The 57671-nt window shown below is 61.6% G+C and carries 49 protein-coding genes and 2 tRNA genes; 21 read left to right on the top strand and 30 right to left on the bottom strand.

Annotated elements, in window-relative coordinates:
* Positions 1-443: 443 nt before the first annotated feature.
* A complete protein-coding gene (locus tag YWU_RS0100010) occupies positions 444-2333 on the bottom strand; it encodes an AMP-dependent synthetase/ligase (RefSeq protein WP_051259820.1) in 1890 nt (629 codons plus the stop codon).
* A gap of 100 nt (positions 2334-2433) precedes the next feature.
* A complete protein-coding gene (locus tag YWU_RS0100015; RefSeq protein WP_027018857.1) occupies positions 2434-4068 on the bottom strand; it encodes a peptide chain release factor 3 in 1635 nt (544 codons plus the stop codon).
* Positions 4069-4378: 310 nt separating this feature from the next.
* Between YWU_RS0100015 and YWU_RS0100020 the strand changes: the two genes are divergently transcribed.
* Positions 4379-5830, top strand: coding sequence for a glyceraldehyde-3-phosphate dehydrogenase (locus tag YWU_RS0100020; protein ID WP_027018858.1), 1452 nt, complete (start codon positions 4379-4381; stop codon positions 5828-5830).
* Between the two features lie 83 nt (positions 5831-5913).
* Entirely contained in the window at positions 5914-7548 is a 1635-nt protein-coding gene (locus tag YWU_RS0100025) for an AMP-binding protein (RefSeq protein WP_034646502.1), read from the top strand.
* Between the two features lie 6 nt (positions 7549-7554).
* Here the strand turns inward: YWU_RS0100025 and pth are convergent, their stop codons facing one another.
* The 5 genes from pth to YWU_RS0100050 form a co-directional block, all read right to left on the bottom strand.
* On the bottom strand, positions 7555-8169 hold the full coding sequence (gene pth / locus YWU_RS0100030; RefSeq protein ID WP_027018860.1) for an aminoacyl-tRNA hydrolase: 615 nt from the start codon (positions 8167-8169) through the stop codon (positions 7555-7557).
* Positions 8170-8263: 94 nt separating this feature from the next.
* Positions 8264-8914: a 50S ribosomal protein L25/general stress protein Ctc gene (locus YWU_RS0100035; protein ID WP_027018861.1), complete on the bottom strand. Its 651-nt coding sequence runs from the start codon at positions 8912-8914 to the stop codon at positions 8264-8266.
* A 197-nt stretch (positions 8915-9111) separates the two neighbouring features.
* The gene (locus tag YWU_RS0100040) at positions 9112-10089 is read right to left on the bottom strand and encodes a ribose-phosphate diphosphokinase (protein ID WP_027018862.1); all 978 of its coding nucleotides are present in this window, start codon (positions 10087-10089) and stop codon (positions 9112-9114) included.
* Positions 10090-10097: 8 nt separating this feature from the next.
* A complete protein-coding gene (gene glmU / locus YWU_RS0100045; RefSeq protein WP_084141412.1) occupies positions 10098-11570 on the bottom strand; it encodes a bifunctional UDP-N-acetylglucosamine diphosphorylase/glucosamine-1-phosphate N-acetyltransferase GlmU in 1473 nt (490 codons plus the stop codon).
* A gap of 105 nt (positions 11571-11675) precedes the next feature.
* Positions 11676-11918, bottom strand: a complete 243-nt coding sequence (locus YWU_RS0100050) for a hypothetical protein (RefSeq protein ID WP_027018864.1) — start codon at positions 11916-11918, stop codon at positions 11676-11678.
* Positions 11919-12211: 293 nt separating this feature from the next.
* On the opposite strand from YWU_RS0100050, the gene YWU_RS14160 reads away from it, so the two are divergent.
* A complete protein-coding gene (locus YWU_RS14160; protein WP_051259821.1) occupies positions 12212-12994 on the top strand; it encodes a lysophospholipid acyltransferase family protein in 783 nt (260 codons plus the stop codon).
* Positions 12995-13125: 131 nt separating this feature from the next.
* On the opposite strand, the gene YWU_RS0100060 is transcribed toward YWU_RS14160, so the two are convergent.
* A tRNA-Gln gene (locus tag YWU_RS0100060) sits at positions 13126-13196 on the bottom strand.
* A 165-nt stretch (positions 13197-13361) separates the two neighbouring features.
* Here YWU_RS0100060 and YWU_RS0100065 point away from each other — a divergent pair.
* The 9 genes from YWU_RS0100065 to YWU_RS0100105 all read left to right on the top strand — a co-directional run bounded on the left by YWU_RS0100065 (position 13362) and on the right by YWU_RS0100105 (position 23574).
* A complete protein-coding gene (locus tag YWU_RS0100065) occupies positions 13362-14051 on the top strand; it encodes a TetR/AcrR family transcriptional regulator (protein ID WP_240484017.1) in 690 nt (229 codons plus the stop codon).
* 50 nt (positions 14052-14101) lie between these two features.
* Positions 14102-17695 (top strand): transcription-repair coupling factor, encoded by a 3594-nt coding sequence (mfd, locus tag YWU_RS14165; RefSeq protein ID WP_034646553.1) that lies wholly within the window; start codon positions 14102-14104, stop codon positions 17693-17695.
* Between the two features lie 153 nt (positions 17696-17848).
* Positions 17849-19018, top strand: coding sequence for a MazG nucleotide pyrophosphohydrolase domain-containing protein (locus tag YWU_RS14170; protein ID WP_051259822.1), 1170 nt, complete (start codon positions 17849-17851; stop codon positions 19016-19018).
* A 66-nt stretch (positions 19019-19084) separates the two neighbouring features.
* Positions 19085-19882: a lytic transglycosylase domain-containing protein gene (locus YWU_RS0100080; protein ID WP_034646510.1), complete on the top strand. Its 798-nt coding sequence runs from the start codon at positions 19085-19087 to the stop codon at positions 19880-19882.
* A 101-nt stretch (positions 19883-19983) separates the two neighbouring features.
* The gene (eno, locus tag YWU_RS0100085; RefSeq protein WP_027018867.1) at positions 19984-21261 is read left to right on the top strand and encodes a phosphopyruvate hydratase; all 1278 of its coding nucleotides are present in this window, start codon (positions 19984-19986) and stop codon (positions 21259-21261) included.
* A gap of 88 nt (positions 21262-21349) precedes the next feature.
* Positions 21350-21883: an FtsB family cell division protein gene (locus tag YWU_RS14175; RefSeq protein ID WP_084141415.1), complete on the top strand. Its 534-nt coding sequence runs from the start codon at positions 21350-21352 to the stop codon at positions 21881-21883.
* Positions 21884-21970: 87 nt separating this feature from the next.
* Complete coding sequence (locus YWU_RS0100095) at positions 21971-22507, top strand: DUF501 domain-containing protein (RefSeq protein WP_156892651.1); 537 nt, start codon at positions 21971-21973, stop codon at positions 22505-22507.
* Positions 22504-23466: a Ppx/GppA phosphatase family protein gene (locus tag YWU_RS0100100; protein ID WP_027018869.1), complete on the top strand. Its 963-nt coding sequence runs from the start codon at positions 22504-22506 to the stop codon at positions 23464-23466. The genes YWU_RS0100095 and YWU_RS0100100 overlap by 4 nt, the downstream gene beginning before the upstream one ends.
* A 31-nt stretch (positions 23467-23497) precedes the next feature.
* Positions 23498-23574: transfer RNA gene (locus YWU_RS0100105), tRNA-Leu, on the top strand.
* Between the two features lie 15 nt (positions 23575-23589).
* Here the strand turns inward: YWU_RS0100105 and YWU_RS14180 are convergent.
* The 3 genes from YWU_RS14180 to YWU_RS14185 form a co-directional block, all read right to left on the bottom strand.
* Positions 23590-25002 carry a DUF2252 domain-containing protein gene (locus YWU_RS14180; RefSeq protein WP_240484018.1) on the bottom strand — a complete coding sequence of 471 codons (1413 nt, stop codon included), beginning with the start codon at positions 25000-25002 and terminating at the stop codon, positions 23590-23592.
* Between the two features lie 23 nt (positions 25003-25025).
* On the bottom strand, positions 25026-25676 hold the full coding sequence (locus tag YWU_RS0100115; RefSeq protein ID WP_051259824.1) for a VanZ family protein: 651 nt from the start codon (positions 25674-25676) through the stop codon (positions 25026-25028).
* 71 nt (positions 25677-25747) lie between these two features.
* Positions 25748-27355 carry a succinic semialdehyde dehydrogenase gene (locus YWU_RS14185; RefSeq protein ID WP_051259825.1) on the bottom strand — a complete coding sequence of 536 codons (1608 nt, stop codon included), beginning with the start codon at positions 27353-27355 and terminating at the stop codon, positions 25748-25750.
* A 306-nt stretch (positions 27356-27661) separates the two neighbouring features.
* Between YWU_RS14185 and YWU_RS0100125 the strand changes: the two genes are divergently transcribed.
* Positions 27662-28489 (top strand): Bax inhibitor-1/YccA family protein, encoded by an 828-nt coding sequence (locus tag YWU_RS0100125; RefSeq protein ID WP_027018871.1) that lies wholly within the window; start codon positions 27662-27664, stop codon positions 28487-28489.
* A 133-nt stretch (positions 28490-28622) separates the two neighbouring features.
* Here the strand turns inward: YWU_RS0100125 and greA are convergent, their stop codons facing one another.
* Positions 28623-29129, bottom strand: coding sequence for a transcription elongation factor GreA (gene greA / locus YWU_RS0100130; protein ID WP_027018872.1), 507 nt, complete (start codon positions 29127-29129; stop codon positions 28623-28625).
* Positions 29130-29269: 140 nt separating this feature from the next.
* Positions 29270-29725: a DUF4307 domain-containing protein gene (locus tag YWU_RS0100135; RefSeq protein WP_027018873.1), complete on the bottom strand. Its 456-nt coding sequence runs from the start codon at positions 29723-29725 to the stop codon at positions 29270-29272.
* A gap of 81 nt (positions 29726-29806) precedes the next feature.
* Here YWU_RS0100135 and mca point away from each other — a divergent pair, with 81 nt between their 5' ends.
* The 4 genes from mca to YWU_RS0100155 all read left to right on the top strand — a co-directional run bounded on the left by mca (position 29807) and on the right by YWU_RS0100155 (position 33265).
* A complete protein-coding gene (mca, locus tag YWU_RS14190) occupies positions 29807-30706 on the top strand; it encodes a mycothiol conjugate amidase Mca (protein ID WP_051259826.1) in 900 nt (299 codons plus the stop codon).
* A gap of 6 nt (positions 30707-30712) precedes the next feature.
* Positions 30713-31078, top strand: a complete 366-nt coding sequence (locus YWU_RS18505) for a hypothetical protein (protein ID WP_240484019.1) — start codon at positions 30713-30715, stop codon at positions 31076-31078.
* A gap of 284 nt (positions 31079-31362) precedes the next feature.
* On the top strand, positions 31363-32445 hold the full coding sequence (locus YWU_RS0100150) for a 3-deoxy-7-phosphoheptulonate synthase (protein WP_027018874.1): 1083 nt from the start codon (positions 31363-31365) through the stop codon (positions 32443-32445).
* Positions 32446-32464: 19 nt separating this feature from the next.
* Complete coding sequence (locus YWU_RS0100155; protein WP_276201910.1) at positions 32465-33265, top strand: isoprenyl transferase; 801 nt, start codon at positions 32465-32467, stop codon at positions 33263-33265.
* A gap of 19 nt (positions 33266-33284) precedes the next feature.
* Here YWU_RS0100155 and coaA read toward each other — a convergent pair whose 3' ends face one another.
* Complete coding sequence (gene coaA, locus YWU_RS0100160; RefSeq protein WP_084141484.1) at positions 33285-34214, bottom strand: type I pantothenate kinase; 930 nt, start codon at positions 34212-34214, stop codon at positions 33285-33287.
* A gap of 104 nt (positions 34215-34318) precedes the next feature.
* Here coaA and glyA point away from each other — a divergent pair, with 104 nt between their 5' ends.
* Positions 34319-35620: a serine hydroxymethyltransferase gene (gene glyA, locus YWU_RS0100165; protein WP_027018877.1), complete on the top strand. Its 1302-nt coding sequence runs from the start codon at positions 34319-34321 to the stop codon at positions 35618-35620.
* 277 nt (positions 35621-35897) lie between these two features.
* On the opposite strand, the gene YWU_RS0100170 is transcribed toward glyA, so the two are convergent.
* The 5 genes from YWU_RS0100170 to YWU_RS0100190 all read right to left on the bottom strand — a co-directional run bounded on the left by YWU_RS0100170 (position 35898) and on the right by YWU_RS0100190 (position 41433).
* Positions 35898-36623 carry a hypothetical protein gene (locus tag YWU_RS0100170; RefSeq protein ID WP_027018878.1) on the bottom strand — a complete coding sequence of 242 codons (726 nt, stop codon included), beginning with the start codon at positions 36621-36623 and terminating at the stop codon, positions 35898-35900.
* 157 nt (positions 36624-36780) lie between these two features.
* Positions 36781-38742: a hypothetical protein gene (locus YWU_RS0100175; protein ID WP_027018879.1), complete on the bottom strand. Its 1962-nt coding sequence runs from the start codon at positions 38740-38742 to the stop codon at positions 36781-36783.
* The gene (locus YWU_RS0100180; RefSeq protein WP_027018880.1) at positions 38739-39227 is read right to left on the bottom strand and encodes a YbjN domain-containing protein; all 489 of its coding nucleotides are present in this window, start codon (positions 39225-39227) and stop codon (positions 38739-38741) included. Before YWU_RS0100180 ends, YWU_RS0100175 begins: the two co-directional genes overlap by 4 nt.
* A 177-nt stretch (positions 39228-39404) precedes the next feature.
* Positions 39405-40577 carry an acyl-CoA dehydrogenase family protein gene (locus tag YWU_RS0100185; RefSeq protein WP_027018881.1) on the bottom strand — a complete coding sequence of 391 codons (1173 nt, stop codon included), beginning with the start codon at positions 40575-40577 and terminating at the stop codon, positions 39405-39407.
* Positions 40578-41070: 493 nt separating this feature from the next.
* A complete protein-coding gene (locus YWU_RS0100190) occupies positions 41071-41433 on the bottom strand; it encodes a DUF5997 family protein (RefSeq protein WP_027018882.1) in 363 nt (120 codons plus the stop codon).
* 58 nt (positions 41434-41491) lie between these two features.
* On the opposite strand from YWU_RS0100190, the gene YWU_RS0100195 reads away from it, so the two are divergent.
* Together YWU_RS0100195 and YWU_RS0100200 are read left to right on the top strand one after the other, a co-directional pair.
* Positions 41492-42259, top strand: a complete 768-nt coding sequence (locus YWU_RS0100195) for a LysR substrate-binding domain-containing protein (protein ID WP_027018883.1) — start codon at positions 41492-41494, stop codon at positions 42257-42259.
* Between the two features lie 57 nt (positions 42260-42316).
* On the top strand, positions 42317-42949 hold the full coding sequence (locus YWU_RS0100200; protein ID WP_027018884.1) for a GNAT family N-acetyltransferase: 633 nt from the start codon (positions 42317-42319) through the stop codon (positions 42947-42949).
* Here YWU_RS0100200 and YWU_RS14200 read toward each other — a convergent pair whose 3' ends face one another.
* From YWU_RS14200 to glpX, 6 genes are all read right to left on the bottom strand, one after another.
* On the bottom strand, positions 42950-44548 hold the full coding sequence (locus YWU_RS14200; protein ID WP_051259827.1) for an MDR family MFS transporter: 1599 nt from the start codon (positions 44546-44548) through the stop codon (positions 42950-42952).
* Positions 44545-45255: a TetR/AcrR family transcriptional regulator gene (locus YWU_RS17245; RefSeq protein ID WP_051259828.1), complete on the bottom strand. Its 711-nt coding sequence runs from the start codon at positions 45253-45255 to the stop codon at positions 44545-44547. Before YWU_RS17245 ends, YWU_RS14200 begins: the two co-directional genes overlap by 4 nt.
* A gap of 51 nt (positions 45256-45306) precedes the next feature.
* A complete protein-coding gene (locus YWU_RS0100215) occupies positions 45307-47412 on the bottom strand; it encodes an MMPL family transporter (RefSeq protein ID WP_051259829.1) in 2106 nt (701 codons plus the stop codon).
* A 5-nt stretch (positions 47413-47417) separates the two neighbouring features.
* A complete protein-coding gene (locus YWU_RS0100220) occupies positions 47418-48503 on the bottom strand; it encodes an aldo/keto reductase (protein ID WP_027018886.1) in 1086 nt (361 codons plus the stop codon).
* Positions 48504-48602: 99 nt separating this feature from the next.
* The gene (locus YWU_RS0100225; RefSeq protein ID WP_027018887.1) at positions 48603-50003 is read right to left on the bottom strand and encodes a class II fumarate hydratase; all 1401 of its coding nucleotides are present in this window, start codon (positions 50001-50003) and stop codon (positions 48603-48605) included.
* 171 nt (positions 50004-50174) lie between these two features.
* A complete protein-coding gene (gene glpX, locus YWU_RS0100230; RefSeq protein WP_027018888.1) occupies positions 50175-51176 on the bottom strand; it encodes a class II fructose-bisphosphatase in 1002 nt (333 codons plus the stop codon).
* A 234-nt stretch (positions 51177-51410) separates the two neighbouring features.
* Between glpX and YWU_RS14210 the strand changes: the two genes are divergently transcribed.
* Positions 51411-51980: a DUF4245 domain-containing protein gene (locus YWU_RS14210; RefSeq protein ID WP_051259830.1), complete on the top strand. Its 570-nt coding sequence runs from the start codon at positions 51411-51413 to the stop codon at positions 51978-51980.
* On the opposite strand, the gene YWU_RS0100240 is transcribed toward YWU_RS14210, so the two are convergent.
* From YWU_RS0100240 to YWU_RS14225, 5 genes are all read right to left on the bottom strand, one after another.
* The gene (locus YWU_RS0100240; protein ID WP_027018889.1) at positions 51977-52258 is read right to left on the bottom strand and encodes an exodeoxyribonuclease VII small subunit; all 282 of its coding nucleotides are present in this window, start codon (positions 52256-52258) and stop codon (positions 51977-51979) included. The genes YWU_RS14210 and YWU_RS0100240 overlap by 4 nt on opposite strands.
* A 32-nt stretch (positions 52259-52290) precedes the next feature.
* On the bottom strand, positions 52291-53532 hold the full coding sequence (gene xseA, locus YWU_RS0100245) for an exodeoxyribonuclease VII large subunit (RefSeq protein WP_027018890.1): 1242 nt from the start codon (positions 53530-53532) through the stop codon (positions 52291-52293).
* A 30-nt stretch (positions 53533-53562) separates the two neighbouring features.
* Positions 53563-54741 (bottom strand): DUF6542 domain-containing protein, encoded by a 1179-nt coding sequence (locus tag YWU_RS17250; RefSeq protein ID WP_051259831.1) that lies wholly within the window; start codon positions 54739-54741, stop codon positions 53563-53565.
* A 117-nt stretch (positions 54742-54858) separates the two neighbouring features.
* The gene (locus tag YWU_RS14220; protein WP_051259832.1) at positions 54859-56349 is read right to left on the bottom strand and encodes an AI-2E family transporter; all 1491 of its coding nucleotides are present in this window, start codon (positions 56347-56349) and stop codon (positions 54859-54861) included.
* 65 nt (positions 56350-56414) lie between these two features.
* The gene (locus YWU_RS14225; protein ID WP_084141423.1) at positions 56415-57452 is read right to left on the bottom strand and encodes an AI-2E family transporter; all 1038 of its coding nucleotides are present in this window, start codon (positions 57450-57452) and stop codon (positions 56415-56417) included.
* Positions 57453-57671 lie beyond the last annotated feature (219 nt).

Below are 57671 nucleotides of genomic sequence, written 5' to 3' on the forward strand. Positions count from 1 at the left end.
CATAGGTGCGCCTGGTCGATGGTGCTGCGGTTGATTGATAGGGAGATGGCAGAGAGGGCGTCGTCGGGGTTTTCGTGGGTGAACCGTGGTGCGTCAGTGGAGAGTGCTGCGGTGAAGGGGCAGTTGGTGTCGGTGGTGTCGAATGGTGCTCGCATGACAAATCAGCCCCCTTTGGTGGCGCTGTGAAGCATCAGTGAACATGGCGTGGTGTTGGTGGGATGCGGTTGGTCTCCCCTGATGATCAACTCGCTAACATGTTCGACTATAGTGTGTTATCGCAGGTCAGGCAAGGGTTGGAAAAGATTTATTCCGAAATGTGACGAAATGAAACGAAAGATACGTATGTGGGGTGGTGGGGTGAGGGCTGGAGGCGTCGGGAAGCAAAAACGACAAAAGGGCGCCGACCGGAAACTCCGGTCGACGCCCGTGGGGGGCAGGAACGTTTAGTTCTTGCTGTAGTGCGCGTCAAGCAAGTGCTTGTATGACTCTATGACGGTCTTGCGCTTGAGCTTCATGCTCGGGGTCAACTCGCCATCCTCGACGGTGAGCTCCTTATCGAGAATGGTGAAACGCTTGATCTGCTCCCAGTTGTTCAACTTGGAGTTCAGTTCGCCGATGTACTTTTCGACCATTTCCTTGGCGCCGGGGGAGGCCACGAGAGTGGCGTAGGACGAGCCGCTCATGCTGTTCTGCTCAGCCCACGCCTCCATCGCATCTGGATCGAGGACAACAAGCGCGGAGACGAACGGACGGTTCGCGCCGTCGACAACGATCTGTGAGGCGTAGGGGCACAGGCCCTTGAACATCGCCTCGATCTTGCCGGGGGCGAAGTACTTTCCGTTGGAGGTCTTGAAGATGTCCTTCTTGCGGTCGGTGATCTTCACGAAGCCTTCGTCGTCGAACTCGGCAATATCGCCGGTGCGGAACCAAGTACGGCCGTCCTTCTGGAAGAGAACCTTCTCGGTCTCCTCCGGAAGTCCGTGGTAGCAGTCCATGACACCGGGACCGGAGATAAGCAGTTCGCCGTCCTCGGCAATGTCAGCAATCGTGCCATGGACGGGCCAACCGGTGGTACCCGTCTTGGCTGCGTACGGGCGGTTCACCGTGGTTGCGGCGGCGGTCTCGGTGAGCCCGTAACCTTCCAGAGCGACGATGCCGAGGCTCTCGAACCACTTCGCGATGTCACGGTCGAGGGCAGCGGAACCGGAGATGACGAATCGCATTCGGCCACCGAAACGAGCGCGAATCTTCGACAGGACCAGCTTGTCGGCAATCTTGTAGCGGAACTTCAATCCACCGGAGAGCTTCTTGTCGGCCTCGATGGTCTCAACGACCTCAATGCCCACGCCAGAGGCCCAATGGAACAACTTCTCCTTCACACCACCTTCGGCAGCCATCATGCGGACGACACCTGAGCGGACCTTCTCGAACAGACGCGGTACGGCAGCCATGTAGGTGGGTTGGACCGAACTCAGGTTCTCGACGATCTTTTCCTGGCGTCCGTCGACCGCCGTCTCCATGCCGACCTCGACGCACATAGAGAGGAGCACCTTGCCGAAGACATGGGCGAGGGGGAGCCACAGATACTGGACGTCATCGATCGTCAAATCCTTCATCGTCGAGACGATGGCTACACCCATGTAGGCCCAAGTGCCGTGCTTCAGGCGCACACCTTTGGGCATTCCTGTGGTGCCGGAGGTGTAGACAATCGTCGCGATGTGGTCGGAAGAAACGGCGTTAATGCGATCTTCGGTGAGCGAGGGAGTATCCGACAATGCCTTGTCGCCGATGGTGCGAAGTTCGTCGAGGGTGATGACCCAGTCGTCGTCCACCACGGAGTTGTCCATAGTGATGACCTTGATGACATCCGGGAAATCAGAACGGTTCGCCTGAAGCTTCTCCACCTGCTCCTGGTTTTCCGCGAAGACAATGCGGCTGCCAGAGTCGGAGAGGATATGGGCGACTTCCTCGGCGCGCGACGTGTTGTAAACAGTGGTGGTCGCGGCACCGGCGTACATAATTGCGAAGTCTGCGAGAATCCAGTCGTAACTGGTCAACGAGATAATCGCGACGCGATCCTCAAGCTCGATACCCAGAGAGATCAGACCTGCGGCGACGCGGGATACGTCTGAGCCCACGTCACCCCAGGTGACCTTGTCCCACCCTGTGTCGTCCGCATTCGGGTAGCTGAACGCCGTGCTATCCGGCGTTGCTGCCACCCTCTTGCGGAGCATATGAGCCATGGAAACGTCCGCAGAATCCAGGACTTTTTGATCGATGGGATCGTCCTTGATGTGGCGAATCTTTCGGACGTTCTGGATATCTGTGAGCATTGGCGCCTCCTCCGTTGTGTGATCTAAGTCCTATCAGGGATCACGCTTTCGGGGGCGAACTTAGCCGCGGGCGTTATTGAATCTTTATTAGCGGGGGGAACTAATCTGCGACCAGTGTCTCGAGCGTGAATTCAGGGTGCTCCTTCTCAATGAACGAGAGCTTCCACTTGTCGCCGAACAGGGCAATTATCGCCCCGTCAGTGCGAGTGAAAATTTCCACTCCGCGTTGGCGAGAGAGCTCCGGCACCGTAGCTTCGTCTGTGCGCCGGGCGATGGAGTAGGGGACTGGCTCAAGAAGCGTCTCGACGTTGTATTCGACCTGCATTCGGGCCTGCATGACCTCGAACTGCATGGGGCCGACGGCGGCGAGAACGGGGGCTGCGTCACCGCGGGCGTCGTTGCGCAGGACCTGGACGACACCTTCGGCGTCTAGCTGGTCCACTGCCTTGCGGAACTGCTTGTACTTGCCCAGGGACTTGGCGCGCAGGGTGCGGAAGTGCTCCGGCGCGAAGGACGGCATCGGGGTGAACTGGACCTTGCGGCCGGAGTAGATGGTGTCACCCGGAGCCAGCGAGCCGGCGTTGACTAAGCCGACGATGTCACCGGGGAATGCCTCGGTGACGGTAGAACGGGTGCGGCCGAACACGGTCAGTGCGTGCTTAGTGGAGAAGCCACGGCCGGACTGTGCGTGAGTGACCTGCATGCCGCGCTCGAACTCGCCGGAGACAATGCGCAGGAAGGCCAGCTTGTCGCGGTGGTTGGAGTCCATGCCAGCCTGAACCTTGAACACGACGCCGGAGAAGTCATCGGTCGGCTCGCGGACCTCGTCCATGGCGGAGGTTGAGGCGGCCACGGCCTTCGGGTCGGAAAGGCGCGGTCCCGGGGCGGGAGCCAGATCGCAAAGAGTGTCGAGGATCTGGTGAACACCCCAGTTGAGCATCGCCGAAGCGAAGATCACCGGAGAGGTTTCACCGGCCAGGTACATCTCCTGATCGTGGTCTGCAGCGTCTGCAGACAGCAGTTCTGACTCCTCTGCTGCAGCTTCCCAAGTGACCCCTTGCTCGGCTGCGGCCTCGTCCGGGGTCAAGTGGCTCTCTTCAGCGATAGTGGAACCACCAGCGGTGCGCTCGAACCGAATGAACTCGACTGGCTCCCCGTCTTCGCCACGGCGCATGAGGCCGCGGAAGTCACCGGCCTCGCCAACGGGCCAGAACAGGGGAGTGGGCTGCAGACCGATCTCGGCGACGATTTCGTCCATGAGCTCCAATGGCGCCTTGCCAGGGCGGTCCCACTTGTTGATGACCGTGACAATCGGGATGCCATTGGACTTACAGACGCGGAAGAGCTTCAGCGTCTGCGGTTCCAATCCCTTAGCGCCGTCGACGAGCATGACTGCAGCGTCAACTGCGGTCAGTACGCGGTACGTGTCCTCGGAAAAGTCCGCGTGGCCCGGGGTGTCCACGAGGTTGATCATGTACGGCTCGCCGGAGTGGTTTTCCGGCTGGTACTCGAACTGGAGGGCAGATGACGCGATGGAAATGCCACGGTCCTTCTCCATGTCCATCCAGTCGGAAACGGTCGCCTTGCGACCAGCCTTTCCGTGGACGGCGCCCGCTTCCGTGATCACCTGGGCGTGCAGTGCCAACGCCTCAGTCAACGTCGACTTACCTGCATCCGGGTGGGCGATCACCGCGAATGTTCGGCGGCGGTCTGCCTCGGAGGCGATGGAGCTCATGTGTTGTGGATTCCTTCCGTTCGGTGCGACAACCAAGATTACTCTTCGGGAGCCGCTCAGCAGTGTCCGGTTGCCTGGCTCACACCGACGACGCAGAGATGGCACACCCTGAACGGCTATCGCTAACGGCTCGTGGGAGGGAATTATCGCCCGTGATGCCCCTTAGTTCGGGGTGGAATCGTTCGAACAGACATGCACAAGCTAGATTTAATGCTGACTCAAAGACCCCGCCATCTCCCCACCACGGAGGTAGTGGGGGTGCAGCCGCGTGGGAGTAGCGACTACTCCTGTGACGAAAACTGGAGGGCTTATGCCGGCGTCCGAACCGACCAACGACAACATGTGGAACGAGCGCATTGCGCTGGCAGAGAAGATGATCCCGGTCATCGGCCAGCTCCGCCGCGACCAGAACGTGGTCGCTTCCATCTATGGGCGTCGTCTGGACAACCGCAGCGAGTCGGGCATCATCAAGGCCCACCGCTACGCGCGCCACATCACCAATGAGGTGCTGAACCTGGATCAGACCCTGCCGATCTTGGAGAAGCTCATCGAGCTGGACGTGTGCACCGCATCTGTGGACGTCGGAGTGCTCGCTTCGCGCTTCGCCGCTGAAGGTGGCGACCTGACCGAGTACCTGCAGCGGGAGCTCGCAGACGTCATCGGCACCACCGACACCATGCCGCAGCGCGATATCGTGCTCTACGGCTTCGGCCGCATCGGCCGTCTGGTTGCTCGCATCTTGTTGGCACGCCAGGCCAACAACCACGGCCCGCGCCTGCGTGCCATCGTCGTGCGCAAGAACGGTGACGAGGACCTGGAGAAGCGCGCTTCCTTGCTGCGCCGCGACTCTGTGCACGGTTCCTTCGATGGCTCCATCTCTGTGGACCCGGTGAACAACATCCTGTGGGCCAATGGCACCCCGATCCAGGTCATCTACAGCTCTGATCCCACCACCATCGACTACACCGAGTACGGCATCGACAACGCAATTGTTGTCGACAACACCGGCCGCTGGCGTGACCGTGAGGGTCTGGAGCAGCACACTCAGGCCAAGGGCGTCTCCAAGGCGCTGCTGACCGCACCGGGCAAGGGCGACATCAAGAACATCGTCTACGGCATCAACAGCGGTGACATTGAGGAGAGCGACACCATCCTCTCCGCAGCTTCGTGCACGACCAACGCGATCACCCCGGTGCTCAAGGTTGTGAATGACAAGTGGGGCGTGGAGTTTGGACACGTTGAGACCGTCCACTCGTTCACCAACGATCAGAACCTCATTGACAACTTCCACAAGGGCTCTCGCCGTGGTCGCGCTGCAACACTCAACATGGTTCTCACCGAGACGGGCGCCGCCAAGGCCGTAGCGAAGGCACTGCCGGAGTTCGACGGCAAGCTCACCGGCAATGCCATCCGCGTTCCCACCCCGGACGTGTCTATGGCCGTGCTGAACCTCACCATGGAGAACGAGGTTGAGCGCGAAGAGGTCAACAGCTTCCTACGCAAGGTGTCGCTGACCTCTGAGCTGCGTCAGCAGATCGATTACATCCACTCCAACGAGATTGTCTCCACGGACTTCGTCGGCACCACCCACGCCGGCATCGTCGATGGTTTGGCGACGATCGCCCGCGGCAAGCACCTAGTCCTCTACGTCTGGTACGACAACGAGTTCGGCTACTCGAACCAGGTCGTTCGCATCGTGGAGCAGATGGCCGGCACCCGCGCGCCGATCGTCCCGAAGCGTGCTCGGCTTGAGGAGCTCTAAGCTTCAGTAGCCCCTGTGATTCAGCCCACAACACTCTCGTTAGTGTTGTGGGCGAATCTTATTTACAGACAGGGAGTCCCATCATGCATACCGCTCTGACCCCGCTTCGTTTTCTCGAACGATCAGCACAGGCCCACCCGAGCCGAATCGCCTGTATCGATGGGCCCCGCCGTGTCACGTTCGCTCAGATGAAAAACGACGCACTGGATATCGCTCGGGCGCTGCGGGAGCGGGGAGTGCGGCAGGGTGAGCGCGTCGGGATGCTCGCGGCGAATAGCTACGAAGGTCTGCTTCTGCAGTTCGCGGTGCCGCTGGCTGGGGGAGTGCTGGTCGCAATCAATACTCGGCTGGCGCCTGCAGAGGTCCGCTACATCTGCGACCATTCGTCCATCAGGATTCTCTTTGGCGACAAGGACCTCATCGCGGCGGCTCGCCCCACCCTGCGCTCGGCGGATCTGGTGGACACTTTCGTTCTGATCCATGATGAGGACGGGACCCAGCCGCAGCCGCGGCACCCCGATTCCGGAGTGGTCATGACGTGGGATGAGTTCAAAGATGAAGGAACGCTTCCCGACGCCCTCCTCCACACCCCTCCCTTCTCCGTTCCCGACGAGAATGCTGCGATTGCCATCAACTACACCTCCGGCACTACCGGGCGCCCGAAGGGAGTGGTCTACACCCATCGCGGTGCATACCTCGCGGCCTTGGGCGTGGCCATGACGTACGGGCTCAGCCGTGACTCGGTGTACCTATGGACGCTGCCGATGTTCCACTGTTCTGGTTGGTGCACCGGATGGGCATCGATGTCTGTCGCGGCGACTCAGGTGGCGCTGCGGGCGGTGCGGGGACCGAAGATCTGGGAACTCTTAGACACCGAAGGCGTGGATTTCCTTTGTGGTGCACCTGCGGTGGTCCAGACGATCGTTGCGGCAGATGAGGCCCATCACGTCGATAACCTCACTATTTCGACGGCCGGCGCGCCCCCGAGCCCGACTGTCATTGAGGCCTGCGAAAACCTCGGCATCGAGGTCATCCATGTCTACGGACTCACCGAGACCTATGGCCCCACGGTCTCCTGCGAACCACAATCAGCCTGGGATGCACTGTCAGTGACAGAGCGGGCCACCATGAAGGCGAGGCAGGGGATTGCGATGGTGACTAGTGATGAGGTGCGCGTCGTAAAGCAAATCCCTAAGGCCTCGCCGATGGACATCGACCTGGAAGATGTGCCCTGCGATGGAGAGACCATGGGTGAGGTTGTGATGAGCGGAAACATCGTCATGAAGGAGTACTTCCACAACCCGGACGCCACTGCGGAGGCATTCGCCGGAGGGTGGTTCCACAGTGGGGATCTGGCAGTGAAGCATCCCGACGGTTACATCCAGATCCTCGACCGCGCCAAAGACGTTGTCATCTCAGGTGGTGAGAACATCTCAACGATTGAGGTGGAGCAGGCACTGATCAGCCATCCGTCGATCGCGGACGTCGCTGTGGTTGGTGTGCCCGACGAGAAATGGGGAGAGGTACCCCGGGCGTACGTCGTACTCGCACCAGGTGTGGTGCACGACGAGGCAGGGGAGCAGTCGGTGATTGACCACTGCCGTGCCCTAATCGCTGGGTACAAGGTGCCGCGGGACTACCAGGTGATCGAGGAGCTGCCGCGGACCTCGACGGGCAAGGTCCAGAAAAACGTGTTGCGGGAGATGACCCTGGAGTAGCCGGAGCTACTTCTTGTGGACCTGATTCTGCGCGACGGACAGGCCGTGGCCCACAAGGATTTCTACGGCATCCGCTGCATCTTGAATCCAGAACGGGAGATCCTTGCGCTCATTGGTAGCGAAGTCGCGCAGCACATAGTCCGCGGGGTCCTGGCGTCCTGGGGGACGGCCCACACCCACGCGGACTCGCTGGTAGTCCTTCGTGCCCAGTGACTTCGAGGTGGAGCGCAGCCCGTTGTGACCGCCCTCTCCACCACCCTTTTTGAGGCGGATGAAACCGGGGTCCACGTCCAGTTCGTCATGGACCATGATGACGTTGTCCGGGGTGATGCCAAAAAACTTTGCCAGAGCCGCGACGGGACCGCCGGAGAGGTTCATGTACGTCCGCGGCTTGGCCAGAATCACCTGGCGCTCGGAACCATCAGGCATCTTCCACCGGGTCTGCACGATCTGGGCATTGGACCGCTTGTGGGGGGAAAAAGTCGATTCCATCGGCAATGTCCGGGACGCCAATTCGTCCAGCACCATCTGGCCGATGTTGTGCCGGTTCGTCTCGTATTTCGGGCCGGGGTTGCCCAGGCCGACCACCAAGACGGGGCCGGGTTCGGTGCTCTCGCTCATGGTGCAATATTCGCATGAGCCGACCCTGCATACGACAATGCCCCACGGTCCGCTAGGGGACCGTGGGGCAAGGAACGTCGGGAAGCGAAGGTGCTTACTCCGAGTCGGAGGACTCTTCGGTTGCCTCAACGTCGTTCGGGTCCTGGCCGGCGTCGACCTCAGCAGCAGCCTCGTCAGCCTCAGCCTCGTTGTCCTCCGGAGCGACAACGTTGACCAGCAGCAAGTCGGACTCGCCGGAAAGGGTGACACCCTTCGGCAGCTTGATGTCGGCAGCGGTGACCTGTGCGCCGACCTCGAGGGCCTCGACGGACACGGTGAACTCGTCCGGGATGGACAGTGCCGGAGCCTCGACCAGAACGGCGTCGGCTTCCTGCATGATCATGGTGCCCGGGGCGCCTTCGCCCTCGACGATGACCGGGATCTCGACCTCAACGGTCTCGCCTGCAGCGACGGCCAGCAGGTCAGCGTGATCGAAGTCGAAGGTCAGAACGTTCTGATCGACAGACTTAATCATGGCCAGCTGCTTCTCGCCGTCCACGTCGATGTTGACCAGGGTGTTCAGGCCGTTGTAACGCAGCAGGTTGTTGAACTCCAGCTCCTCGAAGGAGACGTGAATCGGTGCGTCGAGGGACGTACCGTAGATGACGGCCGGGATGCGGCCGGCGCGACGGGTACGACGTGCGGCACCCTTGCCGAACTCAGTGCGGGCCTGTGCGGACAGGTCGTGAATCTTGGACTTTGCCATGTCTGACTCCTTGTACGTGATGTGAAACCCGGGAGTCGAAGCTATTGCCTGCACCAGAGCATTGCGCCGGTGTGAGCGTCGCGTCGATAACGGGGCCGTATGACAGGCCACCCTCGCCGAGACTTGACCCGCTGACTATACGACAACGGCCGCCCACGACGGTAATCGGGGCGGCCAGGGTCGGTAGAGCGGGGCGTTTAGGCTTCGCCCTCGAACAGCGTGGTGACGGAGCCGTTCTGGAAAATCTCACCGATGGTCTTAGCCAGCAGCGGTGCGATCGGCAGGACGGTCAGGTTGTCCCAGCCTTCGGTGCTCTGCGGCAGGGTGTCGGTGGTGATGACCTCGCGGGCACCGCACTGCGACAAGCGCTCGCGGGCCGGGCCGGAGAAGACACCGTGGGTGGTGGCGATGATGACGTCGGTTGCACCAGCCTGGCGCAACACGTTCACAGCGCCGGCGATGGTTCCGCCGGTGTCGATCATGTCGTCGATGAGGACACAGGTCATGCCCTCCACGTCACCGACCACACGGTTGGCAACAACCTGGTTGGCGACATCCACCGAGCGGGTCTTGTGTACGAATGCCATCGGTGCGTCACCGAGTGTGTTGGCCCACTTCTCGGCCTGCTTCACGCGACCGGCATCCGGGGAGACAACACAGATGTTGTCGAGCGTGTAGTTGTCCTTGATGTAATCCGTGAGGATCGGCATGGCATGCATGTGATCGACTGGGCCATCGAAGAATCCCTGGATCTGATCGGTGTGCAGGTCGACAGACACGATGCGGTCCGCGCCTGCGGTCTTCAGCAGGTCCGCGACGAGGCGCGCGGAGATCGGCTCACGGCCACGGTGCTTCTTATCCTGGCGGGCGTACGGGAAGAATGGCAGGATCGCCGTGATGCGCTTCGCCGAGCCACGCTTCAGAGCGTCGATCATGATGAGCTGCTCCATGAGCCACTTGTTCAGCGGCATCGGGTGCGCCTGCAGCACGAACGCGTCAGAGCCGCGTACGGACTCCTCGAAACGGACGAAGATTTCGCCATTGGCGAAGTCCCGTGCGGTGGTGGGAGTGACGTCGACGCCAAGTGAATTGGCGACGGCTGTGCCGAGCTCCGGGTGAGCGCGCCCGGAGAAGAGCATGAGGTTCTTCTTGTTGTCGATCCATTCGCCGGTCATTGCGTGGATTAGCCTTCCTCGTTGTTGCTGGGCTGGGACGCCGTCGCTGCAGCTTCGGCCGCCGGAGTATCCGGTCGCTTCCGCTGAACCCATCCTTCGATGTTCCGCTGCTTGCCACCACTGACGGCTAGCGCTCCCGGGGGTACGTCGTCCTTGATCACAGTACTAGCCCCCGAATACGCGCCGTCACCCACGGTCACCGGTGCGATGAACATGGTGTCGGAACCGGTGCGCACGTGGTCACCGATGGTGGTGTGGTGCTTGTTCACGCCGTCGTAGTTCACGAAGACGCTGGATGCGCCGATATTGGAGTGCTTCCCGACGGTCGCATCACCGATGTACGTCAGATGCGGCACCTTCGAGCCTTCGCCGATGGTGGCGTTCTTCGCTTCGACGAATCCGCCGAGCTTGCCCCGAGCACCGAGTCGAGTGCCCGGGCGCAGGTAGGTGAACGGTCCGACGGAGGCCTCAGCGCCGATCTGGGAATCGATGGCGTGGGTGCGGGTGACAGTGGCGTTCTCCCCCACGGTCACGTTGACCAGGGTGGAGTCCGGCCCGACAGTCGCGTAGTCCGCAATGACGGTGTTCCCGGCGAGCTGCGTCGACGGAAGAATTGTCACGTCCTGGCCGATCTCAACGTCCATCCCGATCCACGTGGTGGAAGGGTCGACGATGGTTGCGCCGCCGCGCATGGCCTGCTCACACAGGCGGCTGTTTAGCTCAGCGCCAACAGCGGCGAGCTGGACGCGGTCGTTGACACCAGCGATGAGCCAGGAGTCGTCCAAGCGGTGTCCGCGGACGATCCGGCCCGACTCACGAGCAATGCCGATCACATCAGTGAGGTACAGCTCGCCCTGCGCATTGTCAGTGTTGAGCTGGGTCAGCGCGTGACGGAGCATCTCCGCGTCGAAAGCGTAGACACCGGAGTTGATCTCGGTGATGGCGCGCTGGTTCTCGTCAGCGTCCTTCTCCTCGACGATGCCGGTGATCTCTCCGTCGGCAGTGCGCACGATGCGGCCATAGCCGTGGGGATCCCCGATCGTCGCGGTCAACACAGTGACAGCGGTCTTCGGGGTGCTGCGGTGCTCGGTGAGCAGGGCGCGCAAAACATCAGCGTTGAGCATCGGCACGTCTGAGGTGGTGACCACGATCGTGCCACTGTACTGACCGGTTTTATCAAGCCGGTCCAGGGCAACCTGGACTGCGTGACCGGTGCCGTTCTGCTGTTCTTGGTGGGCGATCGCGACACGATCGCGGCCAACCTCGTCAGCCCATTCGTCGACGGCCTCAATGACACGGTCCTTGTGGTGTCCTACGACCACCGCAATGTCATCAGCCCCCACCCCATGTCCTGCGTACAGGGCGTGGCCGAGCATTGTTCGCCCGGCCACCTCATGCAGCACCTTGGGAGTGGTCGACCGCATTCGGGTGCCCTGGCCGGCGGCCAGAACGACGACAGCCGTCGCGGAGTCGTGGCTCATGGATGTCTCCTCCATTACCTCGGAAGTGGAATACCCTAGAACGTTACCGCGCGGACACCTGCAAGTACGCAAATGCCGCTAGACGTGGGGGAGGAGACGGTGCGGTCAGGCTGCGACGGGGTCGAAGGGGGCGTCGTTAAGCACGTGTTTGTCGCTTCCCGCGATCCTGGACACGGCCAGCTCGGTGAGCTCGGTGCCATGCATCGCGCAGGCACCACCACGGGTGATGCCGGAGACGCTGTAGCCGTCACGGAAGACGGACTCGAAAGCGTCCAGTGCCGTTGCCTCTGAGGCTCCGGTCACAGTCTGAATAGTCTGAATAGTTGTCTCGTAGATTGTGGTGTTCATCTTTCTCTCGAATTCTTGCGTAGGCGCGCGACAAGACTGTCCCGTTGAAGGGAGTGTCGTGCTGGAGTCGCTGATCCGTCTCATCGGATTGGCGCCGAGGTGTTCTGTTCACCTGAAAGGCGAGTGCGGGGCTGATAGGCAGCCGCGCCGCACACGTGGAGGACACAGGCCAGCCGCCTGTGTCTGAGCAGGAAAACGACTGTACATACGTCTGCCCAAAGATTCAAGGGTTGGAAGTCTACCCCGCAGAGGAAACCCGCGAGAACGGGGCGATTTACCTGTAGTTTCAAGGCATGTACAAGTTTTGGTACGGCTTCTTCAAATACGCGACGGTGGGGCCGTTCCTCATGGTGTGGAATCGACCGAGTTTCATCGGCCGCGATCGCATTCCTGCTGAAGGCCCCGCTATCCTCGCCACCAACCACCTCGCCGTGATGGACCAGTTCTATATCGGCGCCCGTTGCCCCAGAAAGCTCGCTTTCTTGGCGAAGTCTGAGTACTTCACCACCCCCGGGCTGATTGGTCGGCTGCAGAAGTCCTTCATGACCGCCGTCGGCCAGGTTCCGGTCGACCGCAACGCGGAGGACCCCTCGTCAGCGGCCTTGGCTGCCGGTCGAGTCGCTCTTAACGATGACAAGATCCTCGGCCTAGCAGTGGAGGGGACCCGCAGTCCTGACGGCCGTCTCTACAAGGGCCGTACCGGCACCGCTCGCATCGCCTTGGAGACTGGCGCGGTGGTGTGTCCAGTCGCGTTCATCGGTACTGGCCGGGTCAATCCGATCGGAAGCTGGATTGTTCGCCCCTGGAAGGTGAAGGTTATCGTCGCGGACCCGATCTACCCGGCGGATTACGCGGACCTCGTAGAGAAGGTGGGCCCTTATGAAGCCGCCCGAGTAATGACCGACGACATCACGCTCGCCATCCAAAAGATCTCCGGCCAAGATTACGTGGGGATCTACGGCACGGACATGAAGAACGCGCTGCAGGCAGGGGAGGGATACCCCGAAGGGGCAGAGCCAGGCGGGGCCTTGGAGCGTCCGTTCAGCGAGGTGGCATCGAAGGAACTGTCGCACTAATGCATCAGAGGAGCCGGAAAGCGGGCTCGCACTGAAAAGAGACCCTCGGAGAGTTGCAGATTTCGGCCAAATTGGCGCAGAAATGCAATTTTCCGAGGGTTTTATTGCCACTCACGGGCGTAAGAAAAATGCTCCCTCGCCAGGACTCGAACCTGAAATGCCTGAACCAAAATCAGGAGTGTTGCCATTACACCACGAGGGATCGGTGGGCTGCGCTGTAAGCGACGTGCGACCCTCCGAGGTGGGAGACCGCGGCTCAAAAACCGCGTTCCCAACGGAAGTGACCTTAACAAACCCTCTAGGGGATTGTGGAAACGTTGACCAGAAGGTGTCCAACAGGTGGTACAAGCAGATAAGCTGGTTAGTCATGACAGTAAAGCCCCGCCGGAGGATGAGCGCGCCTGAGCGTCGACGGCAGTTGATCGACGTCGGTCGTGCGACGTTCGCCGAGCTCGGTTTGGACGGCACCTCGATGGAGGAATTGGCGGCGCGGGCAGGGGTATCGAAGCCGGTTGTGTACGAGCATTTCGGCTCGAAGGATGGACTCTATGACGTGGTGGTCATGGAAGAAATGGGCCGGCTGGAGCATGTGATTGAGGAATCGATCCAGCAGGGCCGCGCTCGCGCCCGTATTGAGAACACCGTCTTGGCGTTGCTCACCTATGTGGAGGAGCACACCGACGGCTACACCATTTTGGCCCGGGACCTCGGCTCCACTGGCGGATTCGCAACGCTTCTAGGCAATGCGACCAGTCATGTCTCGCCGATACTTGTTGCCGCATTCGAGCGCGCAAACCTCGACGGATCCATGGCGCCTTTGTATTCGCAGGCTCTGGTTGGCATGGTCTCGCAGACTGCCCAGTGGTGGCTCGATGAGCACCAAGCGGATTCCTATCCGGACAAGGAAACCGTTGCCGCGCACATCGTGAACCTCTGTTGGAATGGCCTGGCAGGGATGGAGTCCAACCCGACCCTCAGCCCCAAGGCTCTTCGCGGGAGATCCTCTGAGGGTGTGCGTCTTGGGGCAGGGGAGGACGCTGATCCGCACCGGAGGTAGTTCAGGCGCTAAGCTGCCCCGCTGTGAAGGACTCCGCTGACCGCACTCCGATGACCGACGATTCCGCAGCCGCACCTTTGGGTGGTTTGGCGCGTGTTGTCGCGACCGATTCGCAGTTCAGGGGTGTTCTGACGCGGATCGGTGAGCCCGAGCTCGCGATGACGGGCATTGATGAATTGCGCCCATTCCTGGTGGCGTCGATGGAGTCGAAGGCTCCGGTGCTGGCGGTGACTGCTACCGGCCGTGAGGCGGAGGACCTCGCCTCAGAGCTGCGTGCGATGGTGGGCCGCAAGGTCGCGCTGTTCCCGTCCTGGGAGACGTTGCCGCATGAGCGACTCTCACCGGCAGTAGATACGGTCGCTCAGCGCCGTAAGGCCTTGCACGAGGTTGCTGAGGGCAACGTCACAGTTGTGGTCGCTGCGGTGCGCTCCCTGCTTCAACCCGTGCTTAACGACGGCGCCAGCCCCATTTCCCTCGCCGAAGGCGAGGAAGTCGCCGATCTTCCGGCGCGTCTGCAGGCCTACGGATATTCCAATGTCGACATGGTCGGCCGTCGTGGGCAGTTCGCGGTGCGCGGTGGCATCGTAGACATCTTCCCGGCGACCGAGGAGTTGCCGGTACGTGTGGAGCTCTGGGGCGACGAGGTCACCGAATTGCGCGCGTTCAGCGTTGGTGACCAGCGCACTATTGAGGACACTGAGGCGATCGAGCGCGTCGACGTGTTCCCGGTACGAGCTTTGCTTCTCGACGCCTCAGTCCGCGCCAAGGCTGACACCCTCGCCGCTGAGCGCTCCGGTGATGTGCAGGAAATGTTGGTGCGGATTTCAGATGGCCAGTGGGTTGAAGGCATGGAAGCACTCATTCCCTTGCTGACCGAAGCCCCCATGGACACCCTGCCCCAACTTATGCCCGAGGGAACTCACACTCTCCTGTGTGGGCCTGAGCGCATCCGCTCCCGCGCCGTTGATCTGATCCAGACCGGTGAGGAGTTCCTCTCGGCTGCATGGGAGACAGCTGCCATGGGTGGCACCGCTCCGATCGCTGAGGACGGTCTGCAATCCACGGCGTACCGCGGCCTCGACGAGGTACGGGTTGAGCCGTGGTGGAGCATCTCGCCTCCGGGAATGCTGGGTGAGTCCACACCGGATGACGTCCTTCCCTTGACCTTTGAGGCCAGCCCGCGCCCGCGCGGTGACCTCAAGGAGATTGGCCGCATGATCGCGCAGTTGCGCGAGGCCACTGTCAATGAGGAGCGGGTGGCGTATGTGGGGGCGACTCCGGCAAGTGCGCGTCGTCAAGCGGAGAAGTTCCGCGAAGCGGGAATTTCCTGTCGCATCGCGACAGGCCCTGAAGAGCCTGAACCCGGACGTATCACCGTCTACCGAGCGGTCAACCACGGCGGCGTGGTGTTCCCGCGAACCTCCGGCGGGGCACTGACTGTCATCGCGGAGACCGATGTCACCGGTAACCGTGTCGCTGACATTGGCCGCGGTCGCAAAGCCCCGGCGAAGCGACGTAACCGCGTTGATCCCCTCGCACTGCAGGCCGGCGATTTCGTTGTGCATGACACCCACGGCATCGGCCGCTTCGTGAAACTCACCGAACGCACCATCGGTACCGGCGACGATCAGGCGCGTCGCGAATACGTCGTGCTCGAATATGCACCCTCCAAGCGCGGTGGCCCGCCCGACCAGCTCTTCGTCCCGATGGAGAGCCTCGACCTGCTGTCGCGGTATGTCGGCGGCGAAACTCCCAGCATGTCCAAGATGGGCGGCTCGGACTGGAAGAACTCCAAGAAGAAGGCCCGCGGCGCCGTCCGCGAAATCGCCCACGAACTGGTGAAGCTCTACGCCGAGCGCCAGGCCGCGCCGGGCCACCCCTTCGCGACTGATTCGCCGTGGCAGCGGGAGATGGAAGACAACTTCCCGTACCAGGAGACCGAGGACCAGCTCACCGCGATCGACGAGATCAAGACGGACATGGAGGGCTCCAGCCCGATGGACCGTGTCCTGATCGGTGATGTCGGATACGGCAAGACCGAGGTCGCTCTTCGTGCGGCATTCAAGGCGGTGCAGGACGGTCGTCAGGTGGCGGTGCTGGTACCTACGACTCTGCTGGCTCAGCAGCACCTGGCTACCTTTAATCAGCGGATGGAGGGTTTCCCGGTCACCATCCGCGGGCTGTCCCGATTTACCTCGACGAAGGAGTCGAAGGAGATCATCAAGGGGATGGGTGACGGGACGGTTGACATCGTCATCGGTACCCACCGCCTGCTGCAGACCGGTGTGCACTGGAAGCAGTTGGGCCTGGTCATCGTCGATGAGGAGCAGCGCTTCGGTGTCGAGCACAAGGAGCACATCAAGGCGCTGCGCAATCACGTGGACGTGCTGACCATGTCCGCGACCCCGATTCCGCGCACCTTGGAGATGTCCATGGCGGGCATCCGTGAGATGAGTCAGATCCTCACGCCGCCAGAGGATCGCCACCCGGTGCTGACCTACGTCGGCGCTCAGTCGGACAAACAGGTAGCCGCGGCGATCCGTCGCGAGTTGCTTCGCGACGGCCAAGTCTTCTACCTCCACAACCGAGTCAAGACGATCGACCGGGCAGCTTCGAAAATCAGGGAACTGGTGCCGGAAGCTCGAGTCGTGGTCGCACACGGCCAGATGAACGAGGAACAGCTCGAGAAGACGGTCCAGGGATTCTGGGATCGGGAGTATGACGTCCTGGTGTGCACCACCATCGTCGAAACCGGCCTGGACATCCCGAATGCGAACACTCTCATCGTCGAGGATTCGCACCACATGGGTCTGTCGCAGCTCCACCAGCTTCGTGGTCGCGTCGGCCGTTCCCGTGAGCGTGCCTATGCGTACTTCTTGTACCCGGCGGACCACTCGCTGACGGAGACTTCTTACGACCGCTTGGCGACTATCGCTTCCAACAACGACCTCGGTGCCGGTATGGCCGTGGCGATGAAGGACTTGGAGATGCGCGGCGCCGGCAACGTGTTAGGTGCCGAGCAGTCCGGTCATATCGCCGGCGTCGGTTTCGACATGTACATCCGTCTGGTGGGAGAGGCCGTCCAGGCCCTGAAGTCTGCTGCCGACGGTGAACCCGTTGACGCAGGGGAGCCGGAGAACACCGAAGTCCGCATTGACCTTCCGGTCGACGCGAACATCCCTGCTGAGTATGTGGCCTCCGAGCGGCTGCGACTGGAGGGCTACCGCAAGTTCGCCGAGGCACGTGCCCTCGACGAGGTGGATGTGGTCCTGGATGAACTGCGCGACCGCTATGGCGAACCGCCGGTGGAGGTGCTGCGTCTGGCGACAATGTCCCGGCTGCGAATCATCTGCCGTGAGTTCAAGGTGCGGGAGGTCTCTGCATCCGGTCAGCACATCTCAATTGCACCGATGCAATTGGCGGATTCGAAGCAGGTGCGACTCAAGCGTCTGTACCCGGGTTCGACCTATCGAGCAGCCTCCGGAACCGTCAATGTGCCGGTGCCCAGAGAGGGCAGGGGACTGCGTGCGAAGCCGGTCCGAGACGTAGCTTTAGTCCAGTGGGTAGCGAATTTCCTGACGGGGATGGCGGGTATCCCCACAATGGACATCACCGGAGACATAAATATTCCGGCGGCCAGTTAACGCTTTTACCTGTGAATTTCTCATCTTTGTGATTAAATTGGCTGCTCACGGATGACCCAATAAATTACAAATGCTCTTCGGCGTGGCAAGGTTAGTACGTATAACACGGGTAACTGCACGATTTTCCCCCGTGATCCGTGGAAAGGAATGACGATGGCGATTATCGAGCTGGACGCACGGTTTCCCACCGCGATCCCGCTGGAGGCGGCGAACCTGCTCACCGGTGAAGTCTGTTACACCGAAGAGGTTCCCATCAAGGTTCGTTGGGCGATCGCCGATGCTGGCGGTCATTCCGTGCGCGATGCGGAGATTCTCGTCACCACCGATCGGTCCAACGACGAGGTTCGGATGCGTCTTGAACGCGGGGAGCAGTTGTACAGCGTCGGACTCGCAGGTGCTGTTCTGCCCGCAGAATTGCCGCCAAGAAAGAGCTCGACTGAGGCTGATGCGAATGCGGAGCCTGAATTCAACGTCGCTGCCGATGATCCGCTAGGAATCGGCGTATCGAAGAAGAACAGCGAATCCCCGGATAACGAGTACGACAGTGCTGGTGACGTCGATAGCGCAGGCACCTGGGTGGAGAGTCACGGCGACGGCCCGGTTATCGAAGTTGTCGAAGTTCCTTCCGAAGCCACCCTGCCTGAACTCGAAGGTGCCGTTCGGCTGATGGAACTTGCCTGCCGTCGTGGTGAATGGGAATCCCGTCAGACACATTCCTCGCTGCTGCCGTATCTGCTGGAAGAATCCTACGAATTCATCGACGCAGTCAATGACGGTGGAGACATTGTCGGAGAACTGTCTGATCTGCTCCTTCAAGTGCTTTTCCATGCGGAGATCTCTGACGAGTTCACCATTGCGGACGTTGCTGCGGCATTCACTGAGAAGATGCGCCGTCGTTCGCCGTACCTGTTCCAGGGCTCCAATGGAGACGAAGGACTAGTCCCGGCCGAAGAACAGGAGATCGCCTGGAACAACGGGCGCGGCCGGCCTAGATCCCAGCCCCCAATGCACCTGCCGGCACTAGCATTGGCAGAGGAGACAATCCGCCGCGCTCGAGGCCTAGGCATTAAGGACTCAGATATCCCCATTGAACTTCTGGCCCCGACTCCGGGCCTGGAATTGGAAGGTGGAGCCGAGGCGCGGACCCGTACCGCTGCACGCAAGTTCCTCGCGTCAATCACTCAGGAACAGGCCGACGAGCGGGCAGAGCCTGAGTTCGAGGAGGATTTCGCTGCTGAGGCCTACGTTGAGGTCACCGACACGGACACCGAAGAACAGGTCGAACCATCTCCGTGGGCTGCTCCTGATGAGGGGCGTGGGTAAGTCGGACTGAGCGTCGGGAAGCCAAAAATAACGTTTCCTCGTCGTCCTTCCGTAGGATGACGTGTCATGTCCAGATCCCCTCAGAAGCGTTCATCCGGTTGCGGCTGCCTGTCGGTGTCGGCGTTCGCAGTCCTGGTGATCGTTTTGTTCGCGGTCGGAATGTCAGTCTTCGGCGGGGCGGTGTCGCTGCCGTTCAGCTCGAAGGAGCCCGTACCGGCTGACGTCCCGCCCGCCGCTGCGGAGCCCGCACCGGTGGTTGACCTCATCGCAGGCGACCGCCCGTCCGAGCAACTCATCGAATGGTCGGAGCAGATCTCCTCCGACACCCGCATCGACCCGCAGGCCGTCCGCGCCTACGGAATCGCAGAGCGCTGGGCCGCCGAAAACTTTCCGACCTGCAACCTGTCGTGGAACACCCTGGCTGGCCTCGGATTCGTGGAGTCCCGCCACGGCACTTACAACGGCGACTGGCTAAATCGCTCCCACCTCGATGAGAACGGTGTGGCCGAACCGCGGATCATCGGCATTGCGCTTGATGGATCCCCAGGATTCGCAGAAATCCGAGACACCGACAACGGCGTCCTCGACGGCGACACTGAGTACGACCGCGCCGTCGGCCCGATGCAGTTCATCCCGTCGACGTGGAACCAGTACGTTGTCGACATCCGTGGCACCGGAGCACCGGATCCTCAGCAGATCGACGACGCTGCTGCCTCCGCCGCGAACCTCCTCTGTTTCGGTGGCCGCGATTTGGCAACCGAAGCAGGGTGGACCGAGGCAATCCGCGCCTACAACCAGTCGGATGAGTATGTAGCCGATGTGCGCGACGCCGCAGCGAATTACGCACTGAACCAGTCTGCGTAACCACAGATTGGGGCGTTAACCCGAGGGCAAGGGACGAACCGCCGAAAACCGTGCCACAATTGAGGAAGTTGGCCGGAAGAGTTCTGGCGGAAAGGTGACACATGGCTGCTCCGATCATTGGTATCCACGCCCTGGAGATTCTCGACTCCCGCGGTAACCCGACCCTCGAGGTTGAGGTCGCACTCGAAGACGGTTCTATCGGCCGCGCGGCCGTCCCGTCCGGTGCATCCACCGGTGAGCACGAGGCATACGAGAAGCGTGACGGCGGTGACCGTTACCTGGGTAAGGGCGTGCAGGAAGCCGTCGCAAACGTCAACGGCCCCATTGAGGAAGAGCTTCTCGGAGTATTCGCCGATGAGCAGCGCAACGTCGACCAGATCATGATCTCCCTGGACGGAACCCCCAACAAGGAGAACCTCGGCGCCAACGCCATCCTGGGTGTCTCCATGGCGAATGCCAAGGCCGCTGCTGCTGCCACGAACCTGGAGCTCTACCAGTACATCGGTGGCCCGAACGCCCACGTGCTGCCGGTTCCGATGATGAACATTCTTAACGGTGGCGCACACGCCGACTCCGGTGTGGACGTCCAGGAATTCATGATCGCCCCGATCGGTGCCGAGACCTTCGCAGATGCTCTGCAGGTCGGCGCTGAGGTGTACCACGCTTTGAAGGCTGTGCTGAAGGAGAAGGGCCTGTCCACCGGCCTGGGTGACGAGGGTGGATTCGCCCCGTCCGTCGCTTCGACCCGTGAGGCTCTCAACGTCATCAACGAGGCCATCGAGAAGGCCGGATACAAGCTGGGCGAGGACGTCGCACTGGCTCTGGACGTTGCTTCCTCTGAGTTCTACAAGGACGGCAAGTACCACTTCGAAGGTCAGGAACTGACCTCTGAGCAGATGGCCACCGTCTACGGCGAGCTCGTCGACGAGTACGCGATTGTCTCCATCGAGGATCCGCTGGACGAGAACGACTGGGACGGCTGGGTCACCCTGACCGAGCAGATCGGCAACAAGGTCCAGATCGTCGGTGACGACTTCTTCGTGACCAACCCGGCTCGCCTGGCTGAGGGCATCGAGAAGGGCGCCGCCAACGCACTGCTGGTGAAGGTCAACCAGATCGGTACCCTCTCTGAGACCTTCGAGGCTGTCGCCCTGGCGCACAACAACGGCTACAAGACCATGATGTCGCACCGCTCCGGTGAGACCGAGGACACCACCATCGCCGACCTGGCTGTCGCACTGAACTGTGGCCAGATCAAGACCGGTGCCCCGGCCCGCTCCGAGCGCGTCGCTAAGTACAACCGTCTGCTGCGCATCGAGTCGCAGCTCGGCGCTTCCGGTGTCTACGCCGGTAAGTCCGCTTTCCCGCGCTTCAAGTAGAAGCCGATCGGCAGGGGAGACCCTGTGACTTCAACGCAGAACCGGTGACTCAGTGAGAGTCACCGGTTCTGCGTTGTAGGCTGTCAGCATGATGAAGTGGCGTAGGAAGGGTGGCGGAGAGTCTGGTTCCGCCGGCCGGGGGATGTTGGGCACGGTGGCGTCGTCACCCGGCCAGATCATCTTCGTGGCAGTTCTCGCGCTCTTTCTCATGGGTTCGCTGATCATTCCGCTGCAGTCGTACGCGGATCAGCGTTCCCAACTCGCCGAGGCCAACTCCAACATTGCCCGACTCGAGGCGCAGAAGGCTGCGCTCGAGGAGGAGATGGATATGTATTCCGATGAGGCGTACATCCGCGAGCAGGCCCGCGTCCGTCTTGGCCTGGTCGATCCGGGGGAGACCGCGTTTCGTTTGATTGATCCGGCAATCTCGGATGACCTTGCTGCGGAAGACCCTGACGAGGATGCCGAGCATGGCATGACGTGGTATCAGATTCTGTGGAACTCCATCGCTGTTCCGCCGATGCCTAACTCGATTGATGACGGTGCGGTCCGCCAGGAGTCGACCTCCCCGGACCGAGTCCCGCGCATCCATGAGGAAGAGGCTCCGGCTGTGCCGGAGTAAAAACTTCCCCCGCTTCCCGACGCCCCCGCCCCTCACTTTCCCAGCCCATACCTGGAGGTATCCCACGTGACCATTTCCGAGAAAGACATGAATGCAATGACAGCGCAGCTCGGGCGCCAGCCGCGTGGTGCCATTGAGGTGTCTTACCACTGCCCGGATGGAGCCCCTGGTGTGGTGAAGACTGCCCCGAAGCTTCCAGACGGCACTCCGTTCCCGACTCTCTACTACTTGACTGACCCCCGCCTGACCGCTGAGGCATCTCGGCTTGAGGTCGCCGGCGTCATGCGCGACATGTCTACGCGTTTGGCTGAGGACGAGGAGCTGCGCGCTGACTACACCCGTGCGCACGAGCACTACCTCAGCGAGCGCAACGCTATCGAGGACCTGGGAACGGACTTCTCTGGCGGCGGCATGCCGGAGCGCGTGAAGTGCATGCACGTTCTCATTGCCTATGCGTTGGCTGAGGGCGTTGGCCACTTCCGTCTGGGTGACGAGTCTGTCGCACTTGCCGCTGAGGGCACCAACCTGCGTGGCACCGCTATCCCGGAGAATTGGCCGACGTGTGCTGATCTCGGCATTGATCGCGAGGCGATGTCCCTGGGGAACCGGGGTACAGACAAGTGACTCGTTACGGAGCCGTCGACTGCGGTACCAACTCGATCCGTCTGCTGATCAGCGATGTCCGTGAGGTGGACGGCGTCCTGGAGTTCACCGAGATCCACCGCCTGATGGAAATCATCCGGCTCGGCCAGGGCGTGGATGCCAATGGCCGTTTGACCGACGGCGCCCTCGAGCGCCTGGATGGCGCTCTCAGCGCCTTCGCCGACGTTATGCAGCGCGAGTCCGTGGAGTTCGTCCGCATGGTTGCTACCTCTGCGGTCCGCGATGTCCCGAACCGGGACGAGTACATGGCGATCACTGAACGCACACTGGCTCCGTGGGGTGCCCGTGCTGAGGTCATCACCGGCGAAGAAGAGGCCCGACTGTCCTTCCGCGGCGCCGTTGACGATCTCTTGCCCGAAGACGGCCCCTTCGCAGTCATCGACATCGGAGGCGGCTCCACTGAGGTCATCGTGGGCGACCACGACGGCAACATTGACGGCTCCATTTCCGTTCCTCTCGGCTGCGTCCGTATGACCGAGCGGTACTTCCTGGATTCCCCGCCCTCGCCGAACCAGATCGCCAATGCACGGGCATTCGCCGGTGATCACCTGGCGATGATCCGCAACGAGGTTCCTGTGGAGAAGGCGAAGACCGTCGTCGGCTGCGCCGGCACCTTCACCACCCTGTCCGCGATTGCGCAGGGCCTAGAGTCTTACGACCCGCACATGATCCACCTCTCAACGCTCCGCTTCGAAGGAACCCGCAAACTCAACGAGGCACTGATCGCCACGTCCTCTACCGAGCTAGCCGCGAATCCCGCGATGCACCCAGGCCGCGCGGATGTCTTCGCTGCCGGATTGGTCGTCGTAGACACGATGATGGACCTTTTCGAGGGGGCGGAAGAATTCCGAATCAGCGAACAGGATATTCTCGACGGCATCGTCGGCGGTCTCGTGGACACTCACGGCAAGACCATCTAGACCAGTTTCACTCTCGCCTTCGGGCGAGCCAGCCCCTATAGCCCAATTGGCAGAGGCAGCGGACTTAAAATCCGCCAAGTGTCGGTTCGAGTCCGACTGGGGGCACCACATGTGCGAGATGGGTTACTCGCCAGCTGGCGCCACATCCTGCGTCTTGCAGTACTCCACGAACGCTTCGAAGTCCTTTTCGTTCTGCTCCGCGTACTCGTACGCCCAAGACACGATGGCCTTGGACAGTGCCTTACCGCTGCCGACGTAGCCGCTGATCTCGGTGGAATTGGGGGATTGGCTGTGTGCGCGGCCCAAGGCCACGGCGCAGGCTTTGGAGTAGGAGAGGAAGGGCTCGTCGGTAAGCGAGTTCACGTCGATGCCTCCCTTCATGTCGTGGAACTGGCGGACGTAGAGGTCGATGTCGGCCAACTGGATGTGGCCGAGGAATGGATCAGAGACAGACTGCAGAATCTGCTGCATGGCTACGACGCGGCCGCCTTCGCCGTGCTTGTCCACGTATTTGTTCAGCACCTCTGGCTGGGTGATTCCGCCGAATTCCTCGAGCACTGACTTCATCGCCTGCTTGGGCTGGAGGATGAACCCGTTCTTGTCCCCGTCTTGGAGTAGCAGGAGGAAGCACTCAGTTCCGACACTTCCGACGCCCACCACTCGCCGACACACGTCGACCAGGGTGTAGTTCCGCAATAGCTGGGCGATGTCGGGGCGGACGCTCCGCAGGAGCTTCACGATGTTGTCACTGGCGCTTCGCTCGCCGCGCTCGGCTAGGTGCGTCATGGTCGGCGGATTCTCGTTGAACTGCAGGTTGCCGTTCTCGTCCGCGTGGGTGAGCTTCTTCGCGGCGCGAGCCTCGGTGCGCTTCTGTGCCTTGGCGATTGCGTCGTCGAAGACTCTCCTGGACTCTGGGTCCATTTCATCCATAGCAGCGTCAGCGTTGAGGCTCGCGAAGTAGCGGTCGTATGGGCTCATCTTCGTGGTGAGCGCCAATACTCTTGCGTATGCGAGCACTGCGGCGGTGGCGCCTTGGCGGATGATGTCGTCGGAACGGCCGGCGTCCCTGCCACCAATGACAATGCTGGTGACCAGTCGCTTCAGATCCCATTCCCATGGTGACCAGGCAGCCTCGTCGAAGTCGTTGAGGTCGAAGACGAGGGTGCGCTGCGGGGAGGCATAGAAGCCGAAGTTGGTGATGTGCGCGTCACCGCAGGAAGCGACCTGTAGGCCAGTCGTGGGGTCCTTCGCTAAGTCTGCGGCCATGACTGCGGCGGTGCCGCGGAAATACGCGAATGGGCTCGCGGAAGTTCGTTCCATGCGCATCGGGATGAGCGATTGGACTCGCGTTGAATTTTGCTTGTCCAGGATTTCGATGGGGGAGCGAGCATCAGAGCATCGTGTTGCGAGCGTCGATCGGGGGACCGTCTTGCGCAGCGCCTTGCCGCGTGCGCGACGGACGTCGGACGGCTCCGGCGCCTCCCAGAGGGATTCCATGAGATGAGCAGCGACCGCGGAACGTCCGTTGTGTGACATGGACTTATTATGTCACCGCTACGTCATCTCAACTCGACGACGCGAGAAGGGTCACCCAAGTTCGGCCCAAGAATCACCAGTACAACGAACACGCACACAGCCAGCGTGACCAGCACAGCGAAGACGTTCTGCCATAGGTGGTTCTCCGGAGTGGCGCGGACGGCGAGGACCTCGCCTTCTTCACCTGATGCTTCCCGACGCAAAGAGCTCCCACCCCACATCCCCATCCACCCACCGAGGGCAGCACCGAGCGTGTTGAAAAGGAGATCGTTAATGTCCGTGCGTCCGAGTTGGAACACGTATTGGTTGATCTCTACAAAGAGACTCAGTGTGAAGCCAACGACGATGGCAATCCCAAGTCTTCCGGTGAGGGCGACGAGCAAGAACCCGATCGGAACGAACAGGACCAAGTTCCCCAAGGTGTCGAAGACCGGTCCGAACCAGTTCGAGGAGGAGAACCACATTTCCAGCGGAACTAGGTGCAGTTCCTGGACCTGCTGGTTTTCCGGCTTCCACAGCAGGCCGATCTGGAAAAACGACTTCAGCGAGGTCAGTGCAATGACGACCCCTGCGTAGGCCAACCAGATAAAAGCGACCCAGGTGAACCAAGGGGATGAGCGCACGACAACGTCGGGAAGCTCGTCCTTTTCCTGTGATTCGCCAAGTCGGTTCATATGAAGAACCTTACAGAAAGAAAAGAACCGGGTCAGCGTTAGTAGCGCTGGCCCGGTTCAGGATCCGCCTCCTACGGGAGAATGCGGAACTTCTTTCCGAGGCTCAAGGCGATCGTCATGACCAGTCCGTACACCTTGCGGGGCAGGAACGGCACCGAGATCGGGGTCACGCGCTGAACGGTGACGGTCTGCGGCTCGGTGTACTTGAGCAGTCCACCCGGGCCCTGGCGACGGCCAACGCCGGACTGCTTGAAGCCGCCCATCGGAGCGTCGACGGAAGCGAACGTCGCGGCGAAGCCGTCGTTGACATTCACGGAACCGGACTCGATCTGCGGAGCGAGCTCCTTGGCGCGCTTCGGGCTGGTCCACAGAGAAGCGTTGAGACCGTAGTCGGAGTCGTTGGCCAGGCGGATGCCCTCGTGGACGTCCGAGACACGCTGCAGAACGACGACCGGTCCGAAGACCTCTTCGTGGCAGACCGGGGAGCTGGAGGGCACATCGGTCAGGATGGTCGGCTCGTAGACCAGCGGTCCGAGGTCCGGACGGGCACGGCCGCCGGCCAGGACGGTGGCGCCGGCCTCGCGGGCCTCCTCGACGAACTTCACGGCGATGTCGAACTGAGCCTGCGACTGCAGCGGGCCCATCTCGATGTCCCAGTCGTAGGAGGAGCCGAGGGTCATGTTCTTCACACGATCGGTGAGCTTCGGGACGAACTCGTCCCACACCTTGTCAGCGACGTAGAGGCGCTCGATGGAGACACACAGGTGGCCGGTGTTGGTGAATGCTGCAATGCGAGTTCCCTCGACGGCGGCATTGACGTTTGCGTCTTCGGCAACGATCATCGCGTTCTTGCCGCCGAGCTCAGCGGAGAAGTCGATCAGACGTGCGCCGGCCTGGGTAGCCAGAGCCTTGCCGGTCTCGGAGGAGCCGGTGAACATCAGGTAGTCAGCGCGGGCGATGATCGCCTGGCCGACGACGGAGCCGCGGCCCGGAACAACCTGGAAGAGGTCGCGCGGAAGACCTGCGCGGTAGAACAGCTCGATGGCAACCAGAGCAGAGTACGGGGTGTTACTGTCCGGCTTAAGGACGACAGCGTTACCGGCTGCGATAGCCGCGGTTGCGTCGCACATAGCGAGGGTCAGCGGGTAGTTCCACGGGGAAATCGCGCCAACGACGCCCTTCGGGTGGTGGTAGACCGAGGTCTGGCTCAGCACCGGCAGTGCGCCGTGGGCCTTGCGGGTCTTGAGGAGCTTGCCTGCCTGGTTTCCGTAGTAACGGGCCGTGATGGCGGTGTGCATCAGCTCTTCGAAAGCGGAGCCGCGGGACTTGCCGGTCTCCAGCTGAATGATGTCCATGACCTCAGCCTGATGGGTCAGAAGAAGATCGTGGAAGCGGTGCAGGATCGTACGACGCTCCTTCGGAGACGTGCGAGCCCAGGCGCGCTGCGCCTTACGTGCGGAATCAAACGCGCGAACGACGTCTTCGTCCGAGCCAACCACCATCGCGGAAGCGTCTTCTCCGGTCAGGGGCGAAGCCAGGACGTTGGTCAGAGATCGGTCGGTCACCCGCGCGTAGTCGAGAAGCTTCTCGCCAACGCCATCGGCGAGGGGATTGCGGAGCCCGCCCGAGAGGGTCTGGGGGAACGGGTTGGACACGGAGTGTTCGGTCGCTGCGGTCATATCGGGGATGATACGACTGTGAGCCAGGTCATGTCACTTAATTTGTCGATCTACTAGGAAATTTTTCTCGATACCGAACACATTCGGTGGGCACCATCGTTAGCCTCAAATTCGTCAGATGTTCAGGGAGAAATCTGTTTACACAAGGTTTACGGAAGTTTGAGGATAGATCACGTGCCGATGGCCCGGGTGTCTTCGTAATGATGGACAATAGGGAACAAACCACCGGGTTTGCCCGTTGGTACGTATGTAGATCGACGTCCCGGATGCGGGGCGGTAATTTCCCCGAAGACGAATGAGGAAGACGTGCGCCAGAGCAGCAATCCGGCCTTCAATTCCCTGACCCAGACCGTGGCTCAGGACCAGTCCGCCGCCTATCAGCAGCAGCAGTACGGAGCTAGCCCGTATGGCCAGCCGGGTGCGCCTGCTGCTCAGGCTCCGTCCAACGACCGCCCGATGACGATCGACGATGTGGTTCAGAAGACCGCGATCACGCTCTCGATCATCGTTGTCGGTGCAATCATTACTTACTTCATCGGCACCGTTAACCCAGGTCTGGCTATGATGCTGGCTGTCGTCGGTGCCATCGGTGGCCTCGTCGCAGTGCTGATTTCCGCCTTCGGCAAGAAGTACGGTTCTCCGACGATCACCCTCGTGTACGCGGCCTTCGAAGGTCTCTTCGTTGGTGGCATTAGCTACATGTTCGCGAACGTCGTGGTTGCCGGCGAAGATGCCGGCGTCATGATCGGACAGGCTGTCCTGGCCACCCTCGGTGTTTTCGGCGGCATGCTGTTCGTTTACAAGACCGGCGCTATCCGCGTCACCCCGAAGTTCACTCGCTTCATGACCGGCGCCATCATCGGTGTCCTGGTCCTGGCCTTGGGTAACCTCCTGCTGGCTCTGTTCACCGGCGCCAGCCCGCTGCGTGACGGCGGCTTCATTGCCATCGTTTTCTCGCTGGTCTGCATCGGCCTCGCATCGCTGAGCTTCCTGCTCGATTTCGATCAGGCTGACCGCCTCGTCCGCGCTGGCGCTCCGTCCCAGTACGCCTGGGGCGTTGCCCTCGGCCTGGCTGTGACCCTGGTCTGGCTGTACACCGAGATCCTGCGCCTGCTGTCGTACTTCCGCGACTAGCACTACAGCGCTACTTACTCCTTCGAGCCCGCCCCGATTGTAGGGGCGGGCTTCGTTGTGTCCGGAGTTGGTCAACGAAAAAACCACCCCTCAGCGTGTCAACGCTGGGAGGTGGTTTTTAGGCGGTGCGGTACTAGCCCTCGAAGTTCGGGTCGTACGGCTCAGCCTTGATCAGGGTCACCGAGACCTGGTCGCCGCTCGGGGACTTGAAGGAGCGGGTCTCACCCTCCGATGCGCCGACCAGAGCCTTGCCCAGCGGGGAATCGGTGGAGTAGATCTCCAGGTTGGGGTTGTCGGAGTCAGCTCCGCGGGTACCGATCAGGAACGTCTCGATGTCGTCCTTGTCGCCGTCGTAGTAGACGTGCACGACGGTGCCGACCAGTGCCACACCGGATTCGGTCGGAGCCTCACCGACGGTGGCGCGCTGCAGGAGATCTTCGAGGTAGCGAATGCGAGCCTCTTCCTGGCCCTGCTGCTCACGAGCGGCATCGTAGCCGGCGTTCTCCTTGAGGTCACCCTCTTCGCGGCGCTCGTTAATTTCGGCGGCGATAAGCGGACGGTTCTCGTACAGGTCGTCCAGTTCCGACTTGAGCTTGTCGTAGGCGTCCTGGGTCAGCCACGGGTTGTTCGAATCAGCCATCGTCGTATCTCCTGGGTTGTCGGTCCGTTGCATAGTAAAAACGGCCCTGTAAGTGGGCCGCGATCCGACACAGGATAGCACCGCGACAGGTGTTATCAAATGAGGCGCGCCTTAGGAGTCGGCCGAGGCTGACAGGCGTACTAGGCGGCTGCGTCGCTCAGCATCGGAGGAATATCGGTGGAGCAGCCGTAGACGTCGCCAGCGACAGCGACGTCACGGGTGTGGATCGGCACGTCCACGCGGACGGTTGACTCTTCGCTCGGCGGAATGACCACGTCACGTCGGCCAACCTCGCCGTAGTCGTAGGCCATTGCGAAGATAATGCAGTAGGCCTCCTGAGACGGGTCGGAGCGGGTGACGTCGAGGGTGAAGATGAAGACGTCATCTTCGCGTTCGCCCTCCGCGCGGTCCCAGCCTGCGGCGCTCGCCGATACATCCGGTTCAGTCACGCGGCTGTACTGGATGAATGTGTAGGTCAGGCCCGCGATGATGGCGATGGCCAAACCTATGATGAGCAGTTTCCCGGTGGGGACTTTCCTCGTGTCGCCGTAACGCTCGTCCCGCTGGACGTCGTCCGTGGCGTTGCCTTCTGACATGGCCCCTACAGTATCCGAACCGATTGTCCCGGCAGGACACGGGGGCCGTAGACTGGTCAATGCATATTCGGAGGGAGTTCGATGGGTTTTCGGTTGATGGCGGTACACGCGCATCCGGACGACGAGTCGTCAAAGGGTGCAGCGACCATGGCCCGGTACGCCGCAGAGGGCCACGAAGTCATGGTGGTCACCTGTACTGGTGGTGAGCGCGGTTCGATCCTGAACCCTGCAATGGAGAGGCCGGATGTCCTGGCGGACATGGTCGGTACCCGTACCCGGGAGATGGCCGAGGCCGCCGAGATTCTTGGAGTGGAGCACCGCTGGCTGGGCTTCACCGATTCCGGCCTGCCTGAGGGCAAGCCGGTTCCGGTTCTGCCGGAAGGCTGCTTCGCGCGGGAGAACATCGACGTCGCAGTGCGTCCGTTGGTTCAGCTGATCCGCGAGTTCCGCCCGCACGTGATGATTACGTATGACGAGAACGGTGGCTACCCGCACCCGGACCACATCATGACGCACATCATTTCTGTGCGTGCATGGAATGAAGCCGCCTCGGACGAGAACCCGGGGCTTGGCTCTCCGTGGTCGATCCAGAAGATGTACTACACGCACGGTTTCATCCGGAGTCGTTTGGAGCTTCTTGACGGGCACTACCGGGACAAGGGCGAGCCCTCACCGCTTGGTGAGGCAATGGCCAGGTGGCGTGGGACCGGGGACATCATGACCCGAGTGACCACGCAGGTTCCTTGTGGTGAGTACTTCGGACATCGGGATCGGGCACTGATCGCCCACGCGACACAGATCGATCCGAACGGCCCGTTTTTCGCTGTGCCGTTGGAAGTGCAACAGTCGGTATGGCCCACCGAGGAATTTGAACTGGCGCGGACCCGCGTCCGTACCACGGTCCCGGAGAACGATCTTTTCGCCGGATGCATCCCGGACGAGCAGTGGCTGGCTGAAGGCGCCGGCGCTGAGAAGGAGTAGTTGGACATGTACGAGGTCGTTGACTTCATCGCACAGAACCCGGTCGGTCCCCGCGGCGCGGACTTTGGTAAGGGCTCGCCGATCGGCTTGTTCATGCTGGTCCTGCTCCTGTTCGTCGTCCTGTTGGTCGGCTGGGACCTCTCTCGCAGGCTCAAGCGCCAGCGCATTCGTCGCGTGTACGCCGAAACGCACGGCATCGATCCGTTCGATATCCAGAAGATCGACGAGTCGATCCAGGCGGACGTGGCCAACCGACGTGCCGGTGGAACCGCCGCTGCAGCGCCGTCGGCTGCGATAAGTGTTGAGGAAACAGAGGCTCCTGAACAGCCAGTCACTGATCGTGACGAGCCGGACGCAGATCCTGGCAGATAGCGGACTTCCCGCTGGTGGCGCTCGACTCTCATGGGTCGGGCGCCATTTTCTTTTGCCAATCTTTTGCGGTCTGTGTCACATCCAGTTATTGTTCTACTCATGCAGACATGGCGATTTTATTTTGACGGGGCTCCGGTGTGAACCCCTGATTTCGTCATTTCCACTGCACCGGAGCCCAAGGCAGCACCCCATTCGAGGGGGCTGCCTTTTTGCGTTCCCGGTGCAGGTGAGGCCGGGGGCGCGACGGCCCACCGCCCCCTGATCCAGTTCCCGAAAGGCCTCTGATGACCCCTCCGACTTCCCTCGACAACCCGGCATCGACTTCTAACCGTCGTGTCGTCCGGTTCCACTCGCTGCCGTCCCCGCAGGAGCTCCAAGACCAGATCCCGATGAGCGCAGCGCAGCTCGAGGCTGTCGAGTCCTCCCGCCAGGACATCGCCCAGGTTGTTGCTAACGAAGATGATCGCCTGCTTGTCGTGGCCGGGCCCTGCTCCGTCCACGACCCGGAGGCAGCACTGGACTACGCACGTCGCCTGAAGAAGGTCTCCGATGAGCTTTCCGACGACCTACTCGTGGTCATGCGCGTTTACTTCGAGAAGCCCCGCACCACTGTTGGTTGGAAGGGCCTGATCAACGATCCGCGGATGGATGGCTCGAACATGATCGTCGAGGGTCTGGAGACTGCTCGAAATCTGCTTCTCGACGTTCTCGATATCGGCCTTCCCGTCGGCTGCGAATTCCTCGAGCCGAACTCCCCGCAGTACATCGCTGACGCAGTGTCCTGGGGTGCCATCGGTGCCCGCACCACCGAATCGCAGGTGCACCGTCAGCTCGCTTCGGGTCTGTCGATGCCGATCGGATTCAAGAATGGCACCGACGGCAACGTCCAGGTCGCTGTCGATTCGCTGGTCTCTGCGGCGAACCCGCACGTGTTCTTCGGCATGGATGACCACGGCGACGCAGCCGTGGTGGAGACCGCCGGCAACCAGAATTGCCACATCATTCTCCGCGGCGGCACCCGTGGGCCGAACTACAAAAAGGCCGACATTGCCTCGGCACTGGCACGTCTGGACGCCGTCGGTCTGCCGCAGTCGCTCATGGTCGATGCGTCCCACGCCAACTCCGGCAAGTCCGAGGTCAAGCAGGCCGAGGTCATTCGTGAGCTCGCTGATCAGATCGCCGCAGGTGATGACGGAATCGACGGCATCATGATGGAATCCTTCATCGTCAGCGGCGCGCAGAAGGCTCCCAATGGTCGCGAGGGTCTCACTTACGGACAGTCCGTCACCGACGCATGCATCGGTTGGGATGATTCTGAGGTGCTCCTGCGCGAACTGGCCCAGGCTGTTCGCGCCCGCCGGAACTGACACCCGGTAAGCTAAGTCCGTGCATTTTCGTCGGCTGCCCCAGTACCTCTCCAATGCGGTCGGGCGGGTCCTCTACCCGATCTACGAGCGGCGCCTTGTCGCCTCGCTCGAGGGGAAGCCGCGTCCGTACCACGTGGCGTTGATGGCTGATGGAAACCGACGGTGGGCCCGCGAGGCCGGGTTCACCGATGTCAGCCATGGACACCGGGTCGGTGCCCGGAAGATCGCTGAGGTTGTCGGTTGGTGCCAGGAGCAGGGCGTCGAGTTGATGACGATCTACCTCCTGTCGACCGAGAATCTTGGACGGACCAATGACGAGCTGGATCTCCTGTTCGAAATCATCGGCGACGTGGTCGATGAACTGGCGACCACCGGTGACAACATCCGCCTGCGCATGGTGGGGCACCTCGAACTGCTTCCCGACGCCATGGCTGCCCGTCTCCGCCGCGACGAAGTCCTGACAGCAGCCAACACTGGCATTCAGGTGAACATCGCCGTCGGGTATGGCGGACGCCAAGAAATTGTCGATGCGGTGAAGAGGATCATCGGCGACGAACTAGAGGCAGGTCACCAGGCGGCGGAGTTGGCTGAGGCCATCACTCCGGAGGCGATCTCCGACCGGCTGTACACCTCCGGTCAGCCGGACCCGGACCTGGTGATCCGAACCTCGGGGGAGCAGCGGTTGTCCGGCTTCCTCCTCTGGCAGTCCGCGTATTCGGAGATCTGGTTCACCGATACATACTGGCCTGCGTTCCGCCGGGTCGATTTGCTCCGAGCTCTTCGTGATTTCGCGAATAGGTCGCGGAGGTTTGGGAAGTAGGCGTCGGGAAGCGATGCTTTTAGAGCTTGCGCATGCGCAAGCGATCGATGCTGTGGTTAGACCCCTTGCGCATCACCAGTGATGCTCGCACGCGCGTCGGCAGGATGTTCTCCACCAGGTTGGGGAGATTGACCGTCTGCCAGATTCTTCGAGCCTGAGCGGTCGCGTCTTCATCACTGAGTTCGGCGAAATGCGCGAAGTGTGCGCCCGGAGCCTGGAATGCGGTGTGGCGCAGTTCGAGGAAGCGGTCGATGTACCACTGCTCGATGTCGTCCTTGTGGGCGTCTACGTAGACAGAGAAGTCGAACAAGTCACTGACCATCAGCATCGGGCCGGTCTGCAGAACGTTGAGGCCCTCCAAGATGAGGATGTCTGGCTGGTCAACGTTGATGTGCTCGTCCGGGATGCGGTCGTACAGAGTATGCGAGTAAATCGGCGCCGGCACATTGCGAGCGCCAGACTTCACCGCCGTGACAAACCGCATTAGCGCGCGCTGGTCGTAGGACTCTGGGAAACCCTTGCGGCCCATGATGCGCCGCCGGTTAAGTTCGGCGGCAGGGAAAAGGAAACCATCCGTGGTGACCAGTTCCACCCGGGGATTGGTGTCCCAACGCTCCAGCAGCACCTGCAGCAGACGAGCAGTGGTGGATTTACCGACGGCGACAGAACCCGCCACACCGATAATGAACGGCACGTTGCGGTGCTCAGATTCTCCAAGGAAGGTCGAGGTCGTGCGATTGAGCTCACGATGCGCCTGGACCCGCAAATGGATGAGACGGGAGAGGGGGAGATATACCTCCGCGACCTCTTCCAAGTCGATGTTTTCACCCAAGCCTCGTAGCCGCGCGAGCTCCGATTCAGTGAGCACCTGCGGCATCGACTCCCGGAGTTCCCGCCACTGGGAGCGGTTGAACTCAAGGTACGGACTGGGTGCCTGCGGGCGTGACATGGTCTCCATTGTGCAACTAACTGACGCCGTAGTAGGTCACCGGGGCAGTGAAGGGTTAGCATGTATGCGTCTCCGCCGCATGAACTGAAAGGTTTTGGCCATTCATGACCGTCTCACCGAGTGACGACTCCCGCTACACGCCGCTGAACGAACTCGACCCGGACCTGGCAGCCGCCATGGCTGGTGAACTGGGTCGCCAGCGCGACACCCTCGAGATGATCGCGTCCGAGAACTTCGTTCCGCGCGCCGTGTTGCAGGCCCAGGGTTCCGTCCTGACGAATAAGTACGCAGAAGGCTACCCCGGGCGCCGTTACTACGGTGGCTGCGAGAACGTCGACATTGTCGAGGACATCGCCCGCGACCGCGCTAAGTCCCTCTTCGGTGCTGAGTTCGCCAACGTCCAGCCGCACTCGGGTGCACAGGCCAACGCCGCCGTGCTCCACGCGCTGATCAACGCCGGCGATCGCATCATGGGCCTGGATCTGGCCCACGGTGGTCATCTCACCCACGGCATGAAGCTCAACTTCTCCGGCAAGCTCTACAACGTCTCCGCCTACGGCGTGGATCCGGAAACCATGCGTATCGACATGGACAAGGTCCGTGAGCAGGCACTGGCAGAGCGTCCCGACGTCATCATCGCCGGCTGGTCCGCCTACCCGCGCCACCTGGACTTCGAGGCATTTCGCGCCATCGCCGACGAGGTCGGCGCCAAGCTGTGGACCGACATGGCTCACTTCGCCGGTCTCGTTGCTGCCGGAATCCACCCGTCGCCGGTGCCGTACTCGGATGTTGTGTCCTCCACCGTGCACAAGACCCTCGGTGGACCGCGCTCCGGTCTGATCCTGGCGAAGCAGGAGTGGGCCAAGAAGCTCAATTCCGCAGTCTTCCCGGGTCAGCAGGGCGGACCACTCATGCATGTCATCGCAGGCAAGGCAGTCACCTTCAAGATCGCCGGCACCGAAGAGTTCAAGAACCGCCAGGAGCGCACCCTTGAAGGCGCCCGCATCCTGGCTGAGCGTCTGGTCTCTGAGGACACCAAGGCCGCTGGCGTCGATGTCCTCACCGGCGGCACCGACGTCCACCTCGTCCTCGCGGACCTGCGCAACTCCGAGCTCAACGGCCAGGAGGCAGAGGACCTGCTCCACGAGGTCGGCATCACCGTCAACCGCAACGCCGTGCCGTTCGACCCGCGCCCGCCGATGGTCACCTCCGGCCTGCGTATTGGTACCCCGGCACTGGCAACCCGCGGCTTCGATGCCAAGGCTTTCGAAGAGGTCGCCGATGTCATCGGCACCGCCCTCGCCGCCGGCAAGGCTGCTGACACCGCAGCGCTGCGTGCCCGCGTCACCAAGCTGACCGAGGAGTTCCCGCTGTACGACGGCCTCGAAGAGTGGCCCCTCGTCTAACGCACTTCTGCGGCAGGCAGACTGGCCCCGCTTTCGGATGCTTTTAGCGTCGGGAAGCGGGGTTTTCTGCTGCCTAGGGGGCGCTGCAGCGCCCACGCCGGGACTGTGCCCCCTTTTCGGTTTTACACTCCGACACAGAACCCCCTTCTTGAAATGATGGGATCTCAATATTTGCTGGTCAGGGCGGTGAGAGGTTTCGTGTGCTGACATGAAAAGGGGGAGTTGTCACCGCGGGCACAAACGAAAGGAGGGCAGAGTCCCTGTGGTGATTGTCGGATCATGGGTTAAGGACGCCGGTGACGCGCCAGCGATCATCCGGAGACGAGTACCAGGCACCGATGTTGTTCTCATCGAAGGTCTCAAACCACCACTGGCCAACGTCGACGCAATTGCGCCGGCCAGAGGTGATCACTTCCTCATACACAGCCGTGTCACCCTGGAATCCCTGCAAGGTGAGAGTGCCGGAGCAGCCCAGTGACGGAAATTCGATCGTCGAGCCGCTCGGGCTGAACGACATATTGATCTGGTAATCCTTGTCGGCGGTTAGTCCGCTGAGGTCTTCCTGGTGGAAGCTGCCGGAGTAACTGCCTTCGGTGGGCAGGCGGTAGTCGGATGCGTCGCCGGAGTCGCCCGTGAAAGGCTGCTGCTGAATGTTGTCGATGGCCTCAGGCGTGAAGGTACCGCCCGTGCCACCACCCGAGGTCACATCTGCCGGATCAACATAGAGGGCCGGGAAGCTGTCTGCACTCGACGCGCCGGTCAGCGCACGGAACGCGAAGAAGCCGCCGACCGCCAGCGCTGCGATCAGGACGATAACGAGGAATAGAACCAGCCAGATGCGCCGGGACTTGCGGGGCTTGCCGGAAGGCGGCGGGTAGGGCGGGGGATACTGGCCAACGGGTGGCATTTCGGACGTGCTGGGCCCGGATGAGTCGGGGAGGGACCAACCTCCGGAGCCGTTGCCTGGATATGTCATCGGGTCACCATCGCTCGGAGGAGTCATCGCAGTATCCAGTTCCGCCTGCGTTGGGTCGGGGCGTGAACCGGCGCCGAAGGCAGCCCCCAATCGTTAGGGCCGTTGTTCGCACCGGGATACGTCATGCAGGCGAGCGTATTTCAGCAGTTCATCGATGGTATTTCGGGTGACCTCCGATGGGTGACTAGATCTCGTCGGCTTCCTCAGCCGGGGGAGTGAGCAGGGCTGTGGCGACGGCATCTGCCTCTTCTGCCATTCCGGTGGATTGGAGAGACTTGATCAACTCGGCTGCCACGAGGACTCTGGCTGTTGTATCACCGAGTATCGAAAGGCCTTCAAGTGCGGACTCGAGGAAGTAGTGGACATCGTCGGTGACCCCGATCGAAGCATTGAGCCGGGCGCTGGCCCAGAACCCACGGGAAGCCTCCCGGATGTAGCCGAGATTCGCTAACGACTCGGCGGAGTCCTCAGCGAGAAGAGTCAGATTCAGAAGCAGCGAGTAATCAGTCTGTGCGAGGTAGTCGGCCTGGGTAAGGGCTGCTGTCGCAGTTCGTACCCCGAATCGGCTCGTGAGATAGAGCCGGTGACGATCGAGATACTCCTGGTGGGCAGTCGAGGTGTCCTCATCGTGGGTCGGCCAGTCGAACTCACAGACTTCGTGAGCTTGTCTCAGCCAATCGATGAGCATGTCCTGTGATTGTGCGATTGGGGTCCAGGAGTCGAGGACGTCGAGAAGCAAAGAGCTTTTCTGCGCGCTCAGCGTCAGTCGAGCGACCGCGAGGGTGAACAAGGAGTGCGCTGCCTCGTCATCGATGCTCTTGAGACAGTGAGCGGCTTCGGCGTAGGCGTGGCCCGCCTCGCGATCCTGTCCTCGTTCCTCGAGTTTTCGGGCCAGCGCGGCGTACTGCTGGGAGGCTTCGGTCGGTGAGACCTCTGCGCATTGCTCCGCGAACTTGAGTTGTTCTTCGGCGCTGAGGTCATCGGAGGTGTCGTCGATCTCGACAAGGGAGATCCTGGTCTGGTGAGCAGATGCCGGCCGTTGTGACACGAGCCCTGCCTTCAGTGGGGTTGGGTACATGGCCTCGATGAGAAGGTCCGAATACATCGAATTGCCATTGCGGTTGTCGAATGACGCAGCGAGAGAGTTCGCGACCTCGATGAACTGATCTCGAAGGTCGCGGACCGTGATTTCTGGGTCGAGGGATACTCCGATCTCGTCGTCGCCGTACAGTTCGAGGTCCGCCGACAGCCCGGCGATCAGCGACAGTTGGAACATCAGTGACTCCAGAGGGGTCGAACCCCAGGCCGTGAGGTCTGACAGGTCTCCGACGATGTCGCCGACCTCTCGCAGGTAATCGAGGGCCTCTTCGGTGGAACAGCCACGGGATAGGAGCTCGAAGCGTTTGCCGGTCGCCAACACTGAGCGCTCTAGTGACGAATCTGGATAGATGTGATCGCCGAAATCACTGATCCGACGGATTCCACGGCCCAAGGTCAGTTCGGCGAGATCTCCGAAACCCTCGCTCAATGCAGCAAGCGAGAGGCAGAACCAGCCGTAGGCGGACAGATCGAAGTTGGGTACCGAGTCTCGGAAATAGGCCTCTACGGCCTCGGCGGATGCCATCTGTCGGGCGTAGTGGTCGAAGAACATTTCCATATCGGAGGCAGCGGCACCTGCTGCGAGGAGCTCCGCGAAGTATGGCTCTGGGTTCTTCACGCCGGTGGCTGCTGCCCACTGAGCGCGGTTGCGCAGGAGATCGGTGTGAGTGCCGCCGCCGCTGGTCCAGAGGGGAGCTATCGCGGCGAAGATGTCGTCAATCTGATGGGTGTCAGCGCACTCGGGGAAATTGGTCGCGAGCATGATGATCTGGTCGAACATCTCGATAAGTCGTCTGCGCTGTGCGTGAGAGACCTCCATCGGAAACTTGAGGTAGCGTCGCGCAGCCAATTGGAAGGTCTCGACCTGGATGTCCGGACGGTTGGCGCCAGCGGCAGACTCGCATAGCTCCAGCAAGGAGGTCGGCAGATACTGGCGGCTCCCGAACTCTCGGCCACTGGCGACCAGGCGGGTGGCCGCAGCCAGCCGATCCATCCCGTGAGGGAGTGCTCTCACTGCAGCGAGAGCGGCATCGAAGTCGAGGATCATTCTTCGCCACCGATCTCACGGACAAGGTGGGGATAGTGCTCGCCCCAATCCTTGAAGCAGGTGATAAGGCTCGCGAGGCAGCTCCTCGTCTGGCTGCGAAGTTGTGGGGTGCTGAGGCCGTCGCGAATATCAATCGACTGCTCTGCAGAGACCCACACCTTGTCCGAGGTGGAGTGGGTGAGAAACATCTTCGGCAGGTAGAAGCTGCTGTTGTAGCTGTTGACGAGGTCCAGTGCGCGGGGATAGTCGGACTGCGTTAGATCTGGCAGCCATAGTCCCTTGAACACCAGGAATGACTGATTCGAACCACCGAAGTGGATAGAGGCAGCGACGTTGCTGAAGTCGAGCGACAGTTCCTCATAGTCCGCAGCCTCGGAGTAGGGAGCATCGAGCTCGTCGAGAATAGAGCGAATTCTCTCCAAGGTCACCGGAGGCTGCTCCGCGGAGCGATCCTCGCTGATCTCGTTGTCGGTGAAGTACCCCATGTCGGTGCCCGTTCTCTCTGATTCTCCGCTGTGGAAGATGCAAGATTAGTGCGGGGAATGACATGTGAAGTGCAGGCGAATTGGGGATCTCGCTCAGAGGTTCGGAATGCGAAGAACCCCCGCTCACACCAACCGGACAAGTGGTGTGAGCGGGGGCTCTGCGAAGGGGAGAGTCTCCTAGGACGCGTCGCTCTTGGCGATACGACGGGAGATGATCTCCTTCATGATCTCGTTGGTGCCGCCGTAAATGGTCTGCACCTTGACGTCGAGGTAGTGGTACGCGATCGGGTACTCCAGCATGAAGCCGTAGCCGCCGAACATCTGAAGGCAACGGGTCGTGATGTCCTGCTGCTCCTCGGTGGTCCAGAACTTCACCATGGAAGCGCCGGTCTCGTCGAGCTGGCCCTCGTTGTAGGCCTTGACAGCGGTGTCGGTGAAGGCCTGCAGTGCGGTGATGCGGGTCGCCATGTCAGCCAGGTAGTGGCCGTGGACCTGGTGGTCGATGAGGCGACGGCCGAAGGTCTCGCGCTCCTTGGCGTAGTTGTAGGCCAGGGTCCAGGCGCGAGCGGAGCAAGCGACGGAGCCGACAGCCAGGGTCAGACGCTCGTGAGCCAGGTTGGTGCGCAGGTAACCGAAAGCGGCACCTTCCTCGCCGAGGATGTTGCCACCCGGGACGCGGACGTTGTTGAAGTGCAGCTCGGCGGTGTCCTGAGCCTTCAGGCCAACCTTCTTCAGCGGGCCGGTCTTGGAGAAGCCCTCGAGGTTGGTGTCAACGACGAACATGGAGACACCGGCACGACCCTTGGACGGGTCGGTGATGGCTGCAACCAGAGCGAAGTCAGAGAGCATGCCGTTGGAGATGAAGGTCTTGGAACCGGTCAGGATCCAGTCATCGCCGTCCTTGCGAGCGAAGGTGCGCATACCGGCCAGGTCAGAACCGGCGCCCGGCTCGGTCATGGCGAGGCAGCCGACCAGGTCGCCGGCGTTCATGCCTGCGAGGTACTTGTTCTTCAGGTCCTCAGAGGCGAAACGTGCCAGGTACGGAGCAACGAGGTCGTTCAGGGTAGAGAGTGACACGATGATGGAACCGCAGTCGGACTTTGCGAGCTCCTCGGTCAGGACCTGGTTGTAGCGGAAGTCACTCTCTCCACCGCCGCCGTACTCCTCCGGAGTGGACATGCCGATCAGGCCGAGCTCGCCAGCCTTCTTAAAGATCTCGCGGTCCGGTGCGCCCTGCTCGTGCCAACGCTCGACGTTCGGGGTGACTTCCTTCTCGACGAAGCCGCGAACCATGTCGCGGAACATCACATGCTCGTCTTCGAAGTGGGTACGGGGCAGGAAGTCCTTCATGACCTGGTCTCCTTTGGTTTCTGGTGCCGCGGCAGTGCCTGTGGGCACATCAACTCCGCGTGTCGGAATACATTCAACTATATACACATTGTGTGACCCAGCGCACCGAAGAGGGGTGGTACCCCCGCAAGGTTCTGGTGGGGTTCAGGTTCTCCCTGCGTATGGCGGCAGGCCTTTGGAGGTCATTCGGCTCTCAAAAACTGAATAGTTACCCCCGGCCTTAGATTAGGCAACACTAAACAAGAATTGCCGACTGGCCTGGCTTTTCAAATCTGGTTTGGATAAGAATTGGCCCTGAACAGCGTTAACTCGTGGGGGTGATTTACGTCAGATTCTCGTGACGTTATTGACTTAGGGGTGCCTCATATAGATAAACTCATGCTCAGTGGTCAACTGCCACGCAGTCACACCAGGCAACCTCCAATTGCACACGCGAATGAGGCGGCATCCCGGTAATCCGGGATGCCGCCTCAGTCGTTTTCAGGCAGGTGGTTTAGGCCTTAGCGGCCGGACCACCATCATCGGGGTCCTCGGTCTTGCCGATGGTGCGCTGCTCTGCGAGGGAAGCGCGGGCGGACTGGAGCCACTCAGGCTGATCGGCCAGTAGGTCCTTGATCTCAGCCGTGGTGAACGGCTTGTCGGAGTCATTGTTCTTCAGAGCGGTGATGGTGACGCCAAGTCGACGAGCGACTTCCGGGCGCGGATGCGGTCCATTGCGGCGCAACTCTGCCAGCCACTCCGGGGGGTTCTGCTGCAGTTCAACGAACTGCCCATGTGACAGGTCCTCGTTCTGGAACTGCTCCGGGGTGGCGGGAAGGTAAATTCCAAGCTTCTTCGCTGCGGTCAGGGGTTTCATGTGGCCAACGGTATCAGCAAGACCGGGAAACACTGTGGTCGGCGGTAGGATTGACCGCATGTCTGAAGCAGAGCAGGTCCAGCCGCTGCGGGTCGCATTTGTCCCCGGAGTTGTCCCCACAAAGTGGTTCCGCCGCTGGAATGACCGCATGGATGTCCCGCTGTCGGAGATCCCCCATGATGATCCAGCCCAGTTGATCGCTACAGGCGAGGCGGACATGGCATTGGTACGCACGCATGCCGTGGACTCGGAGCTGCATGAAGTGACGCTGTACGACGAAGCACGCGGTATCGCTACGGCAAAAGACCACGTGCTGTCTGTGACTGCTGAGTTCGACGAGGTGACTCCCGCAGACCTAGCGGGCGAGGTGATTCTGGTGACCTCCACTGATCCAGCTGAGGTCCGCGAAATGCTCCCGGTGGTTGCCTCTGGGGCAGGCGTCCTGTTCGCTCCCCGGCCGCTGCTTCGGGTCTTGGGCGGCCGCGGAATCATCGATCGGACCATCTCTGACGAGACTGCCTCGGATCTGCCGTCGACAGCGATTCGGTTGATCTGGTCCAAGGAGAGAGATGATGAGGTGACCCAGGAATTCGTCGGCATCGTCAAGGGTCGCAGGCCAGGATCGACCCGGGGCCAAACCTCTCAGCCTGACGCTGCAGCTGAGCCAGTGAAGCTCACCGCCCGTCAGAAGACGTTCGCCAAGCAAGCACGTCGCGAGGCGAGTTCCTCCGCAGCACAAAAGAAGAGGTCCGGTGGGGCCGGTGGAGGGAAGGGGAAGGCTGGGGGCGTCGGGAAGCGAAAGGGAGGTGGCCGCAAGCGGCGCTGACCTGGGATAACGACCTGGTGTCTGCGCCGGGAACCATCATGCGTCAAACTAGACTGCATGTCCGGAGACAAGCGCGCATTCACGATTCGGTTGATGGAAGAAACCGACTACCCACAGGTGAAGGAAATCTACGAGGACGGCCTGGATACCGGCCATGCCTCGTGGGAGCACTTCGCCCCTGAATGGGAGGAGTTTTCCCAGATCAAGAGGATGGAACTCTGTTATGTAGCCACAGCGGACGACGAACCGGAGAAGATCCTCGCGTGGGCCTCGGCAGCGCCGGTGTCCAAACGCCAGATTCTGCACGGAGTCATCGAAGATTCCATCTACGTCGCAGAAGATGGCCGCGGAATGGGTCTGGCCCCCGCACTGCTGAACCGCATGATGGACGACGCCACCGAGCTCAACTGCTGGGCCGTGCATTCGTGGGTGTTCCCGGAGAACGTCGGATCGCTGAAGCTGCACCAGAAGCTCGGCTTCCGCGAGGTGGGCGAGTACCACCACATGGCGAAGATGACCTACGGGCCGATGGCCGGCAAATGGCGCGACGTGATCATCCTGGAAAAGCTTCTGGAAAAGCCTGAAGACCGGGCCGTGAAGAAGGCCCAGAAGAAAGCGGACGAGGACGGCGATCCTGGCCGCCTCGTCCTGGAGAAGCTCGACTCTGCCGAGGGGCAGGTCGGAGCGTAGTTAGACCGACTCGGCCGTCTCGATGGCCGAGTCCTCCTTGCTGTCCTCGACGGTTTCCTTCAGCGGCACCTCGCGGATGAAGGCGAGGATGATCGCCGATACCGCGAGCATCGGGGCGATCATGAGGAATACCGGGGTGAACGAGTCGTTGTACGCGGCCGAGATCATGGTCTGAAGATCCTGAGGCAGGCTTGCCAGGACCGCAGGGGTCAGGTTCGAGGACGGGCTAGCGGCCTGAGAGCCACTGGCACCGAGAGCCTGCGCGATATCGGCGGTTTTGCCCGTGAGGTTGTGAGTAAACACCGCACCGACCAGCGATGCACCGAGGGCGCCACCAATCTGTCGGAAGAAGTTGTTGCCGGCAGTGGCGGTACCGACCATGGCAACCGGGAAGCTGTTCTGGACGACCAGCACGAGCACCTGCATGCCCAGGCCGATTCCGAGGCCAAAGAAGAACATCATCAGGCCAACCAGCCACAGCGGATCATCCGCATGGAGCGTGCTCAGCGGGATCATGGTGACTGCAGCGATGGCCATACCGATTACCGGGTACCACTTGTATCGGCCGGTGCGGGTAATGATGTTGCCGACAGTGATGGACGTGCCGAGCATGCCGACCATCATCGGGATCATCATGAGTCCGGCGTGGGACGGGGTCATCACGTGGGACATCTGCAAGTAGGTGGGGATGTAGCCGAGCAGGCCGAACATGCTCACACCGAGGAAGAGTCCGCCGACGGTGGCAAGGACGAAGTTACGGCTGCGGAACAGAGACATCGGCAACAGCGGGTTCTTTGCCCGGCGTTCGGTCCATACGAACATCGGCGTGGAGACGAGGAACAGAATGATCAGACCGATTATCTGCGGTGAATTCCAGTCGTACTGCGATCCGCCCCACGAGGAGGTGAGGATTAGTGCAGAGGCTGACAAGATGATGAACAGCGAGCCGAGCCAATCGAAGTTGTGGCCGGTGCCGCGCTTGGGCAGCTTCAGCAGGAAGAACGCACCGAGGAAGGTGATTGCACCGATCGGCAGGTTGACCCACAGACCCCAGCGCCAGCCGGGACCATCCGTGAACCAGCCACCGAGAATAGGGCCAAGGACCGAGGACAGGCCGAAGACTGCACCCATGTAGCCCATGTACCGGCCTCGCTGGCGCGCCGGGATGATCTCGGCGGTGATGGCCTGCGACGTGACCATGAGGGTACCTGCTGCCAGGCCCTGCATCGTGCGGGCGATGATGAGCATTGACATATCCTGCGCAATGGCGCCGACGACGGAGCCTGCGACGAATAATGCGACGCCTCCGAGGAACAGGCCCTTGCGGCCGATCATGTCACCGAGCTTGCCGCTGATGGGCAGAGCGATGGTCTGGGCCAGCAAGAATGCCGTAATGACCCAGGACATCATTTCCACGCCGCCGAGGTCACCGACGATGGTCGGCAGTGCGGTAGCGAAGATCATCTGACCGAGGGAGCTCATGAGCATGCCCAAGATCAGGACGATGAAGATAGGGAGGATGCGGGACTGATTCTCGGCGACCGGGTCCGCTTTGGAGGCGGACTGTGCCTGCTCTCCGGTGGTGATCTGTGAACTCATCGAGACTCCTTTCGGGTGGTATCAGTGGTGTTTGCGGTGGTCATGAATCGGGTGATCTTGTCCAGTGCCTCGTCCATCGGGTCGTCCGGGGAGGTGCTGTACAACGCGGCGTTGCCGGCGATCAATCGGGAGAGGTTGGCGATGAGGACAGCCTCTTCCTCGACGGTCATGTCCGGGCAGCGGCGCATGTCCGAATGCGTCTCCAGGTGTGCGAGGACTGCGTCATTGATCGCGAGCCTTCCGGTCTCAAATCCGAGGAACCAGATCCTGGCCAGGGCGGGTTCGGACTGGATGATTTCTTTTCGCATATTGCGCAGTCGGCGGTGCCGGGAGACGGGGTCTTCCAAGTCGGTATCGCCGGAGTACGGCTCCGAGATAAGTTCGCCGATCATTCCCAGGATCGCCTGGAGCGGGTCTTGCGCGGGGCCATCTCTAAAGGACCGCAGAGTGTCAGGCCTCGGGGTGAGGCCGTCGCCGAAGATCGCGGTGTCCTTGGAGTCGAAGTAGTTGAAGAATGTTCTCCTGCTAATTCCGGCGCCGGAGCAGATGTCCTCGACGGTGACGTTGTCGTATCCGAGCTTCAAAACCAGTTCTGTGGCTGAGTCCTCGATAGACCGCCGGGTGTCCCTCCGCTTCTTTTCGCGGAGCCCGACGGCGTCGCCGTTGCACTTCTCCGGTTCGGAGCAGGTGCCGTCATTTATTGCCATGAGTGCAAACTTACACCCTGTGCAAAAAGTTGGGTGGTTGATGTGGCTACATCAGGCGGTGATGTCCGACACCTCGTCCGAGCGGTCCTGGTTGCTGCGATCGGTCGGCTTCGACGGCCACCACATTTTGTCGCCCATCAGGGAGAACAGCGACGGCACAACCAAGGTGCGGACCAGGAAAGTGTCGAGGAGGATGCCGAGGCCCACCACGATGCCGACCTGGCCAAGTGTGATGAGCGGCAGGACACCGAGCACCGCGAACACTGAGGCGAGCACCAAGCCCGCTGATGTGATGACAGCGCCGGTCAATCCGACCGCTCGGACCATGCCGTCGCGGGTGCCGTATTCCGGTCGTTCCTCACGCGCCCGCAATACCAGGAACATCGTGTAGTCGATACCCAAAGCAATGAGGAAGATGAGGGAGTACAACGGCACCGAGATATCCAATGCGGGGAACCCGAAGATGTTCGTGGACACCCAGGCGCCCAGTCCCAGCGCCGCCGCGGACGACAGCGCCGTCGCGCACACGAGTAAGACGGGAGCCAGCACAGACCGCAGGATCACCATGAGCAGGATCAGCACCGCAGCGAGAATCAGGGGGATGATCAGTAGCGTGTCCCGGTAGGTGCCGTCGCGCTCGTCTAGGCTTTCCGCGCTAGTGCCGCCGACAACGGCATCGCCGTTGGCGCCGTGGACCGCTTCACGCAGATCGGTGATCTGCTCAAAAGCCTCGCTTGACGACGGCGCGTAGTCTCCAAAGACCGTGAACTGCACCAACGACCCATCTTCGGAGGTGCTTGGCTCTCCCCGCATCTGGGTGCCATTTACTGACTCGATGGCCTGGGCGACCTGGTCGGTGGAGCTCGTCGGTGCGATCACCGTGATCGGAGTGAGCTCGCCGGCGGCGCCGCGGTCCTCAATGATGAACTGGCCGTCAGCAGCTTCAGATTCGGTGCGGAATTGCTCTGTAGTTGACAGACCGACGGAGGTTCCCACCGCACCGGCAGCGAGACCAATGAGAACTGCCATCATTACAACGAGCACGATCGCCGGACGTGTCGACACCTTCTCTGCGACCGTGTGCCAGGGGCTCTTCTTCTCGGCGTTATCACCGGCCTTCGGGATGAACGGCCAGAACAGCTTCGGTCCGCAGATCGCGAGGGCTGCAGGAAGGAAGATCAACGCGTAACCCAAAGCGATCAACAGGCCAATGGCTAGGGATGCGCCCAGATCGCGATAGCTGGGGACTGTGGCCAGCAGCAGCGCGAGCAGTGCCACCACGACGGTGATGTTCGACGCGATGATCGCCGGCCGTGCCGCTCGGGTCGCAGTGGACAGAGCCTGCCGGTGGTCGTTTGTGACCCTAAGTTCCTCGCGGTACCTACTGATGAGCAGAAGCGCGTAGTTTGTACCGGCACCGAAGACTAGGACGGACAAAATTCCCGTGGTGGAGCCGTCTGCCTCCAACGGTGTGTACTCGGCCACGAGACCAACTGTCGCGGCCGCAGCCCGGTCAGCCAGCGCCACCGAGATCAGTGGCACCAGCCACAGCACCGGCGAACGGTAGGTGAGGATCAACAGCACCGCAACCACAGCCGCCGAGATCGCCAACAGACGGAAGTTCGCGCCATCAAATGCCGAAGCAGTGTCACCGGCGAAACCGGCGGGACCGGTCACGTAGAGGTCGACTCCCTCGGGAAGGTCGTTGGCTCCGGCCTCCCTCATATCGGCGATGATGTCGCTCAAATCCAGACCCGTGACATCCGCAGGCAGGAGGATGGTGGAGATCCACGCCTCCGAGGAGTCATCCAGCGGCACTGGGGGACTAGCCTGCTCCGCCTCTGGTCCGGCCGCTGTGACAAGAGCCTCGGTGACCGGCTGCAATTCGGTGATCTGATCTCCGGACAGAGCCGCCCCGTCGTCCCGCACGAACAGAGCGATGGCAGGCAGCGCGTCGCCTTCGCTGAACTGCTCCGACAATTCTCGCACCTGCATTGACTCCGACTCCAGAGGAAGCGTCCGCGGGGCGCCCGCTTCGTCTGTGGACCCTGACAGTGCCGTCAGTCCGGCCATCAGACCGATACCGAGCACCACCGCCACCCAGGACCAGAGTTTCGAACCGACGAAGGGAATTTCCTTGGTCCCGGAACCGGACATCTTTGCTACCCCCGCACAGATTCCGTGGCACTCTGCCACTGGTTGATGCCGCGATCCACGGCGAAACTGTCAATCTCCCGAAGCTCAGCGTCGGTGAACTCCAGATTGCCCAATGCATCGAGACTGTCGTCGAGCTGGCGTATCGAGCTCGCACCGATCAAGGCAGAGGTAACTTCCGGCTTCCGCAAAACCCACGCAATTGCCATTTGGGCGAGGCTCTGGCCGCGCCGGGCAGCGATGTCGTTCAGTCCGCGGATCGCAGTCAGCGTGTCCTCAGAGAGGAACTCGCGATTCATTTTTCCTTCGCCAAGGCGTGAATCTTCAGGCACTCCATCGAGGTATTTCGCCGTCAACAGACCTTGGGCAAGTGCCGAGAACCCGATGATGCCGGTGCCGCCGTCGGAGCAAACGTCGAGAAGCGATTTCCCGTTCTCCCCCGGCTGTTCGATCCACCGATTGAACATGGAGTAACTCGGCTGGTGGATAGTCAGGGGAGTACCGAGGTCTTTGGCGATCGCTTGGGCGCGCTCAGTCAGATCTGCAGAGTAGGAGCTAATTCCGACGTACAAGGCCCGGCCGGAGCGCACCAAGAAATCAAGCGCCGAGATGGTCTCCTCAATCGGAGTCTCCGGGTCAGGGCGGTGGTGGTAGAAGATGTCCACGTAATCCAGGCCCATCCGCTTCAGCGAGGCGTCGCAGCTACCGACGAGGTACTTGCGGGACCCACCGAAACCGTACGGACCATCCTGCATGTACCAACCAGCCTTGGAGCTGATCACCAACTCATCGCGGTACGGCCGAAAGTCCTCTGCCATGAGCCGGCCGAAGTTCGTCTCGGCGGACCCTGGGGGCGGCCCGTAGTTGTTCGCGAGGTCGAAGTGAGTGACTCCCCGGTCGAATGCGTGCCGGAGGATCTCCCGCTGAGTGTCAATCGGGCGATCGTCTCCAAAGTTGTGCCACAGACCCAGGGATATCGCGGGCAACTTCAGTCCAGAAATACCGGAGCGGCGGTAGGGGACTGCGGCGCTTCGAGATTCGTCATAACGGGAGGACGCGGCGCGGTACACGTCCGGGAAATCAGAATTAGACATGTCACCTATTGTGCGCCGGGCCCGGTGAGTCGGCAATAACTATGACGAACGCCCCCGGTCCAGAGGACCAGGGGCGTCAGCGAAGGAAGTCTGTAGAGACTAGTCGCGGTCGGTGTTGGCCATAGCCAGCACGTCCAGGCGCTTGTCCAACTCTTCCTCGGTCAGGGTTTCGCCGTCGACGAAGCCCATGTCAATCACGGTCTGGCGGATGGTCTTGCCCTCTGCCAGAGCAGTCTTGGCGACCTTGGCTGCGTTCTCGTAGCCGATGGCGGAGTTCAGCGGTGTCACGATGGACGGGGAGGACTCAGCCAGGGTGCGCATGCGATCCTCGTTCGGCTCGATGCCGTCGATGAGGCGCTCTGCGACAACCACGGAGGTGTTGGCCAGCAGCTTGGAGGACTCCAGGACGTTGCGGGCCATCATCGGGATGTAGACGTTCAGCTCGAATGCACCGGCGGAACCGCCAGCGACGATCGCGGCGTCGTTGCCGATGACCTGGCATGCAACCTGGGTAGCGGTCTCACACAGGACCGGGTTGACCTTGCCCGGCATGATGGAGGATCCCGGCTGCAGGTCCGGCAGACGGATCTCGCCGAGACCGGTCAGCGGGCCCGAGCCCATCCAGCGGATGTCGTTAGCGATCTTGTTCAGGGACACTGCGATGGTGCGCAGGGCGCCGGAGTACTCCACCAGTGCGTCGCGGTTAGCCTGAGCCTCGAAGTGGTTCTTAGCCTCGGACAGCTCGTCGATGTCGGTGAGGTTCTTCAGCTCCTGGGTGACCAGGGCACCGAAATCAGCCGGGGTGTTAAGGCCGGTGCCGACGGCGGTGCCGCCGATGGGGAGTTCACCGAGACGGGAGAGGGTCGCCTCAACGCGCTCGATGCCGAGCTCGATCTGGCGGGCGTAACCGCTGAACTCCTGGCCGAGGGTCACCGGGACGGCATCCATCAGGTGGGTGCGGCCGGACTTGACGACGGACTTCCATGCCTCTGCCTTGTTGGACAGGGAGGTGTGCAGGGTACGCAGTGCCGGCAGCAGGTCGCGGACGGCGTACTCGGTGGCGGCCACGTGGGTCGCGGTCGGGAACGTGTCGTTGGAGGACTGTCCCATGTTCACGTCATCGTTCGGGTGGACCTCGACACCGTTGCCCTTCGCGATGGACGCGATGACTTCGTTGGTGTTCATGTTCGAGGAGGTGCCGGAACCGGTCTGGAAGACGTCGATCGGGAACTGATCGTCATGGCTGCCGGAGGCGATTTCCTTGGCCGCGGCGATGATCGCATCAGCGCGGTCTGCGGCCAGGAGGCCCTTGTCCTTGTTCACCTGTGCACAGGCGGCCTTCAGCAGACCCATGGCGCGGATCTGAGCGGACTCGAGCGGACGGCCGGAGATGGGGAAGTTGTCGATGGCTCGCTGGGTCTGGGCGCGCCACAGCGCGTCGACCGGAACCTTGACCTCTCCCATGGTGTCGTGCTCGATGCGGTACTGCTGCTCGGTCATACGTTGCCTCTTTCGTTCAGGTTTACGTCTGAAGGTGACGGCCGGGTCCGGTGACGCTGATTATGGCGCCACGACAGGGGATTCCGGCCGGATCCACTGGGAACGGTGTAACCCTACCAGGGGTTTCTTTCCTGGTATTGCGTGGATCACCTATCGGGGGTGAGGGTTGGCTTACTGGCTAAAATCGATGGTCGCGAACTCGCGGAGCTTCTCCATCGAGTGCTCTGCTTCGATCCGGCGAATGGTGCCGGAGCGCGAGCGCATGACGATCGAACGGGTCCAAGCGCCCTTGCCTCGGTATGCCACACCACGGAGCATGTCGCCGTTGGTGATGCCGGTTGCGACGAAGTAGCAGTTGTCGCTGGCGACCAGGTCATCCAGGCCGAGGACCTGGTTAACGTCCAGGCCGGCGTTCACGGCGTTGCTGATCTCTTCTTCGTCACGCGGGTGGAGCTTGCCCTGGATCTCGCCGCCCATGCACTTCATGGCACATGCGGTAATGACACCTTCAGGGGTGCCGCCGATGCCCATTGCGATGTCGATCGAGTTGGTGTCCTGCGCTGCGGCGACGGCACCGGCGACGTCGCCGTCGCCGATCAGACGGACCTTGGCGCCGAGGGAACGGATGTCCCGGATGGTCTGCTCGTGGCGGGGGCGGTCAAGGATGACGACAGTGACGTCCTGCACCTGGACGCCCTTCGCCTTCGCCACGGAGCGGATGTTGTGCTCGACCGGAGCTTCGATGTCGATGGAGCCCTTAGCCTCGGGGCCAACGGCGATCTTGTCCATGTAGAACACTGCGGAGGGGTCGTACATCGAACCGCGCTCGGCGGCAGCCAGGACAGAGATTGCGTTCGGGCGGCCCTCTGCCATCAGGGTGGTTCCGTCGATCGGGTCGACAGCGATGTCGACGTCCGGGCCGTCTCCGGTACCGACGTTCTCACCGTTGAAAAGCATCGGCGCTTCGTCCTTTTCACCCTCACCGATGACGACGACGCCGTTCATGTTCACGGTGTTGATGAGCTGACGCATGGCGTCCACGGCGGCGCCGTCACCCTCATTCTTCTGTCCTCGGCCCACCCACCGACCGGCTGCGAGTGCGGCGGATTCGGTCACGCGGACCAGCTCCATCGCAAGGTTACGGTCGGGTGCCTGTGGGGTATTGGCGGTCATGGTCTGGGGCCTCCAGGTCAGAGAATCAACTGGTGTTGTCGGGGCGGTACCTGCGGTGACGGCCGTTGAGCCGGTGCCTGTGGTGCCTGGCGGACGTCGGTGCACACCCACCATTACAGCGGGGGTGAGACGTACCTTAACCATTGTCCCAGTTTTAGCCTCAGAATGTGGGATCGCCCCCTCACAATGCGGGTAGGTCCGGGAGCTCTAGGAGGTCCCTGGCATACTGTCAGCGTGAGTTCGGAGAAGCCCAGGATCCTGCAAGGCAGTCGCGACATCATTCTCAGCCTTCTGGTGCTGGGCGTGGTGATTTTCGTCGTTATCTTTCCGACGGGACTGTGCACCTTTAACCCCGGCGCTCCGGAGAACGGGCCGATTCCGGAGGCTGATGTTCCGACGTACCTCCAGATGGAGTCCAGCCGCTTGCCGTTCGAGATTCGGGACGTAGACATCCCGGAGGGTTGGACCGCTAACTCGACCCGCGCAACGGTCGTGGACGGACACCAGTCCTCCATCATCGGTTTTGTCACGGACAATGGCACCTTCGTGCAGTTGCTTCAGACGGACGCGCCGCTGGACGCATTGCCGAATGACGGCGAGCCGCGGACCCAGGGCGATCCCGTTGAGACTAATGGTGTGACCTGGAATGTCGACGAAGGTGTCGATGACGGCGTGCGCACCACGTGGGCCGCCGACGATGGCGACATCCGCTTCGAAATCAAGGGCTCAGCAAGCCCAGACGACTACCGCATTCTCGCTGAGAGGGCAGTCGACGCCCCGGTATACGAGGCGGACGTCAGCTAACCGCTGCGCGTCGGGCCCTGGTAGCCGCCGTTATTTTCGGCGTCTGCCAGGGTCTTTTCAATGCGCTCACGAGCGCCAGCCAGCTGCTCTTCGCATCGCCGAGCCAGTGCTTCACCGCGCTCCCACAGAGCCAGGGACTCGTCGAGGCCCATCTGACCGAGCTCGAGAAGCTTCACCGTTTCGACGAGTTCGTCGCGGGCCTCCTCGTAGCTCAGCTCGTTCACCGGCCGAACTTCCTGCTCACTGCCGGTGCCTCCACCGAAGACGTTCGAGGTCATGGTGTCATTCCTTTCCTGGTTGGTGTGTGCGGTCAGTCCGCGGGGCGAACGCCCATGGTCGCTGCGGTGATCGATCCGTCTGATACTCGGATCCGCAACTGCGAGCCCGGTGGTGTCTGCTCGATCTGGGTGACCACCTCATCGCCGGAGCCGTCTCGCGGCTGCACTTGCACTACGGAATAACCGCGAGCGAGTGTCGCGGCTGGGCCCAGCGCGGACACTTTGCCGCGGAGGGTGGCCACTCGGTTCTCCTCCCGCTCAACGCGGAAGGAGATAGTGCTCCTGAGCTTCCCGACGACCTGGTCCACATCCTCCGACCTCCTCTCCACAAGCAGAGCGGGATTAGCCAGGACTGGACGAGAACGAATTTGGTCCAGGCCGTTCGATTCTCGGTCAACCCACCGGTGCAAGGCAGCGGCTGAGCGCTCCCGAAACTCGGACAGCAGACGGCGCTCTTCCAGCACATCCGGGACCGTAATTTTCGCGGCGTCGGTAGGCGTGGCGGCGCGGATGTCTGCGACATTGTCCAGCAGGGGAGTGTCCATAGCATGACCGATCGCGGAAACCACCGGCGTCGTCGCACGACTGACGGCACGGATCAAGGCCTCTTCTGAGAATGGAAGTAGATCCTGAACGGAGCCGCCGCCGCGGGCGATGATGATGACGTCGATAAGCGGGTCTTTATCCAGCTCTTCGAGCGCTGCGAGGATCTCCGGCACGGCACGTGCCCCTTGGACAGCGGTGTTGATGACCGCGAAGTCGACTTCGGGCCAGCGGTCGCGGGACACGTTGAGGACGTCCCGCTCCGCGTCAGAGCCACGACCGGTGATCAGACCAATGCGACGGGGGAGGAACGGGGAGGTCCGCTTCAAGCGCGGGTCGAAGAGACCTTCAGCCCCGAGCGCTTGTTTGAGCTGCTCGATTCGGGCCAGCAAAGCGCCTTCGCCAACCGGCCGGAACTCGCGGGCTTGCAAGGAAAAGGTTCCGCGGCCCTCGTAGAAACTCGGCTTGCCGTGCAGCACGACGCGATCGCCGACCCGAAGCGTGCCATCGCGCAGCAGCGAGGTGGGGCACGTTATCGGGACAGAGACGTCCGACTCCGAGTCACGCAGGGTGATGTACGACAGCTTCCACGACGGCTTGGAGTTGATCTGCGCCAACTCACCCTCGACCCAGATGCCACCGAGGCGGTGAATCCACTGCCCAACGAGGGAGTTGATCTTCCGTACGGTCACGGGATTTTCAGGGGTCGTCTCCAGACGGCCTGCGCTCATCGTGCGCCTCCTGCTGGTTGGTGGACCCTGTTAGCGGTCACGGTAGTTGCGGGGGTCCCTGGGGTCCCGCGGGGGCTGAGGTCGGCTCGGGCGGCGAGGGTCCTCGCGCCGCGGGCGTTCCTCACGGTATCGCGGCTCCTGCTGCTGCGGTCGGCCCTGGACTGGGCGCTGACCCTGTTGCGGCGGGCGCTGTTGAGGGCGACCTTGACCACCCTGGACAGGTCGTTGGCCTTGCTGGGGGCGGCGGGGATCCTGCGCCGGACGGCGCTGGGCCTGGTAGGCGGGATCAGTCATCCGACGACGAGACTGGGCTGTCCGCGGTTCCTGCGACTGCGCTGCCGGCCGGCGCTGTGCAGGTTGGCCTTCGACGGGGCGGCGCGGGCGGTCTTCGGGACGGACCTCTCGGGAATGACGTGCGCGCTGCCCGGCCTGCGAGGAGGGCTCTTCGCCAAGGCCGCGGGCCAGACGATTCTGACGGCGGCGCTCTTCAGCAGCGGCGATAACTTCGCTGGCAGGACGACGTGCTCGGGTGGCATCCCTGCCTGCAGGTCTAGGTGCGGCTCCTCGATGCTGGGCCGTAGGAGCGGACTTCTCGGCGGACTTGCCGGCACCGCTCTTTGCGCTGCCGGCTGCGGCTGCGACACCTGCAGTAGCCAGGCCTGCTGCCGTCGCGCCACCTGCGAGGCGGCTTCGAGTCTGGGCTGCGGCTCGAGACTGCGCCTGCATTCGGTGCATCTGGCGGCGCTCGTCCTTCTCCTTGGAGTCGACCTTCTGACGGTGACTGCGGAGGTACAAGTAGCGGGCGATCGCCACGATCAGGGCCAGGACCAGCGCCGCGATCATCCACGGGAAGTGCTGGACTACTGGATACGCCGAGGTCAGCAGCTGCGCTCGACGACCACCCGTCGTAGGCCCAGACGACATCGATGCTGCCGTGTAGGCAACGATCGGGGTGAGCACGGTGAACATCAACGGAATCTGCGATACCGCCAATGTGAGGCCGCGCGGGTCCACCAGAGCAGTGCCTGCGACTGCCGCGAGGACAAACACCAGAAGGTATGGCATTCCCGGAACCCCGGAGGGGATAGACAACGCGAGACCGACTCCTGCAGCGGCGATCAGGAGAAGCGTGGGAGCCCAGACCGGCAGGTGCCGTAGTCCGGAAGGGGACTGGCCGCCTCGGTTGGCATTTGGAGCGTTGTCAGACACGGGAGCGATGTTACCGGCCGGACCGTTCCGGCGAGGCCATTAGGTCGGAGGTGGTCGCTCTAAAACGGAAGGCGGTGACCTCGCTGGTCGAGGTCACTCCCTTTTTAGGCCTTTGACTTAGTCCTTGCGGAACGGCTTGCGCACAACGTCCGAAATCCGGTTGATGACGTTGGTTTCGGTGTTCAACGGAGCTTGCGGCCGCTCGTCGGTGAGGGTGGCAGAGTCGACATCGCCGTCTTCCTTGTCCATCTCCGTGGCGGTCGCTGCTTGTTGTCTGCGCAGCTTTGTCAGGTGTTCGACCCGGAAGCCGGATTGAGACCCTGCCTCGGTAGCGAATAGTATGTCTGTCGCTGTTTTTTCCCCGGTTCCCAAATCGACCATGTCTCCGAGGTACCGCAACCAGACTGCGAGCACTGCCGCCACCGGGACTGCGAGGAACGCGCCGATGATACCGAACAAACCGGCACCGACGGTGACAGCGAGCAGGACGATCGCGGCATGCAGGTCCATTGCCTTGGACTGAAGCATCGGCGAGAGGATGTTGCCTTCCAGTTGCTGGACCAAGAGGATCAGGACCAAAACCATGATCGCGTTGGTGAGACCATTCGCGACCAGTGCAATCACCACGGCAATAAACCCGGCCGTGACCGCACCAATGATCGGGATGAACCCGGCGAAGAATGTGATGACCGCCAGGACCAGTGCCATGGGCACATTCAAGATCCACAAACCCAGACCGATAAAGAGTGCATCGATGAAGGACACGATTGCCTGTGTCCAGATGAATCCGGAGAGGGTATTCCAGGAACGAGTCAGAACCTCAGTGAGGTGCCAGCCGACCCGCTTGCCAGCAACCATGCGGACCCACGGCAAGAACCTGTCGCCGTCCTTGATGAAGAAGAAGGTCAAGACCAGAGTCACCAGCAAAGTAATAGTGATCGAGGTGACCGTCGTGATTCCGGATACGACGCCGGAGGCAATTTCACCGGCGCGCTGCTGCAGCCAGGTCGTCGCCTCCTGTAGTGCATCCGTTAGCTGGTCATTCTGAATGTTGAACGGCGGCTCCATCAGCATTCGCTGCAGGTGAGCCAGGCCCTGGTTGAACTGCGAGACCAGAACAGGCAGCTGGTTTCGAATAGCCGGCGCCATCAGCGCGAAAACACCCACGAACAAGCCAAGCGTAATCAGGATTGCTAGCAGGGCAGCCAACGCTGACGGGAGACGAAGTCGCCGCAATGCGAAGGCCAATGGCCACAGCACGGTGGAGACGATCAGCGCGAGAAGGATTGGCAAAACGCCGCCCCATAGGTACGACATGGCGACACCTAACACCGTCAGCGCCGCAGCAACAATGAGGAAACGCAGGCACCACGAGGAGAAGTTGCGCAGACCTTCGCTGATGACGTCAGCGCGGTCGATTTCCTCCTCATCCTCATCCGGAGCTGCAAGGTCCGGGTCCTCATCCGAGGGAATGGGCAGGACTGTTTCGGCGGACATTCGCCCGGCGTCGACGACCCGGTCGAACGTGTCGGTTTCTTCATGTACCGGCAGGGACCGGGGCTCTGGTGCCCCGGCGTGCTCCTCTGGTGACCCGTTCTTTTCATTCACATCGCCAATTATGGCGCAGCGTCAGAGAAAACTGAGTACCGCCGGCTGACGGCCGTGTCAGCATTTCAGCGCTGTCTGTCCTGATCATCGGAAAGCCCGGCATCCATACCCAGGTCCGCTACCGCCAATTGTCTGTATCTACTGGCGGTTAGAGTGCCCTCTTCGGTGATGAACTGGATGTCCTCGGGTGTCTTGTCGCCGGTTCGCAGATCTGCAAGATCACCGCAGTAGCGGAAGATGACGGCGGTTACCGCAGCGATCGGCACTGCGAGGAAGGCCCCGATGATTCCGAAGAGCCCGCCGCCGATTGCGACGGACAGCAGCACGACGCCCGCGTGTAGTTCCATGGCCTTGGAATGAAAGTACGGGGAGAGCACATTGCCCTCGAGCTGCTGGATGACCAAGATCAGGATCAGGACCATGATGGCGTTGCTCAAACCGTTGGAAACCAACGCGATGAGCACCGCGATAAATCCTGCTGTCACGGCACCGATGATCGGCACGAATCCGGCAAAGAATGTGATGATCGCCAGGACAAAAGCCATCGGCACTCCCAGCAACCGCAGCCCGAGTCCGATAGCGATCGCGTCGATCGTCGACACAATCGCCTGGGCCCGGATGAATCCGGACAGTGTGTTCCATGCCCGGGTAAGCAGTTCGGTTGCGTGCCAGCCGAGCCTCTGGCCGGTGAGCTTCCGGACCCACGGCAAGAACTTGTCGCCGTCTTTAATGAAGAAGAATGACAGAACAAGCGTGATACCGAGTGTCACCGCAATGGAGCCTGCGGTAGTCACACCAGAGAACAGCGTCGTGTCGATCTGGGAGGAATGGCTCTCTAACCATGTGGTGGCCTGGTGGATCCACGAGGAGAGTTGGTCGTTGTCAATGATGAACGGGGGCTGCGCGAGCAGTTCTTCGAGGCTGCGCAAGCCGTCTGCGAACTGATGAACCAGCGTCGGGAGTTGATGGCGGATCGACGGAGCGATCAACAAGACAATCAGGACATCGCCGCCACCGTGACCAAAAGGGTGGCGATCGCAGCAAGAGCTGGAGGGAGTCCGCGCCTGCGCATGTAAGCCGTTGGCGGCCAGAGCACAGTACATACGATGAGTGCCAGCAAAACCCGCAAGGACACCGCCCCATAGGTAGGCGACCGCAACTCCAGTGACAGCCAGCGCAGCGACGATGATCAGGAAGCGGAGGCACCATGCCGCGAACCGTCTGATGCCGGAGCTCAGTACGTCGGCCCGGTCGATCCTGGCGGGCGTGGTGTCGATAGTTGCAGAAGAGAGCGTCTCTTTCGCGGGCGGGTGGCCAGCGCC

It is taken from the genome of Corynebacterium sputi DSM 45148 (genome assembly GCF_000427865.1).
Lineage (GTDB): Bacteria > Actinomycetota > Actinomycetes > Mycobacteriales > Mycobacteriaceae > Corynebacterium > Corynebacterium sputi.

What these genes read in the sequence shown, in the direction of transcription:
- YWU_RS0100010 (WP_051259820.1), bottom strand. Translation starts at nt 2,333, where the DNA reads ATGCTCACAGATATCCAGAACGTCCGAAAGATTCGCCACATCAAGGAC.
- YWU_RS0100015 (WP_027018857.1), bottom strand. Translation starts at nt 4,068, where the DNA reads ATGAGCTCCATCGCCTCCGAGGCAGACCGCCGCCGAACATTCGCGGTG.
- YWU_RS0100020 (WP_027018858.1), top strand. Translation starts at nt 4,379, where the DNA reads ATGCCGGCGTCCGAACCGACCAACGACAACATGTGGAACGAGCGCATT.
- YWU_RS0100025 (WP_034646502.1), top strand. Translation starts at nt 5,914, where the DNA reads ATGCATACCGCTCTGACCCCGCTTCGTTTTCTCGAACGATCAGCACAG.
- pth (WP_027018860.1), bottom strand. Translation starts at nt 8,169, where the DNA reads ATGAGCGAGAGCACCGAACCCGGCCCCGTCTTGGTGGTCGGCCTGGGC.
- YWU_RS0100035 (WP_027018861.1), bottom strand. Translation starts at nt 8,914, where the DNA reads ATGGCAAAGTCCAAGATTCACGACCTGTCCGCACAGGCCCGCACTGAG.
- YWU_RS0100040 (WP_027018862.1), bottom strand. Translation starts at nt 10,089, where the DNA reads ATGACCGGCGAATGGATCGACAACAAGAAGAACCTCATGCTCTTCTCC.
- glmU (WP_084141412.1), bottom strand. Translation starts at nt 11,570, where the DNA reads ATGAGCCACGACTCCGCGACGGCTGTCGTCGTTCTGGCCGCCGGCCAG.
- YWU_RS0100050 (WP_027018864.1), bottom strand. Translation starts at nt 11,918, where the DNA reads ATGAACACCACAATCTACGAGACAACTATTCAGACTATTCAGACTGTG.
- YWU_RS14160 (WP_051259821.1), top strand. Translation starts at nt 12,212, where the DNA reads ATGTACAAGTTTTGGTACGGCTTCTTCAAATACGCGACGGTGGGGCCG.
- YWU_RS0100065 (WP_240484017.1), top strand. Translation starts at nt 13,362, where the DNA reads ATGACAGTAAAGCCCCGCCGGAGGATGAGCGCGCCTGAGCGTCGACGG.
- mfd (WP_034646553.1), top strand. Translation starts at nt 14,102, where the DNA reads ATGACCGACGATTCCGCAGCCGCACCTTTGGGTGGTTTGGCGCGTGTT.
- YWU_RS14170 (WP_051259822.1), top strand. Translation starts at nt 17,849, where the DNA reads ATGGCGATTATCGAGCTGGACGCACGGTTTCCCACCGCGATCCCGCTG.
- YWU_RS0100080 (WP_034646510.1), top strand. Translation starts at nt 19,085, where the DNA reads ATGTCCAGATCCCCTCAGAAGCGTTCATCCGGTTGCGGCTGCCTGTCG.
- eno (WP_027018867.1), top strand. Translation starts at nt 19,984, where the DNA reads ATGGCTGCTCCGATCATTGGTATCCACGCCCTGGAGATTCTCGACTCC.
- YWU_RS14175 (WP_084141415.1), top strand. Translation starts at nt 21,350, where the DNA reads ATGATGAAGTGGCGTAGGAAGGGTGGCGGAGAGTCTGGTTCCGCCGGC.
- YWU_RS0100095 (WP_156892651.1), top strand. Translation starts at nt 21,971, where the DNA reads ATGAATGCAATGACAGCGCAGCTCGGGCGCCAGCCGCGTGGTGCCATT.
- YWU_RS14180 (WP_240484018.1), bottom strand. Translation starts at nt 25,002, where the DNA reads ATGTCACACAACGGACGTTCCGCGGTCGCTGCTCATCTCATGGAATCC.
- YWU_RS0100115 (WP_051259824.1), bottom strand. Translation starts at nt 25,676, where the DNA reads ATGAACCGACTTGGCGAATCACAGGAAAAGGACGAGCTTCCCGACGTT.
- YWU_RS14185 (WP_051259825.1), bottom strand. Translation starts at nt 27,355, where the DNA reads ATGACCGCAGCGACCGAACACTCCGTGTCCAACCCGTTCCCCCAGACC.
- greA (WP_027018872.1), bottom strand. Translation starts at nt 29,129, where the DNA reads ATGGCTGATTCGAACAACCCGTGGCTGACCCAGGACGCCTACGACAAG.
- YWU_RS0100135 (WP_027018873.1), bottom strand. Translation starts at nt 29,725, where the DNA reads ATGTCAGAAGGCAACGCCACGGACGACGTCCAGCGGGACGAGCGTTAC.
- mca (WP_051259826.1), top strand. Translation starts at nt 29,807, where the DNA reads ATGGGTTTTCGGTTGATGGCGGTACACGCGCATCCGGACGACGAGTCG.
- YWU_RS18505 (WP_240484019.1), top strand. Translation starts at nt 30,713, where the DNA reads ATGTACGAGGTCGTTGACTTCATCGCACAGAACCCGGTCGGTCCCCGC.
- YWU_RS0100150 (WP_027018874.1), top strand. Translation starts at nt 31,363, where the DNA reads ATGACCCCTCCGACTTCCCTCGACAACCCGGCATCGACTTCTAACCGT.
- coaA (WP_084141484.1), bottom strand. Translation starts at nt 34,214, where the DNA reads ATGTCACGCCCGCAGGCACCCAGTCCGTACCTTGAGTTCAACCGCTCC.
- glyA (WP_027018877.1), top strand. Translation starts at nt 34,319, where the DNA reads ATGACCGTCTCACCGAGTGACGACTCCCGCTACACGCCGCTGAACGAA.
- YWU_RS0100170 (WP_027018878.1), bottom strand. Translation starts at nt 36,623, where the DNA reads ATGACTCCTCCGAGCGATGGTGACCCGATGACATATCCAGGCAACGGC.
- YWU_RS0100175 (WP_027018879.1), bottom strand. Translation starts at nt 38,742, where the DNA reads ATGATCCTCGACTTCGATGCCGCTCTCGCTGCAGTGAGAGCACTCCCT.
- YWU_RS0100180 (WP_027018880.1), bottom strand. Translation starts at nt 39,227, where the DNA reads ATGGGGTACTTCACCGACAACGAGATCAGCGAGGATCGCTCCGCGGAG.
- YWU_RS0100185 (WP_027018881.1), bottom strand. Translation starts at nt 40,577, where the DNA reads ATGAAGGACTTCCTGCCCCGTACCCACTTCGAAGACGAGCATGTGATG.
- YWU_RS0100190 (WP_027018882.1), bottom strand. Translation starts at nt 41,433, where the DNA reads ATGAAACCCCTGACCGCAGCGAAGAAGCTTGGAATTTACCTTCCCGCC.
- YWU_RS0100195 (WP_027018883.1), top strand. Translation starts at nt 41,492, where the DNA reads ATGTCTGAAGCAGAGCAGGTCCAGCCGCTGCGGGTCGCATTTGTCCCC.
- YWU_RS0100200 (WP_027018884.1), top strand. Translation starts at nt 42,317, where the DNA reads ATGTCCGGAGACAAGCGCGCATTCACGATTCGGTTGATGGAAGAAACC.
- YWU_RS14200 (WP_051259827.1), bottom strand. Translation starts at nt 44,548, where the DNA reads ATGAGTTCACAGATCACCACCGGAGAGCAGGCACAGTCCGCCTCCAAA.
- YWU_RS17245 (WP_051259828.1), bottom strand. Translation starts at nt 45,255, where the DNA reads ATGGCAATAAATGACGGCACCTGCTCCGAACCGGAGAAGTGCAACGGC.
- YWU_RS0100215 (WP_051259829.1), bottom strand. Translation starts at nt 47,412, where the DNA reads ATGTCCGGTTCCGGGACCAAGGAAATTCCCTTCGTCGGTTCGAAACTC.
- YWU_RS0100220 (WP_027018886.1), bottom strand. Translation starts at nt 48,503, where the DNA reads ATGTCTAATTCTGATTTCCCGGACGTGTACCGCGCCGCGTCCTCCCGT.
- YWU_RS0100225 (WP_027018887.1), bottom strand. Translation starts at nt 50,003, where the DNA reads ATGACCGAGCAGCAGTACCGCATCGAGCACGACACCATGGGAGAGGTC.
- glpX (WP_027018888.1), bottom strand. Translation starts at nt 51,176, where the DNA reads ATGACCGCCAATACCCCACAGGCACCCGACCGTAACCTTGCGATGGAG.
- YWU_RS0100240 (WP_027018889.1), bottom strand. Translation starts at nt 52,258, where the DNA reads ATGACCTCGAACGTCTTCGGTGGAGGCACCGGCAGTGAGCAGGAAGTT.
- xseA (WP_027018890.1), bottom strand. Translation starts at nt 53,532, where the DNA reads ATGAGCGCAGGCCGTCTGGAGACGACCCCTGAAAATCCCGTGACCGTA.
- YWU_RS14225 (WP_084141423.1), bottom strand. Translation starts at nt 57,452, where the DNA reads ATGTACTGTGCTCTGGCCGCCAACGGCTTACATGCGCAGGCGCGGACT.